This is a genomic window from Geobacillus sp. WSUCF-018B, from assembly GCF_002809985.1.
GTDB lineage: Bacteria > Bacillota > Bacilli > Bacillales > Anoxybacillaceae > Geobacillus > Geobacillus thermophilus.
Genome location: NZ_PIJF01000024.1, coordinates 1 through 43,013, shown reverse-complemented (window position 1 = coordinate 43,013; position 43,013 = coordinate 1). Strand labels below are relative to the sequence as shown.

The following is a 43,013-nucleotide window of genomic DNA, read 5'->3' as shown; positions in this document are numbered from 1 at the left end:
GACACGCCTCAAAGAATAAGGATTGCTTGAAGCAGTCAAACTTCTTTGGAAGCCCCCACTTCAAATTTTCGCTAGAAAATTAAGTGGGGGTAGTTCACCGATGCACGTCGTACACCGAGCGTTTCGTCGCTTGTTTCAGCCATTCGTATTCAGTGCGGTCAAGCGGCGGGGCTGACGCAGCGGCGACGTTTTCCTCAAGCTGTTCAAGGCGGCTGGCGCCCGGGATGACGGCGGCAACGACCGGGTCATACAAGCAAAATTGCAGCGCGGTCGCGGTCAAGGACCGGCGTCCGGCCGTTTTTTCCTTCAGCTTCGGGATGAGCGCCTGCAGTTCTTCATACGAATAATCGAGGTAGCCGTGTTGTTTCACCGCGCTGCCCGCCTGCTCAAGCGGGCGGCTCGTGAGCAAGCCTTTTGCGACCGGGCCGCGGGCGATCACGCTGATGTTGTGTTCGCGAAGAGGCGGGAACCATTCTTCCGGGCGGCGATCAAGCAAGCTGTATTGCATCATGACGCTGACGATGTTCGAGCGCTTCACATATTCGCGAATGACGTTTGGGCGGATCGAGGAGATGCCGTACCAACGGATGACGCCTTCTTGCTTCAACTCTTCGAACGCTTCAATCGTCTCATCGATCGGGTCGTCGATCGTGCCGCCGTGGAGCTGGTATAAGTCAATGTAGTCCGTTTGCAGACGGCGCAGGCTCTCTTTGACCGCTTGTTTGATATAGGCTTTTGACGGATCCCAGTCCCAGCCGCTGCCATCCGGCCGCCAACGGTTGCCGACTTTTGTCGCGATAATGACTTGGCCGCGTTTTCCTTTCACCGCTTTGCCGACAAACTCCTCATTTAAGCCGCGGTCGTATAAATCGGCTGTATCCAAGTAGTTGATGCCGCGCTCCAACGCTTCATGGATGAGATAGATGGCATGGCGCTCATCCGTGCCGAGCGACATGCAGCCGAGGCCGATTTCGCTCACATACAAATCCGATGTGCCGATGCGGCGTTTGTTCATTTTTTGCGCCTCCTTTCGCGATCAATGACACGTCCATTGTACAACGGAAGCGAAAAAATGGCCAAACATGTAGTACAATGGAAAAGAATCGATCCAATTTGATAGGGGAGAATGAACATGGAGCTGTATGAAAAAACGATCCGCAAAGAGAAGCTGTTCAGCGGCTGCATTATTGAGTTGTATGTGGAGGAAGTGGAGCTGCCAAACGGGCAGAAAAGCCGGCGCGAGGTGATCAAGCACCCGGGCGCGGTGGCGGTGCTGCCGCTGTTGCCGGATGGGAAAATCGTTCTTGTCCGCCAGTATCGAAAAGCGCTCGAGCGCGCATTAGTCGAGATTCCGGCGGGCAAGCTAGAACATGGGGAAGAGCCGCTCGCTTCCGCACACCGCGAGCTGGAAGAGGAAACGGGCTACCGCGCCCAATCGATGCGCCATCTGATTTCTTTTTATACGTCCCCGGGGTTTGCCGATGAGCTCATTCATTTGTATGTCGCCGAGGGGCTGGAAAAAGCGGAGGACGGCGCCGATTTGGATGAAGATGAGTTTGTCGAGCTGTTGGAAGTGACATTGGAGGAGGCGCTTCATATGCTGGAACGACGCGAAATTTATGACGCCAAAACGGCGTACGCTTTGCAATATTTGCAGTTGCGCCGCGCGTTGGGGGAGCAAAATGCCTGATCAAACACACGCGGGCGGCCTCGGCCGTTATTACGCTGATTTACATATTCACATCGGCCGCACCGCCTCGGGCCGCCCGGTGAAAATTACCGGGGCGCGGACGTTGACGCTTGAGAACATCTTGCATGAGGCGGCTGAGGTGAAAGGGATCGACCTCGTCGGTGTTATTGACAGCCATGTGCCCGAAGTGCTGGACGAGCTCGAGCGGGCAATGGAGAAGCACGGTTGGCGCGAACATGAGGGGGGCGGCGTCAGCGCCGGAAAGGTGACGCTTTTGCTAGGCAGTGAAATCGAAGTATATGACGACCATTGCCATGGACCGATCCATGTGCTCGCCTTTTTGCCGACCGTTTCCGCCATGCGCGCGTTTTCTGTCTGGCTTGGGGAGCGGGTGAAAAACGTATCGCTCAGCACGCAGCGCCTTCACGCCTCAGGGCGCGAATTGCAACAGACAGTGAAAGAGCGAGGCGGCTGGTTCATCCCTGCGCATGCATTCACCCCGTTTAAAAGTTTGTACGGAAGAGGCGTCGAACGCAGCTTGACGGAGGTGTTCGACCCGGATCTCATTGATGCTGTAGAACTTGGGCTGAGCGCCGACACGGCGATGGCCGACCAGATCGCCGAATTGCATCGCTACCCGTACTTGACGAATTCCGATGCCCATTCGCTGCGGAAAATCGCCCGCGAATATGAAGAAGTGCGGCTTTCCTCCCCGACGTTTGCCGAGTTTGAAAAAGCGCTGCGCGGTGAAGACGGGCGCGTGATTGTCGCCAACTACGGTTTAAATCCGAAACTAGGAAAATATCACCAGACAGTGTGCGAGCGTTGCCTTGCGCCGGCTGCACCGGACGTCGACAGCTGTGCGGCATGCGGCCATCATCGGGTCGTGAAAGGTGTGTTTGACCGGCTGGAGGAGCTGAAAACGGCAGAACGCGGGCCGAAACGGCCGCCGTACATTTATCAAGTGCCGCTTGAATTCATCCCCGGCCTTGGTCCAAAAGCGTATGAAAAACTGCTTGGCCGTTTTGGCACGGAAATACGTGTTCTTCATGAGGCGTCGGAGGAAGAGATCGCGGAGACGGTCGGAGAAAAATTGGCCCAACTGATCGTCCTTGCCCGCAGCGGCGCGCTCTATATCGAGGCCGGGGGCGGTGGGAGATACGGAAAAGTGCGGGAAGCGTGATGGACAAAAGCGGGAGGAAGCGGAACGCTGAGCGCCATGGCCCCATCCAGCAAGGGAACGGCCATGGCGGTGTTCTTTTGGCAAAAAGCAGTCATACATCAGGCGGATGGACATACAATCTACTAAGAGACAAATAGGAGGACGAAGCACGATGAGAACCCATCCGCTGAAATCGGCCGCCGCTATTCATTTGCGCGACCACGCTTCACTATACGTATTTGTCATCGTCCTGTTTTTAATGGGCGTCATTTTTGGCGCCATTGTCGTCAACAGCCTCGGCTTCAGCCAAAAGCAAGATTTGTATTATTACTTGGCGCAATTTTTTGGACAAGTATCAAAAGACAACGTGGCAAGCGCCCACGACATGTTCCGTCAAAGCTACATGCATAACGTCAAATATATGGCCCTCATGTGGGTGCTCGGCATTTCCGTCATCGGACTGCCGGTCATTTTGGTTTTACTGTTTTTAAAAGGCATTGTCGTCGGCTTCACCGTCGGCTTTTTAGTCAATCAAATGGGCTGGAAAGGGTTTTTATTGTCATTTGTTTCGGTGATGCCGCAAAATTTGCTTGTCATTCCGCTCATGATCGTGATGGGCGTGATGTCGATATCGTTTTCCTTGCGGATGGTGCGCAATCAGTTTATGAAACGGCCGCACGAGCCAGTGTTCCCGATGGTGATGCGCTATGCCGCGGCGATGGCCGCGGCCGCCTTCGGGCTGCTTGTCTCTTCGGCGGTGGAAGCGTACCTTTCGCCGGTCTTGATGAAACAGGTGGTGAAATGGGTCGTTAATTTAATAATAATTATTATGTAGTAATCATTGTTGTTTTTTTGTGATAGTAATTATACTTTGAACCTTCCCGCGCACATTTGTTATAATGGGAGGTGAATAGCGAGGGAGGAATGAAAACATGGAAGATCGTGTGGAACGAATTAAGAAGCAGCTGCACTCAGCCGGCTATAAACTGACGCCGCAGCGGGAAGCGACAGTAAGAGTCCTGCTTGAACATGAAGAAGACCATTTAAGCGCGGAAGACGTCTACCTCCTCGTGAAAGAAAAATCCCCAGAGATCGGACTGGCGACCGTATATCGGACGCTCGAGCTGCTCACCGAGTTGAAAATTGTCGATAAAATCAACTTCGGGGACGGGGTGTCGCGCTATGATCTCCGCAAGGAAGGGGCGGCCCATTTTCATCACCATCTCGTTTGCCTCGAATGCGGATCGGTAGCGGAAATTCAAGAGGATTTGCTTGAAGACGTCGAAGCCATTGTCGAGCGGGAATGGAAATTTAAAATTAAAGACCACCGCTTGACGTTCCACGGCATTTGCCATCGCTGCCAGCAAAAACACGAAGAAGAAAAATAAAAAACCTTTTCCGGCGGGAAAGGGTTTTTGCGTATATACGTATAAATCAGGAACCAAACGGCATATCCTCATACTAGCAAACAGACAAGCTGCCGATGGGGAGGATGCCATGAAAACCGTTTGGCAAATGGTGAAAGTATTTCTTTTGTTTACGGGATGCACCATTTTATTTTATTATAGTCTTGTATGGTTTAACCGCGAATATGAATTTTATCACCGGTACGATGAGCCGAAAGGATCGGCGGTCAAAGTATCGGCGGCAGAGAGTGCGCCGCCCAGCTGGCTTGACCGGCTATTATTTTTTTATCGCGACGGGGAGTAGAGAGCGTTGGAACACGAATTGAGCGATTTCCTGCATTATTTGACGGTGGAGCGAAACTTGGCGCATAACACCATTATTTCATACGAGCGCGATTTGAAAAAGTATGCCCATTATTTGCGCCAAGTTGAGCAGCTCGGGGCGTGGGGCGAAGTCGAGCGGCTGCACATTCTTCATTTCTTGAAATTTTTGAGCGAACAAGGACAGTCGGCGCGGACGATTGCCCGTCATTTGGCGTCGATTCGCTCGTTCCATCAGTTTTTGCTGCGGGAGAAAATCGTTTCCCAAGATCCGACCGTCCATATCGAAACGCCGCAGTTTGAGCGGACGCTGCCGAAAGTGCTGTCGGTCGAGGAAGTGGAAGCGCTCTTGTCAGCGCCGCAGACGAATACGCCATTTGGCTTGCGCGACAAGGCGATGCTCGAGCTGTTGTATGCGACCGGCATGCGCGTCAGCGAACTCGTGCAGCTGAATTTGGCTGACGTGCACTTGACGATGGGGTTTGTCCGCTGCTATGGAAAAGGTCGAAAAGAGCGGATCGTGCCGATCGGGCGAATGGCGATCGAGGCGCTTATCCGCTACTTGGAGCACGGGCGTCCGCAGCTTGTCAATCCGCGCAAACGGGCAACCGAGGCGCTGTTTTTGAACCATTACGGGCAGCGCCTGACGCGGCAAGGGTTTTGGAAAATTTTGAAACGACTGGCCAAAGAGGCGGGAATTGAAAAAGAGCTAACCCCCCATACGCTCCGGCACTCGTTTGCGACTCATCTGCTTGAGAACGGGGCTGACTTGCGCGCCGTTCAGGAACTGCTTGGGCATGCTGACATTTCAACGACGCAAATGTATACGCACGTGACGAAAACGCGCCTAAAAGACGTGTATAAACAGTACCATCCGCGCGCCTAGCTGCGCCCATTGCTGTGGCTGGGCGTTTGCTTGTTTGTAAAGTTGTCAGACTTCTGACCAATTCACCGCCAGCGTGTTTTGCGCTCAAATTAGGAACAATAGGAAGAGACACCATCTTCATTGCAGGCAGGAGGAATGAACGTGAAAGCCAGATACCGGCGCGTGTTTTTAATTGTCATGGATTCGGTCGGCATCGGCGAGGCGCCTGATGCTGAAAAGTATAACGACAAAGGAGCGGATACGCTTGGGCATATCGCTGAATACCGCGGCGGCTTGCGCATGCCGAATATGGCGAAGCTCGGTTTAAGCCATATTCGTGAAATTAAGGGAGTGCCGAAAGTCGCGGAGCCGCTCGCGTATCACACCAAAATGAAAGAGGCGTCCGCCGGCAAAGATACGATGACCGGCCATTGGGAGCTGATGGGCCTTCGCATCGACAAGCCGTTCCGCGTCTTTCCTGACGGATTTCCGGACGAGCTGATCGCCGAACTGGAGCGGCGCACCGGTCGGAAGGTGATCGGCAACAAACCGGCAAGCGGAACGGCGATCATTGAAGAGCTCGGTGAAGAGCATATGAAAACAGGGGCGATCATCGTCTACACATCAGCTGATTCTGTCTTGCAAATCGCTGCCCACGAGGACGTCGTGCCGCTTGAGGAGCTGTACCGCATTTGTGAAATCGCCCGTGAGCTGACGCGCGATGAGCCATACATGGTTGGGCGCGTCATCGCCCGCCCGTTCATCGGGACGCCCGGCCGGTTTGAGCGGACGCCGAACCGGCATGACTATGCGCTCAAACCGTTCGGCCGCACGGTGATGAACGAACTGAAAGACGCGGGCTATGATGTGATCGCCATTGGAAAAATCGCCGATATTTACGACAATGAAGGGGTGACGCAATCGCTGCGGACTACCTCGAACATGGATGGCATGGATAAGCTCATCGGTACGCTCAGCATCGACTTTACCGGGCTCAGTTTTGTGAACCTCGTCGATTTTGATGCCAAATATGGCCACCGCCGCGACCCAAAAGGCTACGGCGACGCGCTTGAGGAGTTTGACGCCCGGCTTGCCGAGGTGCTGCCGCGGCTGAAAAACGATGACCTTCTGATCATTACGGCCGATCATGGCAACGATCCGGTGCACCATGGAACGGACCATACGCGCGAATATGTGCCGCTTCTGGTGTACAACCCGCGTTTTCAGGGCGGAAAGCCGCTCCCGGTCCGCGAAACGTTCGCCGATGTCGGGGCGACGATCGCCGATAATTTTCAAGTTCATATGCCGCCGCACGGAACGAGCTTTTTGGCCGACTTAAAGTAACAGAGGCCGCTCTGCTTTTTTGGCGGTGAAATGATGAGACAAGGGGGAAGAGATATGGATCGACACATGATTGAAAAAGCAGCTGATGTTTTGCGTCAGCGTATGCCGGCACCGCCCGCCATCGGCTTGATTCTCGGTTCGGGACTCGGCGTGCTCGCCGAGGAAATCGAGGAGGCGGTTCGCATTCCATACGAGGAGATTCCCGGATTTCCGGTGTCAACGGTCGAAGGGCACGCCGGCCGGCTCGTGTGCGGTCGGCTTGAAGGGGCGGCGGTCGTCGCGATGCAAGGGCGGTTTCATTATTACGAGGGATATTCGCTCCGCGAAGTGACGTTTCCGGTCCGGGTGATGAAGGCGCTCGGCGTCCGTCAATTGATCGTGACGAACGCCGCCGGCGGCGTGAACGAACAGTTCCGGCCGGGCGATTTGATGATCATTTCCGACCATATTAACTTGCTTGGCACAAACCCACTCATCGGACCGAACGATCCGGAGCTGGGCCCGCGCTTCCCTGATTTAACAGAAGCATACAGCCGGCGCTTGCGCCAGCTCGCCAAAGAAGCGGCGGCGAAGCTTGGCCTTCGCGTGCAAGAAGGTGTGTATGTCGCCAACACGGGGCCGTCATATGAAACGCCGGCGGAAATTCGCATGATTCGTACGCTGGGCGGCGATGCGGTCGGCATGTCGACCGTCCCGGAAGTGATCGTCGCCCGCCACGGCGGCATGGAGGTGCTTGGCATTTCATGCATTTCAAATATGGCGGCAGGAATGTCGGATGCTCCGCTTCATCATGATGAAGTGGTGGAAACGGCTGAGCGGGTGAAGACGGATTTTTTGCGGTTCATAAAAGCGATTGTCGCCGAAATGGCGAAATCAAACTGAAAAAGGTGATCGCGATGCGAATGGTCGATTTGATTGCAAAAAAGCGTGATGGAGAGGCGCTGACGAACGAGGAGATCGAATGGATCATCCGCGGCTACACCGGCGGGGCTATTCCGGATTACCAAATGAGCGCGTTGGCGATGGCGATTTACTTCCGCGGCATGACTGAAGAAGAAACAGCGGCGCTGACGATGGCGATGGTCCATTCTGGCGAGGTCATCGACTTATCAGGCATCCGCGGCGTGAAAGTCGATAAACACTCGACTGGCGGCGTCGGCGATACGACGACACTCGTGTTAGGCCCGCTCGTCGCCGCCGTCGGCGTGCCGGTAGCGAAAATGTCCGGGCGCGGCCTTGGCCATACAGGGGGCACGATCGACAAACTTGAGTCGGTGCCCGGGTTTCATGTCGAAATAAGCAAAGAGGAGTTCATTCGGCTCGTCAACGAAAACAAGATCGCCATTATCGGCCAAACAAGCGATTTGACGCCTGCTGACAAAAAGCTGTACGCGCTCCGCGATGTGACCGCGACGGTCAACAGCATCCCGCTCATTGCCTCATCGATCATGAGCAAAAAAATCGCTGCTGGCGCTGATGCCATCGTGCTCGACGTCAAAACGGGCGCGGGGGCGTTTATGAAAGAACTCGACGGGGCGCGCCAGCTCGCCCAGGCGATGGTCGACATCGGCAAGCGCGTCGGCCGCCGAACGTTGGCCATTATTTCTGATATGAGCCAGCCGCTCGGTTATGCCGTCGGCAACGCCCTGGAAGTGAAAGAGGCGATTGACACTCTGAAAGGAAACGGGCCGCGCGATTTGACTGAACTTTGTTTGACGCTCGGCAGCCATATGGTATGCCTGGCGGAACGGGCATCGACACTTGGGGAGGCGCGGCGCCTGCTTGAACGGGCGCTCCGCGACGGTTCTGCCATCGCAGCGTTCAAAACATTTTTAGCCGCGCAAGGTGGTGATCCGTCGGTGGTCGACAACCCGGACAACTTGCCGAAAGCGGCGTACACCTTCCCGGTTGCCGCCAAGGAAGACGGCTATGTCGCCGAGATTGCCGCCGATGAAGTCGGCACAGCCGCCATGCGGCTTGGCGCCGGTCGGGCGAAAAAAGAGGACGCGATCGACTTGGCTGTCGGCGTCGTGCTTCATAAAAAAATCGGTGACCGTGTGCAAAAGGGAGAAACGTTGGCCACGATCCACAGCAACCGGCCGGACGTGCGCGAGGTGGAGGAAACGCTGTCCTCAGCCATTCGGCTTTCGCCTAAACCCGTCACTCCGCCGCCGCTCGTGTACGAGACGATCGTTTGAGCGCCGGCCGAGCCAACAGAACAAGGGGCGATGCAAGGAAGAAAACGCTCGAAACAAATGTTTCGGGCGTTTTTTTGTTTTTTTGTATAAAAATATCTTTGCTGGAAAAAATGGCATGTATAAAGAATGGAGGTTTGGGAGATGAAAACGACAGTCATCCGTCTGCTTGTATTGCCGATTCTTCTGTTCCTTCCTCTTTCCGTGCATGCCGAGTCACACGAAAAGAAGGCGGCAAAGGTGGAGCTGGCCGATGAAGCGAAGTCGGCGATCTTGATTGAGCGCGACACCGGCACCGTGCTTTATGAAAAAAACGCCCATGAAAAACTGCCGCCGGCGAGCATGACGAAAATTATGACGATGTTGTTGATTATGGAAGCGATCGACGAAGGCAAGCTCTCCTACGACGAAAAAGTGCGGGCAAGCGAATACGCAGCTTCGATGGGCGGGTCGCAAATTTTCCTTGAGCCGGGCGAGGAAATGACCGTTGATGAGCTGTTGCGCGCCATCGCCATCGGTTCGGCGAATGACGCTTCCGTTGCCATGGCTGAGCGGATCGCCGGATCAGAAAAGGCGTTTGTTGAGATGATGAATGAAAAAGCGAAACAGCTCGGCTTAAAAGACACCCATTTCGCCAACGCAACCGGCCTGCCGGCGGAAGATCACTACAGCAGCGCCCATGACATGGCCGCTATGGCGCGCGAACTGTTGAAATATGAAGACATTACGAAATATACAAGCAAATACGAAGACTATTTGCGCGAAAATACGGACAAGAAGTTTTGGCTTGTCAATACAAACCGTCTTGTCAAATTTTATCCGGGTGTTGACGGGTTAAAAACAGGATATACGGGCGAGGCGAAATATTGCTTGACCGCAACAGCGGAACGAAACGGCATGCGCGTCATTGCCGTCGTGTTCGGAGCGCCGACGCCGAAATCGCGCAACGCTCAAATTACAAAAATGCTTGATTACGCGTTTGCTCAATACCAAACCCATCCGGTATACGAGCGGAATGAAACCGTCGCCCATGTCAACGTCAGCAAAGGAAAGCAAAAATCGGTGGCGGCGGTGACGTCTGAGCCGGTGTCAGTGTTGACGAAAAAAGGACAATCAACCAAACAAATTGAAAAAGTGATCAAAGTGAAAGACGATGTGAAGGCCCCGGTTCGCAAAGGCGATGAGCTCGGCGTCCTCATTTTGAAGCAGGATGGAAAAGAAATTTTGCGCAGCCCGATCGTCGCGAAGCAAACGGTGGCGGAGGCCAGCTTTTGGGACTTGTTTAAACGGGTGTTCAGCCGTTTCGTCCAAGCGGGATAATGTCAATTTTTGCGGTCTTTTCCCTATCTTTGGCGAACAACCACTAGTTTTGTCGGGCGGCAGGATTTCCGGCGAGCGGCAGCGAAATGTCTCCGTATCCTGAAATGGACAAGGAGGAACACGCTGTGAGTCTCGCGATCGACTTGGAAGTGAAGCAAGACGTGCTCATCGTTCGCCTTTCCGGAGAGCTTGACCATCATACAGCGGAAGAATTGCGCGAGCAGGTGACGGATGTGCTCGAAAACCGGGGCATCCGCCATATCGTGCTCAATTTAAGACAGCTGACGTTTATGGACAGTTCCGGTCTCGGCGTCATTTTAGGGCGCTATAAGCAAATTAAAAACGTCGGCGGACAGATGGTCGTCTGCGCTGTGTCGCCGACGGTCAAGCGCTTGTTTGACATGTCGGGGCTGTTTAAAATCATTCACTTTGAGGCGGATGAACAATTTGCGTTGCAGGCATTGGGGGTGGCATAAATGCGCAACGAGATGCACCTCCAATTTTCCGCCCGCAGTGAAAACGAGTCGTTCGCCCGCGTGACGGTGGCGGCGTTTGTCGCCCAGCTCGACCCGACGATGGATGAGCTGACAGAAATTAAAACGGTCGTCTCGGAGGCGGTGACGAACGCCATCATTCACGGCTACAACAACGACCCGAACGGCATCGTCTCCATTTCCGTCGTTATCGAGGACAATGTCGTTCATCTGACGGTGAGGGACGAAGGGGTCGGCATCGCCAACATCGATGAGGCGCGCCAGCCGCTCTTTACAACAAAGCCGGAGCTGGAACGGTCGGGCATGGGCTTTACGATCATGGAAAACTTTATGGACGAAGTCGTCATCGAATCGGAAGTGAACAAAGGGACGACTGTGTATTTGAAAAAGCATATTGCGAAAAGCAAAGCGTTATGTAACTGAGGGAGACATGCCTATGGATGTCGATGTCAAGCAAGATCAGTCGCCGATCAAAGACCAGGAGATGAAGGAGCTGATTCGCCGCAGCCAGGAGGGCGACCAGGAAGCGCGCGACGAAATTATTGAAAAAAATATGCGTCTCGTCTGGTCGGTCGTCCAGCGCTTTTTAAACCGCGGTTACGAGCCGGACGACTTGTTCCAAATCGGCTGCATCGGCTTGCTGAAGTCGGTCGATAAGTTTGACTTGTCGTATGACGTCAAGTTTTCCACGTACGCCGTGCCGATGATTATCGGAGAAATCCAACGGTTTCTCCGCGACGACGGCACGGTGAAAGTCAGCCGTTCGCTCAAAGAAATGGGCAATAAAATCCGCAAGGCGAAAGACGAGCTGTCGAAAACGCGCGGACGGGCGCCGACTGTCACCGAAATCGCCGACCATCTAGGCATTTCCCCGGAGGAAGTCGTCCTCGCCCAAGAGGCGGTCCGCTCGCCGGCGTCGATTCACGAAACAGTATACGAAAACGACGGCGACCCAATCACACTGCTCGATCAAATCGCCGATGCCGACGAGGCGTCATGGTTTGACAAAATCGCCTTAAAAAAAGCAATCGAAGAACTCGACGAGCGCGAGAGGCTGATCGTTTACTTGCGCTACTACAAAGACCAAACCCAGTCTGAAGTGGCATCTAGACTCGGCATCTCTCAAGTGCAAGTATCCCGGCTGGAAAAGAAAATATTGCAGCACATAAAGGAAAAAATGGACGGGTGAGTCCATTTTTTCCGCATGGGGCGGGAAAAAGCGGACGGGTGAGTCCATTTTTTCCGCATGGGGCGGGAAAAAGCGGACGGGTGAGTCCATTTTTTCCGCATGGGGCGGGAAAAAGCGGACGGGTGAGTCCGTTTTTTTCGCATGGGGCGGAGTTCCGCCTTTTTTTTTGCTCCTCGCGGCGGATGGAGGAAAAAAATCCTAATTTGATCATCATGTTCCAAAAAGAATGGGCGCTTTTCAGCCCATTCTTTTCTACTTTTATGAAATCGATGGCGAATGGCGGCAATCTGTATGATCCTTCTTTCCGCCAAACAAACTAAAGAAAAACAAAATGGGGATAAAGGTGTGAAGCAGATGGCAACCACTGTGTTTATTAAGCCGCGCCATCGCGTGCAAGTGAAACCGGGAGCGGTCGTCACGCTCGGAGAAGTGGCCCAAATGACGGGAGGAGATGGCGGGCTGATTCGCCGGCTGAAGGCGATTCCGCTCTACCGCATCCAGCCGAGCGACAAGAACATCGTCATTATCGATATGATGCACATTGTTCGGGCTGTGCTTGATGCCGACCCGTCGCTCGATGTGCAGATGGTCGGCCCCTCACAGACGATCGTGGAAGTTGTGTACGAAAAACGGCGGTTTTCAATGGCTTCTTTTCTTCTCGTTTGGCTTCTTTTGTTTGTCGGTTCAGCCATGGCGATCATGAATTTCCACGAAGATGTGAGCATGCAGCAAGTGCATCGCCATCTTTACGAGATGATGACCGGCCAATCGGTCGACAAACCGCTGCTTTTGCAAATTCCGTATTCGCTTGGGCTTGGCATCGGGATGGTGCTATTTTTCAACCATTGGTTCCGCAAACGAATCAATGAGGAGCCTAGCCCTCTCGAAGTCGAGATGTTCAACTACCAGCAGGCGATCGACCAATACGTCATTTTGCATGAAAACAAAGAAAGCATGAGGCATCTTGACGACGCTTGAGATTTTGCTGGTAGTGTTCGTCGGCTTTGCCGGAGGGCTGGCGGTCGGAACCGGGTTTGTCGCTTTTTTGGTTGTGCTTGGCGTCATTCCACGCCTGACGCAGCTGACGAAAACGATGAAGCGCATTCACGCCTATGAGTGGGGCGCCGTCGCGGGCGCCATTGTCGGCGGCTGGATGAGCCTGCGCCATTCGGTGTGGCATTTGTCCAAATATTGGCTCGCGCCGATCGGATTGTTGCATGGCGTCTTTATCGGCATGCTCGCCGCGGCGTTGACGGAAGTGTTGAACGTTTGGCCGATTTTGGCGAAGCGGATCGGAGTCGATGATAAAATCGTCGCCTTGTTGATGGCCATTGCCTTTGGCAAAGTAGCGGGGGCGTTGTTTCATTGGCTTTATTTTGTCGATTATTTTCGCTGAAAAGGGGGGAGAAAACGTGGGATTGAGAACCGATTATCTCCGCGAGGTGAAGGCGTTTCAGCCTTCTCCCCCATATGCGGCCAATGCGGCCAAGGCGTTTTTGGCCGGTGGAGCGCTTTGCGCCTTGGCGCAATGGTTGGCCGAATGGCACGGCCGATTGGTTGTTGCTTCGCCGCTGGCCGCCCAATTATGGGCGGCGGCCGTGATGGCCGGGCTGGCCATCGCGCTGACGGCTGTCGGAAAGTACGACGATTTCAGCCAGTTCGCCGGGGCCGGCGCGACGATGCTCATTACCGGGTTGGCAAACGCGCTTGCAAGCGCCGCCATCGAGCATAGGAGCGAAGGATGGACGGCGGGGGTGGCCGGACAGATGTTGAAAGTCGGCGGCGCGGCGATCATTTATGGCATCATTGCAGCCTATGCGCTCGGCCTCTGTTGGCTCTGGCTGTAGAAAAGAGGGGTGGCGATGAGGCGGACCGGGAAGCAGACGTGGGTGTTTGATGAAGGCGTCTATATTCAAGCTGCCGCTGCGGCTGTCGGGCCGCTTGAGGCTGACGGGCCGCTTGGCCGTTATTTCGACGTTTGCCATCGCGATTTGTATTGCGGGGAAAAAACGTGGGAGTTGGCGGAGCGTCGGCTGATGCGGGAGGCGGTGGCGCACTGTTTGCAAAAGGCGGGCGTGTCGGCCGAAGAAGTCGATCTGTTTTTGGCCGGCGATTTGTTAAACCAAAGTGCGACGTCCAACTATGTCGCCCGCGAGCTGCCGATTCCGTTTTTATGCCTGTTCGGCGCTTGCTCCACCTCGATGCAGACGCTGGCGGCGGCGGCGGCTCTCGTTGCTGGAGGGCTGGCCGATCGGGCGCTTGTCGCCACAAGCAGCCATAACGCGACGGCCGAGCGGCAATTTCGTTATCCGACTGAACTCGGGGTGCAAAAGCCAAAAACGGCGACGTTTACAGTCACAGGCGCCGGCGCTGCGCTCGTCGGCCGAACCCCGGGGCGCTGGCGCCTCCGGGCGGCGACGATCGGCAAAGTGATCGATGCCGGGCTGAAAAATCCGCTCGATATGGGGGCGGCGATGGCACCGGCGGCGGCGGATACGATCGAGCAGCATTTCCGCGACTTGGGGACGTCTCCTGACGATTATGACTTGATCGTCACCGGCGATCTGTCGCGCGTCGGCAGCGTCATTGCTCGCGAGCTGCTCGCTGAAGCAGGCTTTGACGTCAGTGACGTCTATAATGACTGCGGGCTCATGATTTACCGCCCTGACCAAGATGTGTTCGCCGGCGGCAGCGGCTGCGCCTGTTCGGCTGTTGTCACATACGGCTATTTGCTGAAGACGCTTTCCGAAGGAACATTTCGCCGCCTGTTGGTCGTCGCCACCGGGGCGCTTCTCAGCCAAACGATGGTGCAGCAAAAACAATCGATTCCGGCCATCGCCCACGGCGTCGTCATTGAAGCGGCCGAGCCGGAGCCTCATTCATCGCCGTAGAGCATCTTCCATTTCGGAACCATGGAGGGGGAATGGGATATGGAGTATGTGCGTGCGTTTGTCGCCGGGGGGCTGCTGTGCGCGCTTGCCCAGCTCGCCGTTGACCGCGGCAAGTGGACGCCGGCTGGCGTCGCGGTCACGCTTGTTGTTCTCGGCGTGTTCCTCGGCTTCAGCGGCGCATACGACCGGTTCGCCGCCTGGGCCGGCGCTGGGGCGACGATGCCGCTGAGTGGGTTTGGCTACTTTTTGGCCAAAGGCGTGGTGAGCGAACCGCAGCCGAGAGGGCTGATGGAGACCGGTGCGGCGGTGTTCCGCTTGGTCGGCGCCTTGGTCGCTGTCATGGTGGCCGGGTCGTTCGTCGCTGCGCTCATTTGTAAACCGAAAGGGTAGGGATTATGAAAAAAAGACGGGTGATTTTAGTAACCGATGGGGACGAGTTCGCCTGCCGGGCGATTGAGCGGGTTGCCGCCGAGATCGGCGGCCGTTGCATCTCCCGTTCGCAAGGCAATCCGACAAAATTAAGCGGCGAGCAGCTTGTGGAACTGATTTTGCAAACGCCGCACGACCCAGTGTTCGTCATGTTTGACGATTGCGGCGCCGTCGGCGAAGGGGCCGGAGAACAGGCGCTTCGCTATGTGGCGGGCCATGAACAAATCGAAGTGCTCGGGGCGCTGGCGGTCGCTTCCAACACGCACCAACACGAATGGACAAAAGTCGATGTGAGCGTCGACCGCGACGGATGTCTGACAGAGTACGGAGTCGACAAAGAGGGGATTCGCGATCTCGAGATCGGGCGCATTAACGGCGACACCGTCTACTGCCTCGATCAGCTGAATATTCCGATCGTCGTTGGCATTGGCGACATCGGCAAAATGGGATGCCGCGACCACGCCAAAAACGGGGCGCTGATTACGCGCAAGGCGGTTGAGTTGATTTTGGAAAGGAGTGAAGGCCATGCCGGAAAAGGCGAAGAAAATGGAGAAAGTGCCGATCGCCAAGAAGCTCGTTGACAACGCCAAGTTTTTGCAAGAACGGATCGGCGTCGGCACGAGTTTTGATTTGGGCGTGCGGAAGGTTCATGTGCTAAACCGGGAAGTACATATTTACTACTGCAACGGTTTATGCGATACGCAATACATTATCGAACTGTTGAAGCAAATCGTGCGCGTCAACGACGATGAACGCCAGGCGGCGCAAGCGTGGCAAATTATCGAAAACAGGCTCGTCCACCAACAAGTCAGCCCAGTCACAAGTCTTGACGAGGCGGTCGACAAGCTGTTGTCCGGCTTAATCATCGTCTTGATTGAAGGGGAATCAACCGGGTTTGCCGTTGATGTCCGCAGCTATCCGGGCCGGCAGCCGCAGGAGCCGGATACAGAAAAAGTCGTGCGCGGCGCTCGCGATGGATATGTCGAAAACATTATTGTCAACACGGCGTTGACGCGGCGCCGCATTCGCGATGAGCGGCTGCGCTTTGAAATTTTGCAAGTCGGCGAACGGTCGAAAACGGATGTTTGCATCGCGTATATTAAAGACGTCGCCGACCCCGGACTCGTCGAGCTCGTCAAAAAAGAGCTGCAGCAAATCAACATCGACGGGCTGACGATGGGGGACAAAACCGTTGAGGAGTTTTTGGTGAAGCAAGGGTACAACCCGTACCCGCTCGTCCGTTATACCGAGAGGCCGGATGTAGCAGCGACGCACCTGCTTGAAGGGCACGTGCTCATTATGGTTGATACATCGCCAAGCGTCATCATCACGCCGACAACATTTTTCCACCACGTCCAGCATGCCGAGGAATACCGGCAATCGCCGGGCGTCGGGACGTTCGTCCGTTGGGTGCGCTTTTTAGGCATTTTGTCGTCGCTGTTTTTGCTGCCGCTGTGGGTGCTGTTCGTCCTTGAACCGTCGTTGCTGCCCGAATCGTGGGCGTTTATTGGGCCGAACAAACAAACGAACATCCCGATCATTGTGCAAATTTTGCTCGCTGATTTTGGGATTGAGTTTTTGCGGATGGCAGCCATTCATACCCCGACGCCGCTATCAACCGCGATGGGTTTGATTGCCGCCGTCTTGATCGGACAAATCGCCATCGATGTCGGGCTGTTTGTGCCGGAAGTGATCTTGTACATTTCGGTGGCGGCGATCGGTTCCTTTGCGACGCCAAGCTATGAGTTGAGCGTGGCGAATAAGATTTCTCGATTGGCATTGGTCATTCTTGTCGCCTTGTTTAAAGTGCCCGGGCTCGTCATTGGCACGACCGTTTATTTGCTTTGGCTCGCCAGCATCCGCTCGCTTAATACGCCGTACTTATGGCCGTTCATCCCGTTCGATCCAGCGGCATTTATGCAAATTGTCGTCCGCCGCTCGGCGGCCGGGGCGAAAGTGCGTCCGAGCATCGTTCATCCACAGGACGTGCGAAAGCAACCGACATGACGCAGATCGTCATCGCACAAGCGGCCGTTTCCATTGGCATATATGGACGGCCGCTTTCTCCCTTTTGGCGCTATTGAAACTTTTGTATAATTATGATACGTTATACTTGACGTTTCGCACCTTTGCAAGCGCCATTGGCAAGTCGTCCGTCCGCCTAAGGAGGGCGGGCGCTCGAGGCAGAGGGCGCACGCGGCTGTATGACAGCCTGCCATGCGGCGGGGCTGATTGCTCTGCGGCTTTGTTTTTTTCAAGGCAGGCGCCGGTTGCGAAACTGTCTTTTTTGCTTTTGGTATGCATGTTTGCGCCACTTTGATGAGGAATGAGGGATTTCAATGTTTTTTCATGGAACGAGCCGCGTCAATGAAAAAGGGCACTTGGAAATCGGCGGCGTCGATACGGTCGAGTTGGCGAAAACGTATGGAACGCCGCTTTATATTTATGACGTTGCCTTGATCCGCGCGCGGGCGCGCGCGTTTAAGGAAGCGTTCCGCCGCCATGGCGTGCGGGCGCAAGTCGCCTACGCCAGCAAGGCGTTTTCTTCAGTTGCCATGGTGCAGCTGGCCGCTGAGGAACAATTGTCGCTCGATGTCGTCTCAGGCGGGGAGCTGTATACGGCTTTGGCCGCCGGGTTCCCGCCGGAGCGCATCCATTTCCATGGCAACAACAAAAGCCGGGATGAACTGGCGATGGCGCTTGAACACGGGGTCGGCTGCATCGTGGCCGACAACTTTTACGAGCTCGAGCTGATTGAACAATTGGCGGGGTCATCCGGCCGAGCGGTTCCGGTTTTGCTTCGCGTGACGCCAGGGGTTGAGGCGCATACGCACGATTACATTTTAACCGGACAGGAAGACTCGAAGTTCGGCTTTGATTTGAATAACGGTCAAGCGGATGAAGCGTTCCGGCGCGTCATGGCGTCGGCTGCGTTTCAACTGCTCGGCGTCCATTGCCATATCGGATCGCAAATTTTTGAAACGACCGGCTTTGTGCTCGCCGCACGAAAAGTGTTTGCCAAGCTGGCCGAATGGCACAAAACGTGTGGGTTCGTTCCTGCGGTCGTCAACCTTGGCGGCGGCTTTGGCATCCGCTATACGGATGAAGACGACCCGATTCCGGTGTCAGCGTATGTCGACTGCATCGTGGATGAGGTGAAAACACAGGCGGAAGTGCATCAACTTCCGTTGCCGGAAATTTGGATTGAGCCCGGCCGCTCGCTCGTGGGGGATGCCGGAACGACGATTTATACGATCGGCTCGCGCAAAGAGGTGCCGAACGTCCGCACCTATATCGCCGTTGACGGCGGCATGAGCGACAACATCCGCCCGGCGCTGTATGGAGCGAAATACGAAGCGGTGCTGGCCAACCGGGTGCTGGGCGATCGGATGGAAGTTGTGTCCATTGCAGGGAAGTGTTGTGAATCAGGAGACATGCTCATTTGGGACATCGCACTTCCGGAAGCGAAACCGGGCGATTATTTAGCCGTCTTTTGCACCGGTGCTTACGGCTATTCGATGGCGAACAACTACAACCGTCTGCCGCGTCCGGCGGTCGTATTCGTCGAAAACGGCGACGCCCAGCTCGTCGTCAAACGGGAAACGTATGAAGACTTGATCCAATATGACTTGCCGTTGAAGGCGAAAGTCAACCAATGAAGGCGGCCCTGGAAAAGAACGGCCGCCGCCAAGAAGAGAAGGCGCCCTAATGCAGCAGGGCGCCTTCTCTCATTGTTGGTTGGCGGAAAAGGCCGATTTGATGGCATTCCAAATTTCTTTGAGGATGTCGATCAAATTTTGGATGAATGTTTTCCCTTCTTCTGACTGCAAAAACGCAGACAGCTGCTCTTTCGCCTTGCTCAGCTGGTCGTTCACTTGGTCCCAATTGATGTCGGCGTTTTGCATTTTGTGAAAAAGGGAGACGAGAGCGTTGATTTCATCGGCGCTTAATGTGATGCCAAGATCATTGGCGATTTTTTCAATCAAGGCGCGCAAGTCAGCGTCCGTTTGCGGCGGGTTGTTGGCGATTTCCTCTTTGATTTTCGCCAGCAAGGCGACCGCTTTGTCCGCGCCGATCGAATCAGCGAGCTTGGCCGTTTGCACCATTTCCTCGTTGGCTACCTTTTTTACGTCATCTGGAATCGCCTTGTCGGACGAAATTTCGTACGCCTTCATCAGCCCCGTCAGCGCTGCGGTGCCGGAAACCGGAAACGGAGCCGTGATATAAATATCGGCATCTTTCACCCCAGCGGTGATCAAGGCGTTTGTATACATCTCTTTCGTCACCCATGTGATGTTGTGCGTCTCAACGTGAAGCCCTGAGCCCGGTTCACCGATGGTGATCATGGACGATGAGATGGCGCGCGTGCCGATTTGCGCCTTCGGGATGAGTCCATCCAAATATTTATGCTCCTCGGCGTTCGAGACCGTGATTGTCTGCGCTCCGTCCGGCGCTTTCATTTCTTCCAGCACTTTTTGTTTTTGTTCAGCGGTCAAATTTTCACCAAGCGTGACGATGACATCACCCGGCGCGGCATCGGCGGCTGCGATGGCCGGAAACGCCAGCAGCATCGCCCAAAGCAGCGATGAAGCGATCGTTCGTTTCACATTGCTCGCCTCCTATCTACCAACCATGCACTACCATTATAACGTACGCCGGCGTGAATTTCTATTCGGAACGGCGCTTTGCCTTCGCCGCCAAGCGGCGCACGAACAACAAATGCCAAAGCAAAATCAGAAACAGAAGCGGATATAAGGCGGCTGAATAGGAAAGCTTCCAGCCGTGGTAGTAAAAAATTTCTGTCCTCAGCGCCGCCATTTCATACAAAAGGGAAAAGAGCGACCATCCACCGATATAGGCGGCCTGCACCCAAATCGGACGATGCATCGGGTATCCGTTTAAAAACAGGAGGTTGACGGTGACGTAAATGAAAACAATAAATACATAGGCCAGTCCGTCGACTCCAACATCAAAATACCCGTATAAATGGTACTTGACATCGAGAAACAAATCCGTTGAAAGGCCGAAGAAAACCGCAAACAGCGAAGTTGTATACATTTCAAGGCCTGAAAGCCGTTTTGGCATGAGGAGAAACGAAACAGAAAAGACGATTACCGTCACCGCCATCAACAGCACCGTCGGACGCCCCCTTGCCAGTTTTGCTACGTCTATCATTCATCACTAGTGTACCCATTCCGATTCCATATAAATATATTATATTAAAAAAACAATGAACAGTTCGACGAGGCGGCATTTTGGCTTTCTTTCCCTTTCGAATCATGATATGATAAAAGCGGTTGAAGCGCAAAAAAGGAGCTGAAGTACCATGGCGAAAAGAGGATATATTTTGATGGAAAACGGTGGGAAAATCGAATTTGAACTATTCCCGAACGAAGCGCCGGTGACGGTCGCTAATTTTGAGAAATTAGCTAATCAAGGGTTTTACAACGGCTTGACGTTCCATCGCGTCATTCCCGGTTTTGTCAGCCAGGGAGGATGTCCGCGCGGCAACGGGACGGGCGATGCCGGCTATACGATTCCGTGTGAGACGGACCACAATCCGCACCGGCATGTTGCTGGCGCGATGTCAATGGCGCACCGCGGCCGCGACACCGGCAGCTGCCAGTTTTTCATCGTCCATGAGCCGCAGCCGCATTTGGACGGAGTGCATACGGTCTTTGGCCAAGTGACGTCGGGAATGGAGATTGTCAAAGCCATGAAAAATGGCGATGTCATGAAGGAAGTGAAAGTGTTTGACGAACCGTAAGCAACGGACGGAAGACGAGGAGCGGACAAGCCGGAACAATTGGCTTTTGTTTTTCATTTTGCTGGGGATGAGCCTATTGTGGGGAGCGGCGTACTGGTTTTGGGTCGTACAATGATGATTTCCGGCCGCTCTTGTGGTATAATAAACCTAATAATATAGTGAAGCCTCCTTCGGGGCAGGGTGAAATTCCCGACCGGCGGTGATGAGGCGCTATGCCTCTCAGCCCGCGAGCCGTATCGGCACGATCCGGTGTGATTCCGGAGCCGACAGTATAGTCTGGATGGGAGAAGGATGGCGATGTGCGCACGGCTGTTTTCGGCCGGCCTGGACGGCCGGCGCCGGTTTGGTGTAGCGGCGGCCGCTTTGTGTCGGTCGGTATGACATAGTTAACGAACAAGTGTTCTTGTTTGTTTGGCTGCACATCATGGTTCATTCTCTCATTAACGAACCCCCGGGGAAGTTCCGGGGGTTTATTTTTTAGAAAAAAAGGGGGGAGTGTGGTGTATCGCGATGAACATTATATGCGGCTTGCGCTCGATGTCGCGAAAGCCGGAATCGGGCAAACGTCCCCCAATCCTGTCGTCGGTGCTGTTGTGGTCAATGGCGGAGCGGTCGTCGGGCTTGGCGCCCATTTAAAAGCGGGAGAGCCGCATGCGGAAGTGCATGCGATCCGCATGGCCGGCGAGAAGGCGCGCGGGGCAACGGTGTACGTGACGCTTGAGCCGTGCAGCCATTACGGCAAAACGCCTCCATGCGCGGATTTGCTCATTCAAGCCGGCGTCCGCCGCGTCGTCATCGCGACAACCGACCCGAATCCGCTCGTCGCCGGGAAAGGGATCGACAAGCTGCGACGGGCGGGCATTGAGGTTGATGTCGGGCTGCTGAAAGAAGAGGCGGATGAGCTCAACCGGGTGTTTTTTCACTATATCGCGGCAAAAACGCCGTTTGTGACGTTAAAATACGCGTGCAGCCTCGATGGGAAAATTGCGACGGCGACCGGGGAAAGCAAATGGATTACGTCCGAGGCGGCGCGCCAAGATGTGCACCGCCTTCGCGCCCAGCATGACGCCATTTTGGTCGGCGTCAACACCGTGTTGGCGGACAATCCGAAGTTGACGGTCCGCATCGGGGAGCAACGGAAAAATCCGCTCCGCATCATTTTGGATACAAACTTGCATACGCCGCTTGACGCCCATGTCGTCACCGACCGGGAGGCGGAAACGTGGATCATCACTGGGAGCGGCATCAGCTGGGAAAAGGCCGAGGCATACGAGCGCCTCGGGGTGCGCATCATCCCGATGCCGGCTGCGCACATTCATGTGCGCGACGTGCTCCGGCTGCTCGGTGAGCAGCGCATTACGTCGCTGTTTGTGGAAGGCGGCTCGCGCGTTCATGACAGCTTCCTCCGGGCAGGGGCGGTCAATGAAGTGGTCGCCTACATCGCCCCGAAGCTGATCGGCGGCCGCGAAGCGCCGACGCCGGTCGGCGGCCTCGGCTTCTCGCGTCTTGAAGAGGCGATGGAGCTTGACATCCGGCAGTTGGAGATGGTCGGCCCGGATATAAAAGTCGTTGCTGCGGTGAAAAGGAGGGGGGAGTAAGGATGTTTACCGGTATTATTGAAGAGGTCGGCACGGTTGAACAAATGAGGCAAACGGGCGACGCCATCGTGATGGCGATTGGCGCCCGCCGGGTGCTCGAAGACGTTCGCCTCGGTGACAGCATCGCCGTCAACGGCGTCTGCCTGACCGTCACGTCGTTTACTGACCGGCGGTTTACCGTCGATGTCATGCCGGAGACCGTCAAGGCGACGGCGCTCAAAACATTGAAGCCGGGATCGAAAGTGAACTTAGAGCGGGCGATGGCGGCTGGCGGGCGGTTTGGCGGCCATTTCGTCACCGGGCATGTGGACGGCGTCGGGCGCATCGTCCGCCGATGGCCGAAGGCGAACGCCGTCTACTATGAAATTGAAGCGCCTCCCCCGCTTCGCCCGTACATGATTTATAAAGGATCGGTCGCCGTCGATGGGACGAGCTTAACGATTTTCGGCCTGAGCGAGCGCACGTTCACCATTTCGCTCATTCCGCATACGCGTGAAGCGACGATTTTAGGCGAAAAGCAGCCGGGCGACCTCGTCAATATCGAGTGCGATATGATCGGCAAATACGTCGCTGCTTTTCTTGCCGCGAAAGAGGAGCTGCCTTCCGGATTGACGAGCGAATTTTTGGAGCGGCATGGCTATAAATAAACGGGATAGGGGGCAACTTCAGATGTTTGACACGATTGAAGCGGCACTGGACGCGCTGAAAAACGGCGAAGTGATCATCGTCTGCGACGACGAAGACCGGGAAAATGAGGGCGATTTTGTCGCATTGGCTGAAAAAGCGACGCCGGATGTCGTTAATTTTATGATCACCCATGGCCGCGGGCTTGTGTGCGTGCCGATTACGGAAGAGTTGGCGGCGCGGCTCGGGCTCGAGCCGATGGTCGCGCATAACACCGACGCTCATGGGACGGCGTTTACCGTCAGCATCGACTACAAGACAACGACGACCGGAATCAGCGCCTACGAGCGGGCGGCGACCATTCAGGCGCTGCTCGATCCAAATGTGAAAGCGAGTGATTTTAAACGGCCTGGCCACGTTTTTCCGTTGATTGCAAAAAAGGGGGGCGTCTTGCGGCGCGCCGGCCATACGGAAGCGGCGGTCGATTTGGCCCGTTTGTGCGGGGCGAAGCCGGCTGGCGTCATTTGCGAAATCATAAAAGAAGACGGAACGATGGCGCGCGTTCCGGATTTGCGGCAAATCGCCGACCAATTCGGATTGAAAATGATCACGATCAAAGATTTGATCGCCTATCGGAGCCAGCGGGAAAAACTAGTGAAGCGCGAGGTCGACATTTGGCTGCCGACTGAGTTCGGCGAGTTTCGCGCTGTCGGCTACACGAACGTGCTCGATGGCAAGGAGCATGTGGCGCTCGTCAAGGGAGACATCATTCCCGATGAACCGATTCTTGTGCGCGTCCACTCCGAGTGTTTAACCGGCGATGTGTTCGGCTCGTATCGGTGCGACTGCGGTCCGCAGCTGCATGCGGCGCTGCGGCAAATCGAAGCCGAGGGGCGTGGGGTGTTGCTTTACATGCGTCAAGAGGGGCGCGGCATCGGCCTGATGAACAAACTGCGCGCCTATAAGCTGCAAGAGCAAGGCTACGATACGGTCGAGGCGAACGAAAAGCTCGGCTTCCCGGCTGATTTGCGCGACTACGGCATTGGCGCGCAAATTTTAAAAGACCTTGGCGTCACGAAAATGCGTCTGCTCACGAACAATCCGCGCAAAATCGCCGGCTTGAAAGGGCACGGGCTTGAAGTTGTCGAACGGGTGCCGCTTCAAATGCCAGCGAAAAAAGAAAATGAAAAATACTTGCGCACGAAATATGAAAAACTAGGGCATATGCTTCATTTTTGAAAACAGGAGGAGAAAAAACATGCGGGTTCTTGAGGGAAATTTAGTCGGCACCGGGTTGAAAATCGGCATCGTCGTTTCTCGTTTTAATGAATTCATTACGGGCAAGCTTTTGTCAGGGGCGATCGACGGTTTGACGCGCCATGGCGTCAGCGACAATGACATCACGGTCGCCTGGGTGCCGGGCGCATTTGAAATTCCGCTCCTCGCGAAAAAAATGGCGGAATCGAAGCAGTTTGATGCCGTCATTGCGCTCGGCGCCGTCATCCGCGGGGCGACGAGCCATTTTGATTACGTGTGCAGCGAGGCGGCCAAAGGCGTCTCCCACGCCGCGCTCTCAAGCGGCGTCCCAGTCATTTTCGGCGTATTGACGACCGATACGATCGAGCAAGCCATTGAACGGGCCGGCACAAAGGCGGGCAATAAAGGCTGGGAAGCGGCCGTTTCGGCCATCGAGATGGCGAACGTTTTGCGGACATTTGTGTAAAAAGGCATGAAATGGTTCACAATATCGGTGAGAATGTTTATAATACGTATAGAGAAAATGACAACGTGTTTTCCTTTTCGGAAAAGCGTTTGTCGATAATGAGGGATTTTTATGTTGATCCGCTATCGAAAAAACTATGAGAAAATCGCCATGGGACTGTTGTCGTTTATGCCGACGGAAAAAGATTTGAAACGGCTCCAGCAGACGATCAAACAGTATGAAACGAACAGCGACTGGCAGCTGTTTTTATGGAAGGAAGGGGACGATATCGTCGGCATTATCGGCGTCCTGTTGTGCGCTCCTGATGTTGTGCAAATCCAGCACATCAGCGTCAATCCATCGCATCGCCACCAAGGGATCGGAAAACAGATGGTCAAGGCGTTGAAAGAGGCGTACCCCGACCGCCGGCTGTGCGCGAACGAGTGGACCGCCTCGTTTTTCGATAAATGCCAAACGTGCTAGCCCAACGAGACAAATCGGCGCAACGCCGCGCTGTTGCGGGCGGCAGAGGGGTTATGTCCCTTCTGCTTTCGCCCGCTTTTTTTGTTCGCGGGCGGCGATGACGTCCGAACGGTCGCGCCGCCGGTGTTTGTCTACAAGGTCGATATCAGTGAGATCGCTCGCCTGCCCCCAAACAAGCTGCCGCTCGGCGCAGGCGGCTTGGCACTGTTCGTACAGGGAGCGGTCGCGAATCGGCAGCTCAATGCTTTCATACGGTTCGCCGCGGGCAATCCGCTCGGCGGCCTCTTCAAGCAGCACGGCCAACTCCTTCTCGTCAAGGCCGAGCCGGCGGATCATCCCGCGCGCCTCCTCAAGCAGCGTCCGCGCCCGTTTGATGAGGCGGAGCGCGCCGGAACTGTTGCCGCGCCGGTAGTGGTAAAAGGCGACGGCAATTTGGATGAGAATGAGCCATTCCCGTTTCCGTCCGTCGCGCTTCCATTGTTCTTCTAAAATCTCATGACATTCGAAATAATCGCGGTCGCCATGGAAATGGACTAAATAGTCGATATATGCTTTTGGATACATGGGCCATCGTTCCTTTCGCCGAGGCGTGTTTCGCGGTAGGCGGCCTTGTTGCCAGGCAAAGCCGTGCAGCTGCCGGCGCTGCGGCAGGGCTCTCCTCGTATTATACGTTTTCATGGCGTTCGAGGCAAAAACCGTCTCATTTCCGTTCGCTTCGCCGCGGAATTATGATACAATAAGTATATTGCCAGCAAGGTTCTCCAATGTGCGCATCGGCGCGGGGAACGGCTGCGGAAAAATGGTGGGATGGATGTGCAAGTGCCGTATAACGTCAAAATTGAAGCGTTTGAAGGGCCGCTTGACTTGCTTTTGCATTTAATCAACCGCTATGAGATCGATATTTACAACATTCCGGTGGCGCAAATTACGGAACAGTATATGGCGTACATTCACGCCATGCAAGAGCTTGAGCTTGATATCGCCAGCGAATATTTGGTTATGGCGGCCACGCTGTTGGCGATGAAAAGCAAAATGCTGCTGCCGGTGTCCGACGAACACGCCGAAGATGACAGCTTGGAATTCGCCGAGGCGGACGATCCGCGCGAAGAGCTGATGCAGCGGCTTCTTGAGTACAAAAAGTTTAAGGAAGCTGCACGCGAGCTGAAGCGGCGCGAAGAAGAACGGGCGCTTCTGTTTACAAAACCCCCGAGTGACTTGAGCGCGTACGCCGATGAAAAAAAAGCGTCCGCGCCGCTTGATGTCAACGTCTACGATATGCTCGGCGCCCTGTCAAAACTGTTGCGCCGCAAAAAACTGCAAAAACCGATGCGGACGAAAATTGCCCGCCAAGATATTTCCGTTGAAAAGCGGATGGCGGAAATTTTGCATGAACTGCGGCAGGCGAAAGAACGGAAAAACTTTTATGAGTTATTTCCGTCCTGCGACCGTTCGTATATCGTTGTCACTTTTTTGGCTATTTTGGAATTAATGAAACAAAATAAAATCATCGTTGAGCAAGAGCGGAATTTCAGCGATTTGTTTCTCGCCGCCAATCATCTGGCCGGTTGAGGCGGTTCGCGATGGCGGACCGCTTTCCTTTTGCCTGCTGGGCCCATCGGCTGATGGCCGGTGCGAAGGCGAGACGGACAGCTGCTGATTCGGAAAAGGCTCATGAGCAAGTTTTGCTCTTCGCCCAGGCGTGAAAATGTCTGCTCAAGGCATGCGCATCTTCACGAAAAAGTCTCATGGGCAACGTTTTGCCCTTCACCCGGGGATGAAAATCACGCGCCAGTCCTGCATTTTCGCGGAAAATGCCGGGAAGCCGCAAGATGGCTGCAGTTGCGATCAAAACGGTGAAAAAGGAAAGGGGAGAAGGGAGAATGGACCAAAAGGAAATGAAAACAAACAGCGCTGCTGGTGCGCCGGCTCCATTCAAAGCGATCGTGGAAGCGCTGTTGTTTGCCGCTGGCGACGAGGGGCTGTCGCTTGCCCAAATTGCCGCTGTTTTGGATATTGGCGAGCCGGAGGCGAAAGCAGTGATGGCGGCGCTCCAGGAAGACTGCTGCCGCGAAGAACGCGGCATTCAGCTGGTCGAGCTGGGCGGCGTGTTTTTATTGGCGACGAAGAAAGAGTATGCTCCGTATTTGAAAAAGCTGGTCGAAGCGCCGGGAGCGTCGCCGCTGTCGCAGGCGGCGCTCGAGACGCTCGCCATTATCGCCTACCGCCAGCCGATTACGCGCGCTGAAATCGAGGAAATCCGCGGCGTGAAAAGCGACAAGCCACTGCAGACACTCATGGCGAGGGCGCTCATTAAAGAAGTCGGCCGCGCCGAAGGGACCGGGCGGCCGATTTTATACGGGACGACGGCCGAATTTCTCGACTATTTCGGCCTGAAAACGATTGAAGAACTGCCGCCGCTGCCAGAATGGACGGACGATGGCGAGGTTGAGCGGGAAGCTGACTTGTTTTTCGGAAAATTGGCGGAAAATTTGAGCGACGGACAGCCGTAATATGGTAAACTAAAGAAAAAACGGCTGACCGGGAAGGGGTGCGCTCATGAACATTTGCCGCCTGCACGGCGAAGAATTGCAAAAATCGCAGTCGAATACGTTTGAGGACTACTTCAACCGATCGGAAGTCACGTACCGCGACGGCGGCGAAGAGCGGACGCTGTCTGTTTTGTATTTGCGCCATTTTGAGACAGCATTGCTTGAGCTGCTGCCATATGAAGGCGATCCGCTGTTTGCTGTCAACGGGCGCGACATCTATTTGCGCGACATCGTCGCCCTCGTTTGCTTATGGAAAAATCCGGAATACCGACAGCGCCGGCGCGTCTATATTCATGACGAAGGCGAATTGCGCCGCTATTTTGCTGCTCTTGACACCGAGGCGCTGGAGGCGCTTGTCGGCGAATGGGCGGAAACCGGCGCATGCCGCTTGCCAGAGCGCGCGCCGCAGTGAAACAAAAGCCGTGTGTTCCGTGCTCGGCGGGGCCGGCAAAACGGCTATACGGGCAAGAAAAAGCGGTTCCTTCGGGCGAACCGCTTTTTCTCATGCCGGCTATTCCGTCCGCGGCTTGGTCGGGTCGCACGCCGGTGGCTTCACCTCGCCGGTAGTCTCGGCCAGCTTTTGCAAGTAGTAACATTCTTCGCGCGCCATATGGTCGGCCATCAGCGGCGACAGCACACCAAGCACTTCATTGTTTAATTCCATCTCCTCGAGTTCGTGCAAAAAGCTTTGGAAAATGGCCATTTCCAGCTCGATTTGACGGTGGAAGCGGGAAAGCGCCGGAAACTGATGAACGTTAGCCCGCAAGTAGCTTTCGGCGAGCGCTTCAACAATAAACCGGCAATGGTCGCCAAGAATTTGCATCCAAAAACGGAGTTCAAAAAGCGCTTCTTGCTCAATCGGTTGGCTCATTCGTTTTTTCGCAGAGCGCGTCGCACAGGGGAATGCGACGATTCTGCTTTTCCCTCCTTGCTATGTTTTGCCTATGTTGATCATCTCGCTCCTATATGTATGTGCGGTTAGGAATTTGGGTGAATGCGGACAAGAACGATTTTCCCAGGCCGGCATACGATATGGCGAAAAAAGCAGGAGGAGGTTTTTACCAAATGGACGACCAAACGTTATTCGCCCGGTATGCGGCTGAGGTGAACGAATGGGGAGAACAGGTCAAGCAGGTGCTGGCGCTGCGCGGAGCCAGCACGGATGGCGCTTCGGCGCTGCTGAAGTTTATCGCCGAACATGACGGAGCGTGGACGGAAGAGGCAATCCGCGAACTCACGCGCCTTGTGGATGACGTGTACGCCGCTGCGCTTCGCCATTATGCCATCGAAGCGGCTGAGTGGGGGAGACAAATGGAGCACGCCCTATCCGCGCGCGGAGCGGCGGATGACATCGGCCTTTCTTCTTTGTTGGCGCGCATTGAAGAACACGACGGCGAGTGGACGGAGGAGGAGATTGGTCAACTGCAACGCCTTGTTGACGATGTGTATGTTCGAGCCGTTCGCCTTGTCGAACCAGTAGCCGGCGGACAGGAGGAAAACTCGCCGCGGCGGGAAGAAGCAGCCGTTTTGCTTGAGCAGGAAGGCGGCGGAGAACCAAGCGTTGAGGAGATCGTCACACACGGGGGAGATACCGAACAAGAGCCGGCCGCGGCGGCGGAACGGGCGGAGCCGATTGCATCCTCATCGGCGGATTCCGCTGATGGCGGGCAGTTGCACAAGGAAAAGACGATTGACGAAGAGCAGCGGCAAGAGGAAGGCGAGGCCGATGGTGAACGGCAACAGCCGATCCCGCCCGGCAGGCATGTGCTGCCGCCTTTGCCGTACAGCTATGATGCGCTTGAACCCCATATTTCCGAAGAAATTATGCGCCTTCACCATACGAAGCATCATCAAAGCTACGTCGACGGTCTGAACAAGGCGGAGCGCATGATGGCCGAAGCGCGCCGGACGAACAATTTTGAACTGCTGAAGCATTGGGAGCGGGAAGCGGCGTTCCACGGTTCGGGGCATTATTTGCATACCATTTTTTGGTATAATATGCATCCGGAAGGCGGCGGCGAACCGCGCGGAGAGCTGCGGGCGCAACTGGAACGCGATTTTGGCAGTTTTGCTGCGTTCCGGCGCCATTTTACCGAAGCGGCCAAAAGCGCCGAAGGGGTCGGCTGGGCGCTGCTCGTTTGGGCGCCGCGAGCGCACCGTCTGGAAATTTTGCAGGCGGAAAAACACCAGCTCATGGCGCAATGGGATGTGATCCCGCTTCTCGTGCTTGATGTGTGGGAGCATGCCTACTATTTGCAATACAAAAATGATCGGGCGGCGTACATCGAACATTGGTGGAACGTCGTCAACTGGCGCAACGTTGAAGAACGCTTTCATGAGGCGCAGAAGCTTCGTTGGCAGCCGTTTTAAACGGGCGGGGGGGAACCCCCTGCCCGTTTTTTTGGGAGAGCAGGCGCTGCGATCCATCAGGACACCTGTCCGCCGTTTCAAGGAGCGGCTTTCTCTTTGCAGGGAAAATGTCATCAACGCGCCCAGCGCAAGCGCCGGAGCGGATCGTTCAGGCTGTCTCCCCTTGCAACAGCATTTTTTCATCATATTTGTCCCATCGAGGCATACACTTGTACAAAACGCGGCTTTGGGGTTCAGCCTGTTTCCGTCGCGACGTTTCTTCGGCTGCGGCCCGTTCAGCCTAATCGGAAAGGAGGAACAGGCGATTCCTCCCCGCTCCTTAAAGGAGGGGGATCCTCGCCGATATGAGATGAATAAGCAGAAGCGGCTCATTGCGCTCATTCTTGCACTCGCTGCGGGGATTATGGCATTTGTTCCAGAGCGGATGCGCGCTATGGATGGGGTGAGCGCAAAAAGCGCGATTTTGATAGAGCAGCATTCCGGGCGGGTTTTGTTTGCCAAGGATGCCTATACAAAACGGCGCATCGCCAGCATTACGAAAATTATGACCGCCATTTTGGCGATTGAATCGGGGAAGATGGACGACACGGTGACGGTCAGCGCCCGCGCTGTCCGGACCGAAGGGTCGTCAATTTACTTGCGCCAAGGGGAGAAAATCAAACTGCGCGATTTGGTATATGGGCTGATGCTTCGTTCCGGCAACGACGCGGCGGTGGCCATCGCTGAACATGTCGGCGGCAGCGTCGAAGGATTTGTTTTTTTAATGAACCAAAAAGCGGCTGAAATCGGGATGCGTGATACCGAGTTTGCCAATCCGCACGGGTTGGATGACGCGGAAAACCACTACTCAACCGCGTACGATATGGCGCTGCTCATGCAATATGCGATGAAAAACAAAGAGTTTCGGCGCATCTCGGGGACGAAGGTGTACCGCGCCCCCGCTCCGCCCGGCGAAGACGGCGCGCGTGTGTGGCGAAATAAAAACAAGTTGTTGACAAGTCTTTACGAATATTGCACCGGCGGCAAAACCGGCTATACGAAACGGGCCCATCGCACGCTCGTGACGACGGCATCCAAAGGCGGCATCGATTTGATCGCCGTGACGTTGGATGCACCGGACGATTGGAATGACCATATCGCTATGTACGAATATGGATTTTCTCATTATCACATCGCCAAAGTGAGCAGCGAGCGGGTGGTCGACAAAATTTCTGATCCGTTTTACCGCGGGCGGCTGCGTGCAGCCCGCGATTTGCAATATCCGGTGACCGAACAGGAGACGGGAGAGCTGCGGGTGAAAGTATATTTGTTGAAGCCGCGCAAGGGATGGGAAAAATACCCAGAACGGGCGCCGACAGAGGTCGGAAAGGCGGTGCTTTATTTGCATCAAAAGGCGGTTGATTCGGTGCCGCTGCTGTATGAACCGGGAAAGGAAGGAAGCGGCCGAGGGTTTTTATGGCAAGTATTTCGCTTTTTAGGTGTGAGAAGCGATGGTTAACCTCATTTGGGTGATGATGGCGGTCATTGGCATCGTCTTTGCGGCGGCCAACGGCACGATGGACGAAGTGAACAAAGCGGTGTTTGAAAGCGCCAAAGAAGCGGTGACGATCAGCATCGGCATGGTCAGCATTTTAGTGTTTTGGCTCGGGCTGATGGCGATCGCTGAACGCGCCGGCTTGCTTGACAAAGCGGCGCGCCTGTTTATGCCGCTCGTACGCCGCTTGTTTCCAGAGGTGCCGCCCGGCCATCCTGCGCTCGGCTATATCGTCTCGAATATGGTCGCCAACATGTTCGGCCTTGGCAATGCGGCGACGCCGATGGGCATAAAGGCGATGGAGCAGCTAAAAAAGCTCAACGGCGGCCGCGACGAGGCTAGCCGGTCGATGGTGACGTTTTTGGCCATGAACACATCAGGCATTACGCTCATTCCGGCGACCGTCATCTCGATCCGCATGACGTACGGTTCAGCGGCGCCGAGCGAGATCATTGGGACGACGATCGTCGCTTCGACGATTTCGACGATTGGGGCGGTATTGATTGACCGGTACTATTATTGGAAACGGATGCGGAAAGGCAGGAAGCCATAATGGCCATCGTCCAACTTCTTTCTGTTTGGCTGATCCCTGCGCTCATTGCTTTTATTTTGCTTTACGGTACAGCAAAGAAAGTGCCGACGTACGAAGCGTTTGTGGAAGGCGGCAAGGAAGGGATCGAGATCGCGTTTTCGCTCATCCCGTATTTGGTCGGCATGTTGGTGTCGGTCGCCATTTTCCGAGCCTCAGGGGCGCTTGATGCCATGATGGAAGTGATCAAACCACTGGCTGATGCCATTGGACTGCCGGCCGAAGTCGTTCCGCTTGCGGCTCTCCGCACGCTTTCCGGCACGGCGGCGCTCGGCATGACGACCGATTTGATCGCTACTTACGGCCCGGATTCGTTCATCGGGCGCCTTGCTTCTACGATCCAAGGCAGTACGGAGACGACGCTTTACGTGCTCACCGTCTATTTTGGCGCCGTCGGCGTCAAAAAAATGGGCGATGCGTTAAAAGTCGGCATTTTGGCCGACATTCTCAGCTTTATTGTTTCTGTTTTCATCGTTTTGTTTGTATTCGGGCGCTAGCGGCGCCTTTTTTCGTTCCCGCCGTTCGGCGGGTTTTTTGTTTGCAAAGGGAGCGGGAAAGGTGAAAAATAAAAGTGCCGCGCTTGTATCTGTTAGACGGAAAGGGTAAGATGATGAAAGAGGTGAGAGAGAATGGAACGGCTGCAAAAAGTGATTGCCCGCGCTGGTTTGGCATCAAGGCGCAAGGCGGAAGAAATGATTTTGCAAGGGCGGGTGAAAGTCAACGGCCGCGTTGTCACGGAGCTTGGCGTCAAGGTCGGACCGCGAGATGAGGTCGAAGTCGACGGCATTCCGGTCGAGCGCGAGGAGCCGGTGTATTATTTGCTGTACAAGCCGCGCGGCGTCATCTCGAGCGTCAAAGATGACAAAGGGCGCAAAGTGGTGACCGATTTTTTCAAGGATTTGGACAAACGCATTTACCCAGTCGGGCGGCTTGACTACGATACGTCCGGCCTGCTCTTGTTGACGAATGACGGCGATTTTGCCAATTTGCTGATGCATCCGCGCTATGAGATCGAGAAGGTGTACGTCGCTAAAGTGAAAGGCATCCCGACGCGCGAGCAGCTGAAGCAGCTCGAGCAAGGGGTGATGCTGGAAGACGGCATGACGGCGCCGGCGAAGGTGAAACTGCTCTCCGCTGACCGAAAAAAGCGGACGGCGATTGTCGAAATCCGCATCCATGAAGGGCGGAACCGGCAAGTGCGCCGCATGTTTGAGGCGATCGGCTGTGAAGTGATGAAACTGAAGCGCGAACGGTATGCGTTTCTTGATTTAAAAGGGCTTCGTCCCGGCGAATACCGCGAGCTGACACCGCACGAGGTGAAGCTGCTGCGCGTCCTTGCCCAATCCGGCGGGCGAAAATGACGAAGATTGTCACATAACGTTCATATCCTTGCACAGCAGGCTGAATAAAACTTTGCTATAATGGAAAATGAGAGATTGTGAACCGCTTGCCTCCCCTCTACCGTTGGCTGTGGGGGAGGAGAAACGTAAAGGGGTTTGAACGATGAAAAAGCAACATCGCCTAGTGATGAGAACGGTTATTTTGCTCGTGCTTTTGGCGGCGATCGGCTATACGATTTACACGAATTTTTTCACGGAGAAAACGGCTGTCGCTGTTGGTTCGACGGCGCCTGATTTTGTGCTGACCGATTTGAAAGGGCATGAACATCGTCTTTCAGACTATCGCGGCAAAGGCGTTTTTTTGAACTTTTGGGGAACGTGGTGCAAGCCGTGCGAGCGGGAGATGCCGTATATGAACGAGCTGTACCCGATTTACAAAAAACAAGGGGTTGAAATTTTGGCTGTCAATGTCGGTGAACCGAAGTTGAGCGTTGAAAAGTTCGCGGAACGGTTCGGCCTGACATTTCCGATTGTGATCGACCGTCAAGATCAAGTGTTGAACGCCTATAATGTCGGCCCGCTGCCAACCACGTTTTTGATTGACAAAAACGGCGAAGTGAAGAAAATCATCACCGGCGCGATGACAAAAGCAGACATTCAGCGCCATTTGGAAAGCATCAAACCGTAAGGAGTTTTGCGCCATGGAACACGTCAAATGCGAATGCGGCCATGTCAATCCGCACGGCACGGCGTTTTGTGAGTCGTGCGGCAAGCCGCTTGCCGATTTGGGAGAAAAACTGATTTTGGACATGCGCTACGAAGGAAGCGCGCGCCGGTCACAAACGTACAACCGAACGATCGTCGACCAAATTTGGGCGTTTTTCTCCTCGGTCAAAGTTGGGGTAGCGCTCATCGTCATCACGCTCATCGCTTCGGCCGTCGGTACGATTTTTCCGCAAGAAATGTATATCCCGCCGAACGTGAATCCGGCTGAATACTACGAAGAGCAGTACGGTTGGGCAGGGAAGCTGTATTATGAGCTCGGCTTTAACAACTTGTACGGCTCATGGTGGTACATTTTGCTCATCGCCTTAATCGGCGTTTCGCTTGTCATTTGCAGCTTGGACCGGGTCGTTCCGCTTTACCGCGCCTTGAAGCGGCAAGGGGTGAAGCGCCATCCGCGCTTTTTAGAGCGGCAGCGGCTGTTTGGCGTTTCGCGCGTCGGCGATATGGACAAGGCGGTCGCTCTGCTGAAAGAGCGGCTCGCCAAGCAACGATACCGCATCCGCGAAGAAGGCGGCCATCTGCTCGCCGAAAAAGGGCGCTTTTCCCGCTGGGGACCGTATGTGAACCATGTTGGCCTGATCATCTTCTTAATCGGGGCCATGCTTCGCTCGGTGCCGGGCATGTACATTGATGAGGTGATGTGGATTCGCGAAGGGGAAACGAAAGAAATCCCAGGGACTGACGGCCAGTACTTTTTAAAAAGTGAAAAGTTTATTTTTGACACGTACAAAAAAGGCGAAGACAATGAAGTGTTTAATGCCGCCATCGACCGTGTCGGCGATGGCATGATTGCGGAAAACTATCAGACAAATGTCGTCTTGTATAAGCGCGTCGACCCGACAGTCGCCGGCGCCAAACCGAAGCTCGAAAAGGTGAAAGAATATTCGATTCGCGTCAACGAACCGCTGAAATTCAACCATTACGCACTCTATCAAGTCGATTTCCGGCTGAACGAGCCGAAAACGATGTCGTTCCAACTGGCGGATAAACAGTCGGGAAAAACGTTCGGCACGGTAGCGATCGACTTGTACGATCCAAAAGAAACGTACGACCTCGGACGGGGGTATCGCGTCGAGCTATTAAGCTATTTTCCTGACTTTGAGTTTGACGAAGACGGCAACCCGTCGACAAAATCGCGCGTGCCGAACAATCCGGCGTTCGTCTTTAAAATGTATGCGCCGGATCGACCGGAAGGGGAAGTCAGTTTCGTCGCCATCCAACAAACGATCGAACCGTTTGGCGACAACAAATATAAAATGGCGTTTGCGGGGCTTGAGACGCGCAACGTCTCTGGCTTGACCGTCCGCCGCGATTTCACGCTTTGGATTTTAGGGGTGGGCGGCGCGATTTTCATGATCGGGCTCATCCAAGGAATGTATTGGAATCACCGCCGTATTTGGGTGCAGCGGGTGAACGGCGAATTATGGATCGCCGCACATACGAATAAAAACTGGTTCGGCTTGAAAAACGAGCTGCGCCGCCTGCTTGACGGCACCGGCTTAACGATGCCGGCCGATCGGCTCGAGGAAGAGAAAAAAGCCGGACAAGGAGGACAAGCGCATGGCACAGCTTAGCAGCACATTGCTATATATTTCGTTCGTTTTCTATTTGATTGGCACGTTTCTTTTCGGCGGCGCCATTCGCGACAAACGGAAGGAGCGGCAAGGAAAAGACCGCTGGTCGCAGCTTGGCATTGCTGTGACGATCATCGGCTTTCTTACTCAAGTCGGTTATTTTGTGACGCGCTGGATCGCTGCCGGGCATGCTCCGGTGAGCAATTTGTTCGAGTTTATAACGTTTTTCGGCATGATGCTTGTCGCTGCTTTTATCATTGTTTATTTCATTTACCGGTTGAGCGTGCTCGGCCTGTTTGCGCTGCCGGTCGCGTTGCTCCTTATCGCCTATGCGAGCATGTTTCCGCGGGAAATTTCGCCGCTCATTCCCGCCTTGCAAAGCGATTGGCTGTACATTCACGTCACGACTGCGGCGGCCGGGGAGGCGATTTTGGCCATCAGCTTTGTCGCCGGACTCATTTATTTGATCCGTGTCGTCGACCAGTCGAAACCGTCGAAGCGCACGTTTTGGCTCGAAGCCGTCATGTTTTGCTTAGTAACCACGCTCGGTTTCGTCATCGTTTCGACAGCGTTCGGGCTTTCTGGGTATGAGGCGAAATTTTCGTGGATTGACAAGAACGATCAACCAGCGGAAGTCGAGTACCATATGCCGGCGCTCGTTGGGCCGCACAAAGGGGAGCTTATGAAAGAAAGCGCCGGCCGCATGAAGCCGCTTGTTGAGATGCCGGCGATCATTAACGCGAAAAAGTTGAATACCGTCATTTGGTCGTTGATGGCGGGGGCGGTCTTGTACATCGCGCTTCGCCTCGCATTACGCAAACGCATCGCAGCGGCGCTGCAGCCGCTTGTGAAAAACGTCAATTTGGATTTAACCGATGAAATTTGCTATCGAGCTGTAGCGATCGGATTCCCGGTGTTTACGCTCGGGGCGCTCATTTTTGCCATGATTTGGGCGCAAATCGCCTGGACGCGTTTTTGGGGCTGGGACCCGAAAGAAGTATGGGCGCTGATCACTTGGCTGTTTTACGCTGCCTTTTTGCACCTTCGTTTGTCAAAAGGCTGGCATGGTGAAAAGTCGGCATGGCTCGCCGTCATCGGCTTTGCCATTATTATGTTTAACTTAGTGGCGGTCAACCTCGTCATTGCGGGATTGCACTCGTACGCCGGAACATAATGGAAAACAACCGGATGCTCTGTTGGCGAGCATCCGGTTTTTCGGTAAACTAGAAAATAGGGAGTGTTTCCATTGATGATGGGAGGGTGCAAAGCATTGGAAAAACAAGAAAAAACCATCCGTATTTTAGTGGTTGACGATGAAGAGCGCATCCGGCGGCTCTTGAAAATGTATTTGGAGCGGGAAAACTATGTGATCGATGAGGCCGGCGACGGCAATGAAGCGTTGGAGAAGGCGTTGACGAATGATTATGACGTCATTTTGCTCGATCTGATGCTGCCGGGCAAAGATGGAATTGAGGTGTGCAAAGAAATCCGCGCGCAAAAAACGACGCCGATCATCATGTTGACGGCAAAAGGCGAAGAATCCAACCGCGTGCAAGGGTTTGAAGTCGGCACGGATGATTACATCGTCAAGCCGTTCAGTCCGCGCGAAGTCGTACTGCGCGTAAAAGCGCTGTTGCGCCGCGCGGCGAACGCCGCCTACGCGCCGGTGGAGACGACGGCGAAAGACGTGCTTGTGTTTCCGCATTTGACGATTGACAACGATGCCCACCGGGTGACGGTCGACGGCAAGGAAGTCAGCTTAACGCCGAAAGAATATGAGCTGCTTCTCTTTCTGGCCCGCTCGCCCGACAAAGTGTTCGACCGCGAACAGCTGTTGAAGGAAGTATGGCATTACGAATTTTTCGGCGACTTGCGCACGGTCGACACCCACATTAAACGGTTGCGCGAAAAGTTGAATAAAGCGTCGCCGCAGGCGGGAAAAATGATCGTCACCGTCTGGGGCGTCGGCTACAAGTTTGAGGCAGTGAACGACTGATGTGGCTGTTTCGCAGCGTCGTCGGCAAGCTATGGTTTACGATTTTGTTGCTCGTTTCGTGCGTGCTGTTTATTTTAAGCATTTTGCTTATTAAATTTTTGGAAGATTATTATGTGCAGGAAGCGGAAAACGACTTGACCCGCCTGGCGACAAAAGTGGCTGAGGTGATGCACGATTACCGCGACGAGCAGCTTGCCCGCTCGATCGCTTGGACGCTTGTGGACAATCGAACGAAAGCCGTCATCGTCGCCGATGAGTCGCACTATTGGTATTCGCCTAGCGATGCTGGGTTGGACAATATGCCGCTGTCGTCGATTCGCCAAGATCGGGACTTGCGGCGTGTGCTGACAGATGGGAAAACGGTGAAAAAGCGTTTGTATATGCTGGAGCGGCATCCAAAAGAAAAGCTGCCCCGTGATATGATCATTGTCGGCGTGCCGATGTCGATGCCGGATGGCAGCCGAGGAGCTGTGTTTATCTATCAGTCGCTCGAGGCGATCGCCGACGCGACGGAGCGGACGAAAGAGTTAATTTTTCTCGCCGCGTTTATCGCCATTGTCATGACGACGTTTTTTGCCTTTTTCTTGTCGACGCGCATCACCGCCCCGCTTCGGAAAATGCGGCAAGCCGCGTTCGAAATGGCGCGGGGCCATTTTGACATGAAAGTGCCGATTTTAACCAATGACGAAATCGGTGGGCTGGCGATGGCGTTCAACCAAATGGGAAGGCGGCTCCAATTTAACATCAACGCGCTGAACCAGGAAAAAGAACAGCTCGCCAGCATTTTAAGCAGCATGGCCGATGGCGTCTTGACGTTTAACCGCGACGGGGAAATTTTAATTACGAACCCGCCGGCGGAGCGGTTTTTGCAGGCGTGGTATTTTGAGCAAGGAAACGACGCGGAAGCGATGGCGCCGTTGCCGCCGCAAGTGAAAGAACTGTTCGCGCGCGTCGTCCGCGAGGAGAAGGAGCAGTCGACCGAAGTGACGCTGCAAGGGCGGACGTGGGTCATTTTAATGACGCCGCTGTACGGCAAAACGATGGTGCGCGGCGCGGTGGCTGTTTTGCGCGACATGACCGAAGAGCGGCGGCTTGACAAGCTGCGCAAAGACTTTATCGCCAACGTTTCGCACGAATTGCGCACGCCGATTGCCATGCTTCAAGGCTACAGCGAGGCGATCATCGACGATATCGCGGCGAGCGAAGAAGAGAAGAAAGAGATGGCGAAAGTCATTTATGACGAGTCGCTGCGCATGGGCCGCCTAGTGAATGATTTGCTTGATTTGGCGCGCATGGAAGCCGGGCATATCGAGCTGCACTATGAACAGGTGAAGCTCGCTCCGTATATTGAGCGGGTGATCCGCAAGTTTCACGGGCTGGCGAAAGAAAAGCAGATTGAGCTGACAGCCGAGTTTCGCGATCGGGACATCGAAATCGCTCTCGATCCGGATCGGATCGAACAGGTGCTGACGAACTTAATTGACAACGCCATCCGCCATACGGAATCGGGCGGCACAGTTCGCCTCATCATCGAACCAAGCGGCGACGGCGTGACGATCCATGTCCAAGACTCTGGTTCCGGCATTCCCGAAGAGGATTTGCCGTTTGTGTTTGAACGGTTTTACAAAGCCGATAAAGCGCGCACGCGCGGCCGTTCCGGCACCGGGTTGGGCCTTGCCATCGCCAAAAACATCGTCGAAGCGCATAAAGGGCTCATCACCGTTCACAGCAAACTGAACGAAGGAACGACGTTTTCGTTTTATTTGCCGGCCCGCGGGCCGAAAGGAGCGTAGCGCCGTTTGGAAGAGCGGGGAAGCCACGGCTTCCCTGCTTCTTTCACGTTGAAGTTTTTTTATAGTGGTATAGACAACTAGAATATATAATATTATTATAAAAGCAGAAGGTGTGAAATCGCGATGAAACGATGGATATTGAAAAATGCTGCGGTGTATGCAGAAGCAGACAACATTCAACAAGGGTATGTGCTGATCGAAGGGGAAAAAGTGGCGTCCATTGGCCCGATGTCGTCGTGCCCGGCAGAAGCGGGGGCGGAAGTGATCGAGCTTTCTCCACGGTTTGCTGTCGTGCCTGGTTTCATTGACGTTCATATCCACGGGGCGGCTGGAGCGGATGTTATGGATGCGACCCCGGAGGCGCTTGACAAGATGGCCAACGCCTTGCCGGCGGAAGGGACGACCAGTTTCCTGGCGACGACGATGACGGCGCCAAGCGAACAAATCGAAGCGGCGCTTCGAAATGTCGCCCGTTATATGGCCGAGGAGAATCGCCCAGGGGTGGCGGAGGTGCTCGGTGTTCATCTGGAAGGACCGTTTTTGTCGCCGAAGCGCGCCGGGGCGCAGCACCCGCGCCATCTCGCCGATCCGGACATCTCACTGTTCCAGCACTGGCAAAAGGCGGCAGGCGGCCACATCCGCCTTGTCACGCTTGCCCCGGAGCGGAACGGGGGGCTGGAACTTGCCTCCTACTTGAAACAGACGGGTGTGATCGCTTCGATCGGCCATTCCGATGCCGTTTACGACGAAGTAAAAGCGGCGGTCCATGCAGGGGTGACGCATGCGACCCACCTGTTCAATGGGATGCGCGGCATCCATCACCGTGAACCGGGTGTCGCCGGTGCGGTGCTTATGTTTGAAGAAGTGATGTGCGAGCTGATCGCCGACGGGTTGCACGTTGCGCCGCCGATGGTTCGCTTCGCTTACCGGAATAAAGGAAGCGAGGGGCTTATCTTAATCACCGACGCCATGCGGGCGAAATGTCTCGGCGATGGGAAGTATGATCTCGGCGGCCAAGAGGTGGAAGTCTGCGGCGGGGAGGCGCGGCTTGCCGACGGAACGCTGGCGGGAAGCGTGCTCAAGCTTGGCGAGGCCATCCGCCGTGTGCTCGACTATACGGGTTGCACGTTGGAAGAGGTGATCCGCATGGCGAGCTGGAATCCGGCGAAACAGCTTGGCGTGCTTGATCGGAAAGGCAGCTTGCGGCCCGGCAAAGACGCCGATGTCGTCGTGTTGAATGAACGATATGAAGTCATGATGACGTTTTGCCGTGGCGCCCTTGCCTATCGCAAGCAGGATGAAAGGGGTGAAGAGCGATGGCTTTGAAGCTTTTGAAAGCTGCTGACTACGCAGAGATGAGTCGCCAAGCGGCGGACATCATCATCAAACAAGTCAAGGAAAAGCCGAACGCCGTTCTCGGCTTGGCGACCGGCTCGACGATGCTCGGCGTGTACCGCGAATTGGCCGCCGATCATCGGCAGCATGGGACATCGTATCGGCTCGTGCGCACGGTCAATTTGGATGAATACGTAGGCCTTGGCCCGGATCATCCGAACAGTTATCGCCATTATATGAATGAGCATTTGTTTTCAAAGCTTGACATCCCGCTTCACGAGACGCATGTGCCGAACGGCTTGGCCGCTGATCTTGACGAAGAATGCCGCCGCTACGAGCGGCTCATCGATGAAGTGGGCGGCATCGATTTGCAGCTCTTGGGCATCGGCCGCAACGGCCATATCGGCTTTAACGAACCAGGGACGCCGTTTTCATCGCCGACCCATGTCGTCGAGCTTGCCGAATCTACGCGCAAGGCAAACGCCCGCTTTTTTGGGTCGTTGGATGACGTGCCGCGCCGTGCCATTACGATGGGGATTGCGACCATTTTGCGCAGCCGCCGCCTCGTGCTGTTGGCGTCGGGACGAGAAAAAGCAGAGGCCATGGCTCGGCTTTTAGAGGGCGTTGTCACACCGGACTTGCCGGCTTCAGCGCTTCACCTTCATCCGGACGTGACGATCATCGCCGACCGAGAGGCGCTCTCGCTCATCCCAAAGGAAAAGCGGCGGGTGGATGCGCCGTGATCGATAAACAGTCGCCGATTCCGATTTACTATCAGCTCGAGCAATATATGAAAGAAAAGATCGAAAAAGGGGAGTGGCAGCCGGGCGAAATGATCCCGTCTGAGCGCGAGTTGGCGGAAATGTATGACATCAGCCGGATGACCGTTCGGCAGGCGGTCAACAATTTAGTGAACGATGGCTATCTCATCCGCCGGCGCGGGAAGGGGACGTTTGTCGCCGCCCAAAAAATCGAGCAGCCGCTGAAAGGGCTGACGAGCTTTTCCGAAGATATGCGGGCGCGCAGCATGGAGCCCGGCACGATCGTCCTCAGCTTTGAGATGGTTCCAGCTTCCAAGAAACTCGCTGAAGGGCTTGGCGTCACGGAAGGCGATGACCTTTACGAAGTCCGCCGCCTTCGGTTGGCCGACGGCTTGCCGATGGCGTTGGAGACGCTGTACATTCCGGTCAATCTCGTCCCCGGACTGACGCGTGATGTTGTAAGCGGTTCCGTCTATGAATTTATCGAAAAAGAAAAAGGGATGATCATCGGCTCCGCTGTTCAAACATTGGAAGCCTCGGTCGCCCGCAAGGTGGAGGCGGAGCATCTGAAGATGAAAGAAGGGGCTCCGGTGCTATTGCTTGAGCGCCGCACGCACCTTGTCGACGGTCGGCCGCTTGAAGTCGTCAAATCGGTGTACCGCGGCGACCGGTACAAATTTATGATTGAGATGAGAAGGGGAGGATCATGATGTTAGGGTTTTTACAGACCCGCGAGCGAGAAAGCCCACTCCTTTAGGGATGGGATGAAAGCGAGCCGTTTTTCCAATATTGAATGATTTTATAAAAACCCGTGGTGCTAGATAAACTTGATCAAGCATAAAAATAGCCCTTGCTGGCGGATCTCCAGTAGAATGAAAGTGTCACCCAACATTCGAAAGGAGAGAT

General features: G+C 54.9%; 49 protein-coding genes, 1 pseudogene and 1 riboswitch. Of the genes and pseudogenes, 45 read left to right on the top strand and 5 right to left on the bottom strand.

Going from position 1 to position 43,013, the window contains the following annotated elements; genetic code table 11:
* Positions 1–94: 94 nt before the first annotated feature.
* Positions 95–1,015 (bottom strand): aldo/keto reductase, encoded by a 921-nt coding sequence (locus tag CV944_RS09005; RefSeq protein WP_100659598.1) that lies wholly within the window; start codon positions 1,013–1,015, stop codon positions 95–97.
* A gap of 117 nt (positions 1,016–1,132) precedes the next feature.
* On the opposite strand from CV944_RS09005, the gene CV944_RS09000 reads away from it, so the two are divergent.
* From CV944_RS09000 to lysA, 21 genes are all read left to right on the top strand, one after another.
* Positions 1,133–1,690, top strand: a complete 558-nt coding sequence (locus CV944_RS09000) for an NUDIX domain-containing protein (RefSeq protein WP_100659597.1) — start codon at positions 1,133–1,135, stop codon at positions 1,688–1,690.
* A complete protein-coding gene (locus CV944_RS08995; protein WP_100659596.1) occupies positions 1,683–2,873 on the top strand; it encodes an endonuclease Q family protein in 1,191 nt (396 codons plus the stop codon). The genes CV944_RS09000 and CV944_RS08995 overlap by 8 nt, the downstream gene beginning before the upstream one ends.
* Positions 2,874–3,024: 151 nt before the next feature.
* A complete protein-coding gene (gene spoIIM / locus CV944_RS08990) occupies positions 3,025–3,687 on the top strand; it encodes a stage II sporulation protein M (protein ID WP_033009057.1) in 663 nt (220 codons plus the stop codon).
* Between the two features lie 97 nt (positions 3,688–3,784).
* Positions 3,785–4,240 (top strand): ferric iron uptake transcriptional regulator, encoded by a 456-nt coding sequence (gene fur / locus CV944_RS08985; RefSeq protein ID WP_033009058.1) that lies wholly within the window; start codon positions 3,785–3,787, stop codon positions 4,238–4,240.
* Positions 4,241–4,349: 109 nt separating this feature from the next.
* Positions 4,350–4,562: a YqzK family protein gene (locus CV944_RS08980; protein WP_033009060.1), complete on the top strand. Its 213-nt coding sequence runs from the start codon at positions 4,350–4,352 to the stop codon at positions 4,560–4,562.
* Between the two features lie 6 nt (positions 4,563–4,568).
* Complete coding sequence (xerD, locus tag CV944_RS08975) at positions 4,569–5,465, top strand: site-specific tyrosine recombinase XerD (RefSeq protein WP_100659595.1); 897 nt, start codon at positions 4,569–4,571, stop codon at positions 5,463–5,465.
* 135 nt (positions 5,466–5,600) lie between these two features.
* Positions 5,601–6,788, top strand: a complete 1,188-nt coding sequence (gene deoB / locus CV944_RS08970) for a phosphopentomutase (protein ID WP_033009064.1) — start codon at positions 5,601–5,603, stop codon at positions 6,786–6,788.
* Between the two features lie 54 nt (positions 6,789–6,842).
* The gene (locus tag CV944_RS08965) at positions 6,843–7,670 is read left to right on the top strand and encodes a purine-nucleoside phosphorylase (RefSeq protein ID WP_044744978.1); all 828 of its coding nucleotides are present in this window, start codon (positions 6,843–6,845) and stop codon (positions 7,668–7,670) included.
* A gap of 14 nt (positions 7,671–7,684) precedes the next feature.
* Positions 7,685–8,986: a pyrimidine-nucleoside phosphorylase gene (locus CV944_RS08960; protein ID WP_044744977.1), complete on the top strand. Its 1,302-nt coding sequence runs from the start codon at positions 7,685–7,687 to the stop codon at positions 8,984–8,986.
* 141 nt (positions 8,987–9,127) lie between these two features.
* On the top strand, positions 9,128–10,303 hold the full coding sequence (locus CV944_RS08955) for a D-alanyl-D-alanine carboxypeptidase family protein (protein ID WP_033009067.1): 1,176 nt from the start codon (positions 9,128–9,130) through the stop codon (positions 10,301–10,303).
* Between the two features lie 125 nt (positions 10,304–10,428).
* The gene (spoIIAA, locus tag CV944_RS08950; RefSeq protein WP_100664092.1) at positions 10,429–10,779 is read left to right on the top strand and encodes an anti-sigma F factor antagonist; all 351 of its coding nucleotides are present in this window, start codon (positions 10,429–10,431) and stop codon (positions 10,777–10,779) included.
* Positions 10,780–11,220 carry an anti-sigma F factor gene (gene spoIIAB, locus CV944_RS08945; protein ID WP_100664091.1) on the top strand — a complete coding sequence of 147 codons (441 nt, stop codon included), beginning with the start codon at positions 10,780–10,782 and terminating at the stop codon, positions 11,218–11,220. It abuts the gene before it with no gap.
* A 13-nt stretch (positions 11,221–11,233) separates the two neighbouring features.
* Entirely contained in the window at positions 11,234–11,986 is a 753-nt protein-coding gene (gene sigF / locus CV944_RS08940) for an RNA polymerase sporulation sigma factor SigF (RefSeq protein WP_081209213.1), read from the top strand.
* Positions 11,987–12,340: 354 nt separating this feature from the next.
* The gene (locus tag CV944_RS08930) at positions 12,341–12,964 is read left to right on the top strand and encodes a stage V sporulation protein AA (RefSeq protein WP_047818642.1); all 624 of its coding nucleotides are present in this window, start codon (positions 12,341–12,343) and stop codon (positions 12,962–12,964) included.
* Entirely contained in the window at positions 12,951–13,382 is a 432-nt protein-coding gene (locus tag CV944_RS08925) for a stage V sporulation protein AB (RefSeq protein ID WP_100664089.1), read from the top strand. Before CV944_RS08930 ends, CV944_RS08925 begins: the two co-directional genes overlap by 14 nt.
* A gap of 16 nt (positions 13,383–13,398) precedes the next feature.
* The gene (locus CV944_RS08920) at positions 13,399–13,833 is read left to right on the top strand and encodes a SpoVA/SpoVAEb family sporulation membrane protein (protein ID WP_033009075.1); all 435 of its coding nucleotides are present in this window, start codon (positions 13,399–13,401) and stop codon (positions 13,831–13,833) included.
* A 15-nt stretch (positions 13,834–13,848) separates the two neighbouring features.
* Complete coding sequence (gene spoVAD / locus CV944_RS08915) at positions 13,849–14,877, top strand: stage V sporulation protein AD (RefSeq protein WP_033009077.1); 1,029 nt, start codon at positions 13,849–13,851, stop codon at positions 14,875–14,877.
* Positions 14,878–14,916: 39 nt separating this feature from the next.
* Positions 14,917–15,267 carry a SpoVA/SpoVAEb family sporulation membrane protein gene (locus CV944_RS08910; RefSeq protein ID WP_033009078.1) on the top strand — a complete coding sequence of 117 codons (351 nt, stop codon included), beginning with the start codon at positions 14,917–14,919 and terminating at the stop codon, positions 15,265–15,267.
* A gap of 5 nt (positions 15,268–15,272) precedes the next feature.
* Positions 15,273–15,887 (top strand): stage V sporulation protein SpoVABEA, encoded by a 615-nt coding sequence (gene spoVAEA, locus CV944_RS08905; RefSeq protein ID WP_100664088.1) that lies wholly within the window; start codon positions 15,273–15,275, stop codon positions 15,885–15,887.
* Entirely contained in the window at positions 15,832–17,313 is a 1,482-nt protein-coding gene (locus tag CV944_RS08900) for a spore germination protein (RefSeq protein ID WP_100664087.1), read from the top strand. The genes spoVAEA and CV944_RS08900 overlap by 56 nt, the downstream gene beginning before the upstream one ends.
* Before the next feature lie 332 nt (positions 17,314–17,645).
* Positions 17,646–18,965: a diaminopimelate decarboxylase gene (gene lysA, locus CV944_RS08895; RefSeq protein ID WP_100664086.1), complete on the top strand. Its 1,320-nt coding sequence runs from the start codon at positions 17,646–17,648 to the stop codon at positions 18,963–18,965.
* A gap of 69 nt (positions 18,966–19,034) precedes the next feature.
* Here lysA and CV944_RS08890 read toward each other — a convergent pair whose 3' ends face one another.
* Positions 19,035–19,913: a DUF1002 domain-containing protein gene (locus CV944_RS08890; protein WP_033009085.1), complete on the bottom strand. Its 879-nt coding sequence runs from the start codon at positions 19,911–19,913 to the stop codon at positions 19,035–19,037.
* A 61-nt stretch (positions 19,914–19,974) separates the two neighbouring features.
* Positions 19,975–20,433 carry a CBO0543 family protein gene (locus tag CV944_RS08885; protein WP_289652245.1) on the bottom strand — a complete coding sequence of 153 codons (459 nt, stop codon included), beginning with the start codon at positions 20,431–20,433 and terminating at the stop codon, positions 19,975–19,977.
* A 199-nt stretch (positions 20,434–20,632) separates the two neighbouring features.
* Here CV944_RS08885 and CV944_RS08880 point away from each other — a divergent pair, with 199 nt between their 5' ends.
* The 7 genes from CV944_RS08880 to CV944_RS08855 all read left to right on the top strand — a co-directional run bounded on the left by CV944_RS08880 (position 20,633) and on the right by CV944_RS08855 (position 25,480).
* Positions 20,633–21,073, top strand: a complete 441-nt coding sequence (locus CV944_RS08880; RefSeq protein WP_047818635.1) for a peptidylprolyl isomerase — start codon at positions 20,633–20,635, stop codon at positions 21,071–21,073.
* Positions 21,060–21,188, top strand: a complete 129-nt coding sequence (locus tag CV944_RS17860; RefSeq protein ID WP_255350139.1) for a hypothetical protein — start codon at positions 21,060–21,062, stop codon at positions 21,186–21,188. Before CV944_RS08880 ends, CV944_RS17860 begins: the two co-directional genes overlap by 14 nt.
* Positions 21,189–21,235: 47 nt before the next feature.
* Positions 21,236–21,369, top strand: a riboswitch (FMN riboswitch).
* Positions 21,370–21,573: 204 nt separating this feature from the next.
* Positions 21,574–22,671, top strand: coding sequence for a bifunctional diaminohydroxyphosphoribosylaminopyrimidine deaminase/5-amino-6-(5-phosphoribosylamino)uracil reductase RibD (gene ribD, locus CV944_RS08875; RefSeq protein ID WP_080729538.1), 1,098 nt, complete (start codon positions 21,574–21,576; stop codon positions 22,669–22,671).
* A gap of 2 nt (positions 22,672–22,673) precedes the next feature.
* Entirely contained in the window at positions 22,674–23,318 is a 645-nt protein-coding gene (gene ribE / locus CV944_RS08870) for a riboflavin synthase (RefSeq protein ID WP_033008263.1), read from the top strand.
* Between the two features lie 22 nt (positions 23,319–23,340).
* A complete protein-coding gene (locus CV944_RS08865; RefSeq protein ID WP_033008264.1) occupies positions 23,341–24,534 on the top strand; it encodes a bifunctional 3,4-dihydroxy-2-butanone-4-phosphate synthase/GTP cyclohydrolase II in 1,194 nt (397 codons plus the stop codon).
* A gap of 19 nt (positions 24,535–24,553) precedes the next feature.
* Positions 24,554–25,018 (top strand): 6,7-dimethyl-8-ribityllumazine synthase, encoded by a 465-nt coding sequence (gene ribH / locus CV944_RS08860; protein ID WP_033008265.1) that lies wholly within the window; start codon positions 24,554–24,556, stop codon positions 25,016–25,018.
* Positions 25,019–25,129: 111 nt separating this feature from the next.
* Positions 25,130–25,480, top strand: a complete 351-nt coding sequence (locus CV944_RS08855; RefSeq protein WP_033008266.1) for a GNAT family N-acetyltransferase — start codon at positions 25,130–25,132, stop codon at positions 25,478–25,480.
* A gap of 51 nt (positions 25,481–25,531) precedes the next feature.
* Here the strand turns inward: CV944_RS08855 and CV944_RS08850 are convergent, their stop codons facing one another.
* Positions 25,532–26,044, bottom strand: a complete 513-nt coding sequence (locus tag CV944_RS08850) for a DUF309 domain-containing protein (RefSeq protein ID WP_033008269.1) — start codon at positions 26,042–26,044, stop codon at positions 25,532–25,534.
* A gap of 243 nt (positions 26,045–26,287) precedes the next feature.
* Between CV944_RS08850 and CV944_RS08845 the strand changes: the two genes are divergently transcribed.
* The 4 genes from CV944_RS08845 (at position 26,288) to CV944_RS08835 (ending at position 28,441) form a co-directional block, all read left to right on the top strand.
* Entirely contained in the window at positions 26,288–27,049 is a 762-nt protein-coding gene (locus tag CV944_RS08845) for a segregation/condensation protein A (RefSeq protein WP_033008270.1), read from the top strand.
* 11 nt (positions 27,050–27,060) lie between these two features.
* Complete coding sequence (locus CV944_RS17855) at positions 27,061–27,183, top strand: hypothetical protein (RefSeq protein WP_255408624.1); 123 nt, start codon at positions 27,061–27,063, stop codon at positions 27,181–27,183.
* Positions 27,184–27,360: 177 nt separating this feature from the next.
* A complete protein-coding gene (scpB, locus tag CV944_RS08840) occupies positions 27,361–27,990 on the top strand; it encodes an SMC-Scp complex subunit ScpB (protein ID WP_047818634.1) in 630 nt (209 codons plus the stop codon).
* 46 nt (positions 27,991–28,036) lie between these two features.
* A complete protein-coding gene (locus CV944_RS08835; protein WP_033008272.1) occupies positions 28,037–28,441 on the top strand; it encodes a hypothetical protein in 405 nt (134 codons plus the stop codon).
* A 99-nt stretch (positions 28,442–28,540) separates the two neighbouring features.
* On the opposite strand, the pseudogene CV944_RS08830 reads toward CV944_RS08835, so the two are convergent.
* Positions 28,541–28,798: pseudogene (locus CV944_RS08830) on the bottom strand (DUF2935 domain-containing protein); the annotation flags it as partial.
* 296 nt (positions 28,799–29,094) lie between these two features.
* Here CV944_RS08830 and CV944_RS08825 point away from each other — a divergent pair.
* From CV944_RS08825 to CV944_RS08765, 13 genes are all read left to right on the top strand, one after another.
* Entirely contained in the window at positions 29,095–30,399 is a 1,305-nt protein-coding gene (locus CV944_RS08825) for a superoxide dismutase (RefSeq protein ID WP_100659586.1), read from the top strand.
* Positions 30,400–30,748: 349 nt separating this feature from the next.
* On the top strand, positions 30,749–31,897 hold the full coding sequence (locus CV944_RS08820; protein ID WP_100659585.1) for a D-alanyl-D-alanine carboxypeptidase family protein: 1,149 nt from the start codon (positions 30,749–30,751) through the stop codon (positions 31,895–31,897).
* Positions 31,890–32,486 (top strand): nucleoside recognition domain-containing protein, encoded by a 597-nt coding sequence (locus tag CV944_RS08815; protein ID WP_011231767.1) that lies wholly within the window; start codon positions 31,890–31,892, stop codon positions 32,484–32,486. The genes CV944_RS08820 and CV944_RS08815 overlap by 8 nt, the downstream gene beginning before the upstream one ends.
* Positions 32,486–33,019: a spore maturation protein gene (locus tag CV944_RS08810; RefSeq protein ID WP_011231766.1), complete on the top strand. Its 534-nt coding sequence runs from the start codon at positions 32,486–32,488 to the stop codon at positions 33,017–33,019. The genes CV944_RS08815 and CV944_RS08810 overlap by 1 nt, the downstream gene beginning before the upstream one ends.
* Before the next feature lie 132 nt (positions 33,020–33,151).
* Positions 33,152–33,883 carry a pseudouridine synthase gene (locus CV944_RS08805; RefSeq protein ID WP_063330668.1) on the top strand — a complete coding sequence of 244 codons (732 nt, stop codon included), beginning with the start codon at positions 33,152–33,154 and terminating at the stop codon, positions 33,881–33,883.
* 142 nt (positions 33,884–34,025) lie between these two features.
* Positions 34,026–34,550, top strand: coding sequence for a thiol-disulfide oxidoreductase ResA (gene resA, locus CV944_RS08800; protein ID WP_063330669.1), 525 nt, complete (start codon positions 34,026–34,028; stop codon positions 34,548–34,550).
* 13 nt (positions 34,551–34,563) lie between these two features.
* Positions 34,564–36,222: a cytochrome c biogenesis ResB family protein gene (locus CV944_RS08795; protein ID WP_063165408.1), complete on the top strand. Its 1,659-nt coding sequence runs from the start codon at positions 34,564–34,566 to the stop codon at positions 36,220–36,222.
* On the top strand, positions 36,209–37,396 hold the full coding sequence (gene ccsB, locus CV944_RS08790; protein WP_063330670.1) for a c-type cytochrome biogenesis protein CcsB: 1,188 nt from the start codon (positions 36,209–36,211) through the stop codon (positions 37,394–37,396). Before CV944_RS08795 ends, ccsB begins: the two co-directional genes overlap by 14 nt.
* A 96-nt stretch (positions 37,397–37,492) precedes the next feature.
* Positions 37,493–38,218 (top strand): response regulator transcription factor, encoded by a 726-nt coding sequence (locus CV944_RS08785; protein WP_304441583.1) that lies wholly within the window; start codon positions 37,493–37,495, stop codon positions 38,216–38,218.
* Positions 38,218–40,011: an ATP-binding protein gene (locus CV944_RS08780; protein ID WP_100659583.1), complete on the top strand. Its 1,794-nt coding sequence runs from the start codon at positions 38,218–38,220 to the stop codon at positions 40,009–40,011. Before CV944_RS08785 ends, CV944_RS08780 begins: the two co-directional genes overlap by 1 nt.
* A 123-nt stretch (positions 40,012–40,134) precedes the next feature.
* The gene (gene nagA, locus CV944_RS08775) at positions 40,135–41,337 is read left to right on the top strand and encodes an N-acetylglucosamine-6-phosphate deacetylase (RefSeq protein WP_100659582.1); all 1,203 of its coding nucleotides are present in this window, start codon (positions 40,135–40,137) and stop codon (positions 41,335–41,337) included.
* The gene (gene nagB, locus CV944_RS08770; protein WP_100659581.1) at positions 41,328–42,089 is read left to right on the top strand and encodes a glucosamine-6-phosphate deaminase; all 762 of its coding nucleotides are present in this window, start codon (positions 41,328–41,330) and stop codon (positions 42,087–42,089) included. The genes nagA and nagB overlap by 10 nt, the downstream gene beginning before the upstream one ends.
* The gene (locus CV944_RS08765) at positions 42,086–42,817 is read left to right on the top strand and encodes a GntR family transcriptional regulator (protein ID WP_100659580.1); all 732 of its coding nucleotides are present in this window, start codon (positions 42,086–42,088) and stop codon (positions 42,815–42,817) included. Before nagB ends, CV944_RS08765 begins: the two co-directional genes overlap by 4 nt.
* The last annotated feature ends 196 nt before the right edge of the window (positions 42,818–43,013 follow it).

Bases quoted from the DNA above. Each gene is read 5' to 3' on its own strand.
- CV944_RS09005 (WP_100659598.1), bottom strand. From the start codon at position 1,015: ATGAACAAACGCCGCATCGGCACATCGGATTTGTATGTGAGCGAAATC.
- CV944_RS09000 (WP_100659597.1), top strand. From the start codon at position 1,133: ATGGAGCTGTATGAAAAAACGATCCGCAAAGAGAAGCTGTTCAGCGGC.
- CV944_RS08995 (WP_100659596.1), top strand. From the start codon at position 1,683: ATGCCTGATCAAACACACGCGGGCGGCCTCGGCCGTTATTACGCTGAT.
- spoIIM (WP_033009057.1), top strand. From the start codon at position 3,025: ATGAGAACCCATCCGCTGAAATCGGCCGCCGCTATTCATTTGCGCGAC.
- fur (WP_033009058.1), top strand. From the start codon at position 3,785: ATGGAAGATCGTGTGGAACGAATTAAGAAGCAGCTGCACTCAGCCGGC.
- CV944_RS08980 (WP_033009060.1), top strand. From the start codon at position 4,350: ATGAAAACCGTTTGGCAAATGGTGAAAGTATTTCTTTTGTTTACGGGA.
- deoB (WP_033009064.1), top strand. From the start codon at position 5,601: ATGAACGTGAAAGCCAGATACCGGCGCGTGTTTTTAATTGTCATGGAT.
- CV944_RS08965 (WP_044744978.1), top strand. From the start codon at position 6,843: ATGGATCGACACATGATTGAAAAAGCAGCTGATGTTTTGCGTCAGCGT.
- CV944_RS08960 (WP_044744977.1), top strand. From the start codon at position 7,685: ATGCGAATGGTCGATTTGATTGCAAAAAAGCGTGATGGAGAGGCGCTG.
- CV944_RS08955 (WP_033009067.1), top strand. From the start codon at position 9,128: ATGAAAACGACAGTCATCCGTCTGCTTGTATTGCCGATTCTTCTGTTC.
- spoIIAB (WP_100664091.1), top strand. From the start codon at position 10,780: ATGCGCAACGAGATGCACCTCCAATTTTCCGCCCGCAGTGAAAACGAG.
- sigF (WP_081209213.1), top strand. From the start codon at position 11,234: ATGGATGTCGATGTCAAGCAAGATCAGTCGCCGATCAAAGACCAGGAG.
- CV944_RS08930 (WP_047818642.1), top strand. From the start codon at position 12,341: ATGGCAACCACTGTGTTTATTAAGCCGCGCCATCGCGTGCAAGTGAAA.
- spoVAD (WP_033009077.1), top strand. From the start codon at position 13,849: ATGAGGCGGACCGGGAAGCAGACGTGGGTGTTTGATGAAGGCGTCTAT.
- CV944_RS08910 (WP_033009078.1), top strand. From the start codon at position 14,917: ATGGAGTATGTGCGTGCGTTTGTCGCCGGGGGGCTGCTGTGCGCGCTT.
- spoVAEA (WP_100664088.1), top strand. From the start codon at position 15,273: ATGAAAAAAAGACGGGTGATTTTAGTAACCGATGGGGACGAGTTCGCC.
- CV944_RS08900 (WP_100664087.1), top strand. From the start codon at position 15,832: ATGCCGGAAAAGGCGAAGAAAATGGAGAAAGTGCCGATCGCCAAGAAG.
- lysA (WP_100664086.1), top strand. From the start codon at position 17,646: ATGTTTTTTCATGGAACGAGCCGCGTCAATGAAAAAGGGCACTTGGAA.
- CV944_RS08885 (WP_289652245.1), bottom strand. From the start codon at position 20,433: ATGGCGGTGACGGTAATCGTCTTTTCTGTTTCGTTTCTCCTCATGCCA.
- CV944_RS08880 (WP_047818635.1), top strand. From the start codon at position 20,633: ATGGCGAAAAGAGGATATATTTTGATGGAAAACGGTGGGAAAATCGAA.
- ribE (WP_033008263.1), top strand. From the start codon at position 22,674: ATGTTTACCGGTATTATTGAAGAGGTCGGCACGGTTGAACAAATGAGG.
- CV944_RS08865 (WP_033008264.1), top strand. From the start codon at position 23,341: ATGTTTGACACGATTGAAGCGGCACTGGACGCGCTGAAAAACGGCGAA.
- ribH (WP_033008265.1), top strand. From the start codon at position 24,554: ATGCGGGTTCTTGAGGGAAATTTAGTCGGCACCGGGTTGAAAATCGGC.
- CV944_RS08855 (WP_033008266.1), top strand. From the start codon at position 25,130: ATGTTGATCCGCTATCGAAAAAACTATGAGAAAATCGCCATGGGACTG.
- CV944_RS08850 (WP_033008269.1), bottom strand. From the start codon at position 26,044: ATGTATCCAAAAGCATATATCGACTATTTAGTCCATTTCCATGGCGAC.
- CV944_RS08845 (WP_033008270.1), top strand. From the start codon at position 26,288: ATGGATGTGCAAGTGCCGTATAACGTCAAAATTGAAGCGTTTGAAGGG.
- CV944_RS17855 (WP_255408624.1), top strand. From the start codon at position 27,061: ATGGCGGACCGCTTTCCTTTTGCCTGCTGGGCCCATCGGCTGATGGCC.
- scpB (WP_047818634.1), top strand. From the start codon at position 27,361: ATGGACCAAAAGGAAATGAAAACAAACAGCGCTGCTGGTGCGCCGGCT.
- CV944_RS08835 (WP_033008272.1), top strand. From the start codon at position 28,037: ATGAACATTTGCCGCCTGCACGGCGAAGAATTGCAAAAATCGCAGTCG.
- CV944_RS08825 (WP_100659586.1), top strand. From the start codon at position 29,095: ATGGACGACCAAACGTTATTCGCCCGGTATGCGGCTGAGGTGAACGAA.
- CV944_RS08820 (WP_100659585.1), top strand. From the start codon at position 30,749: ATGAATAAGCAGAAGCGGCTCATTGCGCTCATTCTTGCACTCGCTGCG.
- CV944_RS08815 (WP_011231767.1), top strand. From the start codon at position 31,890: ATGGTTAACCTCATTTGGGTGATGATGGCGGTCATTGGCATCGTCTTT.
- CV944_RS08810 (WP_011231766.1), top strand. From the start codon at position 32,486: ATGGCCATCGTCCAACTTCTTTCTGTTTGGCTGATCCCTGCGCTCATT.
- CV944_RS08805 (WP_063330668.1), top strand. From the start codon at position 33,152: ATGGAACGGCTGCAAAAAGTGATTGCCCGCGCTGGTTTGGCATCAAGG.
- resA (WP_063330669.1), top strand. From the start codon at position 34,026: ATGAAAAAGCAACATCGCCTAGTGATGAGAACGGTTATTTTGCTCGTG.
- CV944_RS08795 (WP_063165408.1), top strand. From the start codon at position 34,564: ATGGAACACGTCAAATGCGAATGCGGCCATGTCAATCCGCACGGCACG.
- ccsB (WP_063330670.1), top strand. From the start codon at position 36,209: ATGGCACAGCTTAGCAGCACATTGCTATATATTTCGTTCGTTTTCTAT.
- CV944_RS08780 (WP_100659583.1), top strand. From the start codon at position 38,218: ATGTGGCTGTTTCGCAGCGTCGTCGGCAAGCTATGGTTTACGATTTTG.
- nagA (WP_100659582.1), top strand. From the start codon at position 40,135: ATGAAACGATGGATATTGAAAAATGCTGCGGTGTATGCAGAAGCAGAC.
- nagB (WP_100659581.1), top strand. From the start codon at position 41,328: ATGGCTTTGAAGCTTTTGAAAGCTGCTGACTACGCAGAGATGAGTCGC.